At 51.7% G+C, this 57,671-nt stretch carries 54 protein-coding genes and 1 riboswitch (1 of these 55 running past the window's edge); of the genes, 28 read left to right on the forward strand and 26 right to left on the reverse strand.

From position 1 onward, the window contains the following. Nucleotides 1-333 precede the first annotated feature (333 nt). Both nadA and pnuC read left to right on the forward strand, forming a co-directional pair. Nucleotides 334-1,377, forward strand: a complete 1,044-nt coding sequence (nadA, locus tag HEM79_RS10830) for a quinolinate synthase NadA (protein WP_176242742.1) — start codon at nt 334-336, stop codon at nt 1,375-1,377. A 37-nt stretch (nt 1,378-1,414) separates the two neighbouring features. After that, nucleotides 1,415-2,134, forward strand: coding sequence for a nicotinamide riboside transporter PnuC (gene pnuC / locus HEM79_RS10835; protein WP_176242743.1), 720 nt, complete (start codon nt 1,415-1,417; stop codon nt 2,132-2,134). Here pnuC and zitB read toward each other — a convergent pair. Next, on the reverse strand, nt 2,131-3,072 hold the full coding sequence (gene zitB, locus HEM79_RS10840; protein ID WP_021550468.1) for a CDF family zinc transporter ZitB: 942 nt from the start codon (nt 3,070-3,072) through the stop codon (nt 2,131-2,133). The genes pnuC and zitB overlap by 4 nt on opposite strands. 112 nt (nt 3,073-3,184) lie before the next feature. Then, the gene (locus HEM79_RS10845) at nt 3,185-3,565 is read right to left on the reverse strand and encodes a YbgS-like family protein (protein ID WP_000784348.1); all 381 of its coding nucleotides are present in this window, start codon (nt 3,563-3,565) and stop codon (nt 3,185-3,187) included. 315 nt (nt 3,566-3,880) lie between these two features. Here HEM79_RS10845 and aroG point away from each other — a divergent pair, with 315 nt between their 5' ends. Further along, nucleotides 3,881-4,933 carry a 3-deoxy-7-phosphoheptulonate synthase AroG gene (gene aroG / locus HEM79_RS10850; protein ID WP_001109203.1) on the forward strand — a complete coding sequence of 351 codons (1,053 nt, stop codon included), beginning with the start codon at nt 3,881-3,883 and terminating at the stop codon, nt 4,931-4,933. A gap of 148 nt (nt 4,934-5,081) precedes the next feature. Here the strand turns inward: aroG and gpmA are convergent, their stop codons facing one another. From gpmA to modE, 7 genes are all read right to left on the reverse strand, one after another. Continuing rightward, nucleotides 5,082-5,834, reverse strand: a complete 753-nt coding sequence (gpmA, locus tag HEM79_RS10855; protein ID WP_001295305.1) for a 2,3-diphosphoglycerate-dependent phosphoglycerate mutase — start codon at nt 5,832-5,834, stop codon at nt 5,082-5,084. Between the two features lie 201 nt (nt 5,835-6,035). Then, on the reverse strand, nt 6,036-7,076 hold the full coding sequence (gene galM / locus HEM79_RS10860) for a galactose-1-epimerase (RefSeq protein WP_134873691.1): 1,041 nt from the start codon (nt 7,074-7,076) through the stop codon (nt 6,036-6,038). Beyond that, complete coding sequence (galK, locus tag HEM79_RS10865) at nt 7,070-8,218, reverse strand: galactokinase (protein WP_176242744.1); 1,149 nt, start codon at nt 8,216-8,218, stop codon at nt 7,070-7,072. The genes galM and galK overlap by 7 nt, the downstream gene beginning before the upstream one ends. A gap of 3 nt (nt 8,219-8,221) precedes the next feature. Beyond that, nucleotides 8,222-9,268 (reverse strand): galactose-1-phosphate uridylyltransferase, encoded by a 1,047-nt coding sequence (galT, locus tag HEM79_RS10870; protein ID WP_176242745.1) that lies wholly within the window; start codon nt 9,266-9,268, stop codon nt 8,222-8,224. A 9-nt stretch (nt 9,269-9,277) separates the two neighbouring features. Further along, nucleotides 9,278-10,294 (reverse strand): UDP-glucose 4-epimerase GalE, encoded by a 1,017-nt coding sequence (gene galE / locus HEM79_RS10875; protein WP_176242746.1) that lies wholly within the window; start codon nt 10,292-10,294, stop codon nt 9,278-9,280. Nucleotides 10,295-10,555: 261 nt separating this feature from the next. Beyond that, a complete protein-coding gene (modF, locus tag HEM79_RS10880) occupies nt 10,556-12,028 on the reverse strand; it encodes a molybdate ABC transporter ATP-binding protein ModF (RefSeq protein ID WP_176242747.1) in 1,473 nt (490 codons plus the stop codon). A gap of 67 nt (nt 12,029-12,095) precedes the next feature. Continuing rightward, nucleotides 12,096-12,884 (reverse strand): molybdenum-dependent transcriptional regulator, encoded by a 789-nt coding sequence (gene modE / locus HEM79_RS10885; protein WP_176242748.1) that lies wholly within the window; start codon nt 12,882-12,884, stop codon nt 12,096-12,098. Nucleotides 12,885-13,012: 128 nt separating this feature from the next. On the opposite strand from modE, the gene acrZ reads away from it, so the two are divergent. The 4 genes from acrZ (at nt 13,013) to modC (ending at nt 15,852) form a co-directional block, all read left to right on the forward strand. Continuing rightward, nucleotides 13,013-13,162: a multidrug efflux pump accessory protein AcrZ gene (gene acrZ / locus HEM79_RS10890; RefSeq protein ID WP_000891515.1), complete on the forward strand. Its 150-nt coding sequence runs from the start codon at nt 13,013-13,015 to the stop codon at nt 13,160-13,162. A 166-nt stretch (nt 13,163-13,328) separates the two neighbouring features. Then, a complete protein-coding gene (gene modA, locus HEM79_RS10895) occupies nt 13,329-14,102 on the forward strand; it encodes a molybdate ABC transporter substrate-binding protein (RefSeq protein ID WP_000113011.1) in 774 nt (257 codons plus the stop codon). Beyond that, nucleotides 14,102-14,791 carry a molybdate ABC transporter permease subunit gene (modB, locus tag HEM79_RS10900; RefSeq protein ID WP_000604034.1) on the forward strand — a complete coding sequence of 230 codons (690 nt, stop codon included), beginning with the start codon at nt 14,102-14,104 and terminating at the stop codon, nt 14,789-14,791. The genes modA and modB overlap by 1 nt, the downstream gene beginning before the upstream one ends. A 2-nt stretch (nt 14,792-14,793) precedes the next feature. Beyond that, nucleotides 14,794-15,852: a molybdenum ABC transporter ATP-binding protein ModC gene (modC, locus tag HEM79_RS10905; protein ID WP_176242750.1), complete on the forward strand. Its 1,059-nt coding sequence runs from the start codon at nt 14,794-14,796 to the stop codon at nt 15,850-15,852. Here modC and ybhA read toward each other — a convergent pair whose 3' ends face one another. Continuing rightward, nucleotides 15,853-16,671: a bifunctional pyridoxal phosphate/fructose-1,6-bisphosphate phosphatase gene (gene ybhA / locus HEM79_RS10910; RefSeq protein ID WP_010354383.1), complete on the reverse strand. Its 819-nt coding sequence runs from the start codon at nt 16,669-16,671 to the stop codon at nt 15,853-15,855. A 154-nt stretch (nt 16,672-16,825) separates the two neighbouring features. Between ybhA and pgl the strand changes: the two genes are divergently transcribed. After that, complete coding sequence (pgl, locus tag HEM79_RS10915; protein ID WP_000815423.1) at nt 16,826-17,821, forward strand: 6-phosphogluconolactonase; 996 nt, start codon at nt 16,826-16,828, stop codon at nt 17,819-17,821. A 40-nt stretch (nt 17,822-17,861) separates the two neighbouring features. Here the strand turns inward: pgl and HEM79_RS10920 are convergent, their stop codons facing one another. Then, nucleotides 17,862-18,815 carry a LysR family transcriptional regulator gene (locus HEM79_RS10920; protein ID WP_000679976.1) on the reverse strand — a complete coding sequence of 318 codons (954 nt, stop codon included), beginning with the start codon at nt 18,813-18,815 and terminating at the stop codon, nt 17,862-17,864. Nucleotides 18,816-18,999: 184 nt separating this feature from the next. Between HEM79_RS10920 and HEM79_RS10925 the strand changes: the two genes are divergently transcribed. The 3 genes from HEM79_RS10925 to HEM79_RS10935 all read left to right on the forward strand — a co-directional run bounded on the left by HEM79_RS10925 (nt 19,000) and on the right by HEM79_RS10935 (nt 23,890). Further along, nucleotides 19,000-20,052: a 4-oxalomesaconate tautomerase gene (locus tag HEM79_RS10925; protein WP_000723669.1), complete on the forward strand. Its 1,053-nt coding sequence runs from the start codon at nt 19,000-19,002 to the stop codon at nt 20,050-20,052. 75 nt (nt 20,053-20,127) lie between these two features. Continuing rightward, a complete protein-coding gene (locus tag HEM79_RS10930; protein ID WP_001036486.1) occupies nt 20,128-21,561 on the forward strand; it encodes an anion permease in 1,434 nt (477 codons plus the stop codon). A 67-nt stretch (nt 21,562-21,628) separates the two neighbouring features. Further along, nucleotides 21,629-23,890, forward strand: coding sequence for a hydratase (locus HEM79_RS10935; RefSeq protein ID WP_176242752.1), 2,262 nt, complete (start codon nt 21,629-21,631; stop codon nt 23,888-23,890). Nucleotides 23,891-24,030: 140 nt separating this feature from the next. Here the strand turns inward: HEM79_RS10935 and HEM79_RS10940 are convergent, their stop codons facing one another. The 3 genes from HEM79_RS10940 to bioA all read right to left on the reverse strand — a co-directional run bounded on the left by HEM79_RS10940 (nt 24,031) and on the right by bioA (nt 27,290). Then, nucleotides 24,031-25,314, reverse strand: a complete 1,284-nt coding sequence (locus HEM79_RS10940) for a putative acyl-CoA thioester hydrolase (RefSeq protein ID WP_176242754.1) — start codon at nt 25,312-25,314, stop codon at nt 24,031-24,033. A 151-nt stretch (nt 25,315-25,465) separates the two neighbouring features. Then, complete coding sequence (locus HEM79_RS10945; protein WP_176242756.1) at nt 25,466-25,942, reverse strand: kinase inhibitor; 477 nt, start codon at nt 25,940-25,942, stop codon at nt 25,466-25,468. A 58-nt stretch (nt 25,943-26,000) separates the two neighbouring features. After that, on the reverse strand, nt 26,001-27,290 hold the full coding sequence (gene bioA / locus HEM79_RS10950; protein WP_176242758.1) for an adenosylmethionine--8-amino-7-oxononanoate transaminase: 1,290 nt from the start codon (nt 27,288-27,290) through the stop codon (nt 26,001-26,003). 86 nt (nt 27,291-27,376) lie between these two features. Here bioA and bioB point away from each other — a divergent pair, with 86 nt between their 5' ends. From bioB to uvrB, 5 genes are all read left to right on the forward strand, one after another. Beyond that, nucleotides 27,377-28,417 carry a biotin synthase BioB gene (gene bioB / locus HEM79_RS10955; RefSeq protein WP_176242760.1) on the forward strand — a complete coding sequence of 347 codons (1,041 nt, stop codon included), beginning with the start codon at nt 27,377-27,379 and terminating at the stop codon, nt 28,415-28,417. After that, nucleotides 28,414-29,571, forward strand: coding sequence for an 8-amino-7-oxononanoate synthase (gene bioF, locus HEM79_RS10960; RefSeq protein ID WP_176242761.1), 1,158 nt, complete (start codon nt 28,414-28,416; stop codon nt 29,569-29,571). The genes bioB and bioF overlap by 4 nt, the downstream gene beginning before the upstream one ends. Beyond that, nucleotides 29,555-30,310 carry a malonyl-ACP O-methyltransferase BioC gene (bioC, locus tag HEM79_RS10965; protein WP_176242762.1) on the forward strand — a complete coding sequence of 252 codons (756 nt, stop codon included), beginning with the start codon at nt 29,555-29,557 and terminating at the stop codon, nt 30,308-30,310. Before bioF ends, bioC begins: the two co-directional genes overlap by 17 nt. Beyond that, entirely contained in the window at nt 30,303-30,983 is a 681-nt protein-coding gene (gene bioD, locus HEM79_RS10970) for a dethiobiotin synthase (RefSeq protein ID WP_176242763.1), read from the forward strand. Before bioC ends, bioD begins: the two co-directional genes overlap by 8 nt. 573 nt (nt 30,984-31,556) lie before the next feature. Continuing rightward, nucleotides 31,557-33,578, forward strand: coding sequence for an excinuclease ABC subunit UvrB (gene uvrB, locus HEM79_RS10975; protein ID WP_176242764.1), 2,022 nt, complete (start codon nt 31,557-31,559; stop codon nt 33,576-33,578). A 151-nt stretch (nt 33,579-33,729) separates the two neighbouring features. On the opposite strand, the gene yvcK is transcribed toward uvrB, so the two are convergent. Continuing rightward, nucleotides 33,730-34,638, reverse strand: a complete 909-nt coding sequence (yvcK, locus tag HEM79_RS10980; RefSeq protein ID WP_010347415.1) for a uridine diphosphate-N-acetylglucosamine-binding protein YvcK — start codon at nt 34,636-34,638, stop codon at nt 33,730-33,732. Between the two features lie 265 nt (nt 34,639-34,903). After that, a riboswitch (molybdenum cofactor riboswitch) is annotated at nt 34,904-35,048 on the forward strand. Here yvcK and moaA point away from each other — a divergent pair. The 7 genes from moaA (at nt 35,036) to HEM79_RS11015 (ending at nt 40,555) form a co-directional block, all read left to right on the forward strand. Next, nucleotides 35,036-36,025: a GTP 3',8-cyclase MoaA gene (gene moaA / locus HEM79_RS10985; protein ID WP_176242765.1), complete on the forward strand. Its 990-nt coding sequence runs from the start codon at nt 35,036-35,038 to the stop codon at nt 36,023-36,025. Its footprint overlaps the riboswitch before it by 13 nt. Nucleotides 36,026-36,046: 21 nt before the next feature. Continuing rightward, nucleotides 36,047-36,559: a molybdenum cofactor biosynthesis protein B gene (moaB, locus tag HEM79_RS10990; RefSeq protein WP_000084634.1), complete on the forward strand. Its 513-nt coding sequence runs from the start codon at nt 36,047-36,049 to the stop codon at nt 36,557-36,559. Nucleotides 36,560-36,561: 2 nt separating this feature from the next. Next, nucleotides 36,562-37,047, forward strand: coding sequence for a cyclic pyranopterin monophosphate synthase MoaC (gene moaC / locus HEM79_RS10995; RefSeq protein ID WP_000080885.1), 486 nt, complete (start codon nt 36,562-36,564; stop codon nt 37,045-37,047). Next, entirely contained in the window at nt 37,040-37,285 is a 246-nt protein-coding gene (gene moaD / locus HEM79_RS11000) for a molybdopterin synthase sulfur carrier subunit (RefSeq protein ID WP_065226422.1), read from the forward strand. Before moaC ends, moaD begins: the two co-directional genes overlap by 8 nt. A gap of 1 nt (nt 37,286) precedes the next feature. Next, the gene (moaE, locus tag HEM79_RS11005; RefSeq protein ID WP_176242766.1) at nt 37,287-37,739 is read left to right on the forward strand and encodes a molybdopterin synthase catalytic subunit MoaE; all 453 of its coding nucleotides are present in this window, start codon (nt 37,287-37,289) and stop codon (nt 37,737-37,739) included. A 135-nt stretch (nt 37,740-37,874) separates the two neighbouring features. Then, nucleotides 37,875-38,579 carry a Bax inhibitor-1/YccA family protein gene (locus tag HEM79_RS11010; protein ID WP_000373623.1) on the forward strand — a complete coding sequence of 235 codons (705 nt, stop codon included), beginning with the start codon at nt 37,875-37,877 and terminating at the stop codon, nt 38,577-38,579. Nucleotides 38,580-38,893: 314 nt separating this feature from the next. After that, nucleotides 38,894-40,555, forward strand: coding sequence for a phosphoethanolamine transferase (locus HEM79_RS11015; RefSeq protein ID WP_176242767.1), 1,662 nt, complete (start codon nt 38,894-38,896; stop codon nt 40,553-40,555). Between the two features lie 203 nt (nt 40,556-40,758). On the opposite strand, the gene HEM79_RS11020 is transcribed toward HEM79_RS11015, so the two are convergent. The 3 genes from HEM79_RS11020 to HEM79_RS11030 are packed head-to-tail and all read right to left on the reverse strand — an operon-like array spanning nt 40,759 to nt 43,714. Then, nucleotides 40,759-41,715, reverse strand: coding sequence for a lysylphosphatidylglycerol synthase domain-containing protein (locus tag HEM79_RS11020; protein WP_176242768.1), 957 nt, complete (start codon nt 41,713-41,715; stop codon nt 40,759-40,761). Further along, nucleotides 41,715-42,956: a cardiolipin synthase ClsB gene (clsB, locus tag HEM79_RS11025; protein WP_176242770.1), complete on the reverse strand. Its 1,242-nt coding sequence runs from the start codon at nt 42,954-42,956 to the stop codon at nt 41,715-41,717. The genes HEM79_RS11020 and clsB overlap by 1 nt, the downstream gene beginning before the upstream one ends. After that, nucleotides 42,953-43,714 carry an endonuclease/exonuclease/phosphatase family protein gene (locus HEM79_RS11030; RefSeq protein ID WP_001113360.1) on the reverse strand — a complete coding sequence of 254 codons (762 nt, stop codon included), beginning with the start codon at nt 43,712-43,714 and terminating at the stop codon, nt 42,953-42,955. Before HEM79_RS11030 ends, clsB begins: the two co-directional genes overlap by 4 nt. A gap of 132 nt (nt 43,715-43,846) precedes the next feature. Here HEM79_RS11030 and HEM79_RS11035 point away from each other — a divergent pair, with 132 nt between their 5' ends. Then, nucleotides 43,847-44,257 (forward strand): YbhQ family protein, encoded by a 411-nt coding sequence (locus HEM79_RS11035; RefSeq protein WP_000871987.1) that lies wholly within the window; start codon nt 43,847-43,849, stop codon nt 44,255-44,257. Here HEM79_RS11035 and HEM79_RS11040 read toward each other — a convergent pair. The 5 genes from HEM79_RS11040 to cecR are packed head-to-tail and all read right to left on the reverse strand — an operon-like array spanning nt 44,219 to nt 49,860. Continuing rightward, the gene (locus HEM79_RS11040; protein ID WP_000469029.1) at nt 44,219-45,325 is read right to left on the reverse strand and encodes an ABC transporter permease; all 1,107 of its coding nucleotides are present in this window, start codon (nt 45,323-45,325) and stop codon (nt 44,219-44,221) included. The two genes, HEM79_RS11035 and HEM79_RS11040, sit on opposite strands and share 39 nt — an antisense overlap. Nucleotides 45,326-45,335: 10 nt before the next feature. Next, a complete protein-coding gene (locus tag HEM79_RS11045) occupies nt 45,336-46,469 on the reverse strand; it encodes an ABC transporter permease (RefSeq protein ID WP_000070112.1) in 1,134 nt (377 codons plus the stop codon). Then, entirely contained in the window at nt 46,462-48,198 is a 1,737-nt protein-coding gene (locus HEM79_RS11050; protein WP_176242771.1) for an ATP-binding cassette domain-containing protein, read from the reverse strand. The genes HEM79_RS11045 and HEM79_RS11050 overlap by 8 nt, the downstream gene beginning before the upstream one ends. Then, nucleotides 48,191-49,186, reverse strand: a complete 996-nt coding sequence (hlyD, locus tag HEM79_RS11055; RefSeq protein ID WP_016159031.1) for a secretion protein HlyD — start codon at nt 49,184-49,186, stop codon at nt 48,191-48,193. Before hlyD ends, HEM79_RS11050 begins: the two co-directional genes overlap by 8 nt. Before the next feature lie 2 nt (nt 49,187-49,188). Then, on the reverse strand, nt 49,189-49,860 hold the full coding sequence (gene cecR / locus HEM79_RS11060; RefSeq protein WP_176242773.1) for a DNA-binding transcriptional regulator CecR: 672 nt from the start codon (nt 49,858-49,860) through the stop codon (nt 49,189-49,191). Nucleotides 49,861-50,088: 228 nt separating this feature from the next. Here cecR and rhlE point away from each other — a divergent pair, with 228 nt between their 5' ends. The 4 genes from rhlE to HEM79_RS11080 all read left to right on the forward strand — a co-directional run bounded on the left by rhlE (nt 50,089) and on the right by HEM79_RS11080 (nt 56,131). Next, complete coding sequence (gene rhlE / locus HEM79_RS11065; protein ID WP_016159029.1) at nt 50,089-51,453, forward strand: ATP-dependent RNA helicase RhlE; 1,365 nt, start codon at nt 50,089-50,091, stop codon at nt 51,451-51,453. Between the two features lie 312 nt (nt 51,454-51,765). Next, complete coding sequence (gene dinG, locus HEM79_RS11070) at nt 51,766-53,916, forward strand: ATP-dependent DNA helicase DinG (protein ID WP_176242775.1); 2,151 nt, start codon at nt 51,766-51,768, stop codon at nt 53,914-53,916. Nucleotides 53,917-53,943: 27 nt separating this feature from the next. Continuing rightward, on the forward strand, nt 53,944-54,906 hold the full coding sequence (ybiB, locus tag HEM79_RS11075; RefSeq protein WP_176242777.1) for a DNA-binding protein YbiB: 963 nt from the start codon (nt 53,944-53,946) through the stop codon (nt 54,904-54,906). Between the two features lie 139 nt (nt 54,907-55,045). Then, complete coding sequence (locus tag HEM79_RS11080; protein ID WP_176242779.1) at nt 55,046-56,131, forward strand: malate/lactate/ureidoglycolate dehydrogenase; 1,086 nt, start codon at nt 55,046-55,048, stop codon at nt 56,129-56,131. Nucleotides 56,132-56,283: 152 nt separating this feature from the next. Here HEM79_RS11080 and ybiJ read toward each other — a convergent pair whose 3' ends face one another. The 3 genes from ybiJ to ybiX form a co-directional block, all read right to left on the reverse strand. Then, on the reverse strand, nt 56,284-56,544 hold the full coding sequence (gene ybiJ, locus HEM79_RS11085) for a DUF1471 family protein YbiJ (protein ID WP_000849301.1): 261 nt from the start codon (nt 56,542-56,544) through the stop codon (nt 56,284-56,286). Between the two features lie 264 nt (nt 56,545-56,808). Beyond that, the gene (gene ybiI, locus HEM79_RS11090; protein WP_000146361.1) at nt 56,809-57,075 is read right to left on the reverse strand and encodes a C4-type zinc finger protein YbiI; all 267 of its coding nucleotides are present in this window, start codon (nt 57,073-57,075) and stop codon (nt 56,809-56,811) included. Nucleotides 57,076-57,148: 73 nt separating this feature from the next. After that, on the reverse strand, nt 57,149-57,671 hold the 3' portion of the coding sequence (gene ybiX, locus HEM79_RS11095) for a PKHD-type hydroxylase YbiX (protein ID WP_176242780.1). Its footprint extends 155 nt past the window's final position; 523 of the gene's 678 nt are visible here — the last part of the coding sequence; its start codon lies beyond the right edge, outside the window; it ends in the stop codon at nt 57,149-57,151.

Below are 57,671 nucleotides of genomic sequence, written 5' to 3' on the forward strand. Positions count from 1 at the left end.
GAGCAGTTGACTTTTAATCAATTGGTCGCAGGTTCGAATCCTGCACGACCCACCAATGTAAAAAGGCACCCTAAAGGTGCCTTTTTGCTATTCAAGCATCCCTCAATTTCAATTCTTAAACCTGATGACATACTTCGTGCTTGCTGTGCAAACAACTCTACGTCGGTGGAGTAAGCTACATAGCATCGCATCCGGCATCTCATACGTAATTCGAGTGACTTTTCTCCACCATTCGGCTATCTTGTTTAGCATATAAAACAAATGAAACCGATAGTGGCGAATATTACGCTTTATGTCGGTCTAAATGTTAAGCCTGTAAAACGAGATGGCAAGATGAGCGTGATGTTTGATCCTGAAGCGGCGATTTATCCTTTCCCCCCGAAGCCGACACCGTTAAGCATTGATGAAAAAGCGTATTATCGCGAGAAAATAAAACGTCTGCTAAAAGAACGTAATGCGGTGATGGTCGCCCACTACTATACCGATCCCGAAATTCAACAGCTGGCGGAAGAAACTGGCGGCTGTATTTCTGATTCTTTAGAAATGGCGCGCTTTGGTGCCAAACATCCCGCTTCAACGCTACTCGTAGCCGGGGTGAGATTTATGGGAGAAACCGCCAAAATTCTCAGCCCGGAAAAGACAATTTTGATGCCGACACTTCAGGCTGAATGTTCACTGGATCTAGGCTGCCCAATTGAAGAATTTAACGCATTTTGTGATGCCCATCCCGATCGTACTGTTGTGGTCTACGCTAACACTTCTGCTGCGGTAAAAGCGCGAGCAGACTGGGTGGTAACTTCAAGTATTGCTGTTGAACTCATTGATCATCTGGATAGTCTGGGTGAAAAACTTATCTGGGCACCAGACAAACATCTGGGTCGTTACGTACAAAAACAGACGGGCGCAGATATTTTATGCTGGCAAGGCGCCTGCATTGTGCATGATGAGTTTAAGACTCAGGCGTTAACCCGCTTACAAAAACAATACCCTGATGCAGCCATACTGGTGCATCCGGAATCACCACAAGCCATTGTCGATATGGCGGATGCGGTCGGTTCCACAAGTCAGTTGATCAATGCTGCGAAAACATTGCCGCATCAGCGCCTTATTGTGGCAACTGACCGGGGTATCTTCTACAAAATGCAGCAAGCGGTGCCAGACAAAGAGTTACTGGAAGCACCAACCGCTGGCGAGGGAGCAACCTGCCGTAGCTGTGCGCATTGCCCGTGGATGGCTATGAATGGCCTTCAGGCCATCGCAGAGGCATTAGAACAGGGAGAAAGCAAACACGAGGTACATGTTGATGAAAGGCTGCGAGAGAGGGCGCTGGTGCCGCTTAATCGTATGCTGGATTTTGCGGCTACACTTCGAGGATAACTGACAATAAGGCGTCATGTTACGCATTGGGGGAAAGATGGATTTTTTTAGCACACAGAACATTCTGGTTCATATACCGATCGGCGCTGGTGGTTACGATCTTTCATGGATCGAAGCGGTAGGGACGATCGCAGGGTTACTGTGTATTGGCCTTGCCAGTATGGAGAAGATCAGCAACTACTTTTTTGGCCTGATCAACGTCACCCTGTTTGGCATTATTTTCTTTCAGATTCAACTGTATGCTAGCTTGTTGCTACAGGTGTTTTTCTTTGCCGCCAACATTTACGGTTGGTATGCCTGGTCACGACAAACCAGTCAGCATGAAGCTGAGTTAAAAATTCGCTGGCTGCCATTACCTAAAGCGTTAACCTGGCTGGCGGTTTGCGTTGCTGCTATCGGCCTGATGACGGTATTTATCAATCCGGTATTTGCTTTCCTGACACGTGTTGCAGTCACAATTATGCAGGCGTTAGGTTTACAGGTTGCGATGCCGGAACTACAACCGGACGCCTTCCCGTTCTGGGATTCCTGCATGATGGTACTATCCATCGTGGCAATGATTCTGATGACGCGTAAGTATGTGGAAAACTGGCTGTTGTGGGTGATTATTAACGTGATTAGCGTCGTTATTTTTGCACTTCAGGGCGTTTACGCCATGTCTCTGGAGTACATCATCCTGACCTTTATTGCCCTCAACGGCAGCCGGATGTGGATCAACAGCGCACGCGAAAGAGGTTCACGCGCGCTATCTCATTAATGGTGATGATGTGAATGGCCAGACACTCCTTCATTAAGGTGGCAGTCTGGCCCATGACAAGGTTGATATTCCATCTGAATGGTGGCGTGCTCAATCTGATAGTGATCCATCAGATAATGTTGGATCGTGTCCAACAACGCGTCATGATCGTGTGGCGGGATCACCTGCACATGCAGCGTCATTACTGGCTTTTCACCCACCATCCACACGTGTACATGGTGCACATTGCGGACTTCCGGGATTTCCCGGCACATACGACGCTTCAGTTCAGCGATATCCAGCGACACCGGCGCCCCTTCAAGTAATTCATTCACGCTATCTTTCAATAATCGCCACGCGCTGCGCAGAACCAGAAGCGACACCAGTATCGAGAGAATGGGGTCAGCAGGCGTCCAGCCGGTCCAGATAATAATCAACGCGGCAACGATAGCACCAACCGAACCCAGCAGATCTCCCAGTACATGCAGTGCCGCTGCGCGCACGTTAAGGTTTTTCTCTTCACTACCGTGATGAAGTAACCAGAAAGAAAGTATATTTGCCAGCAACCCAGCCACGGCAATTACCATCATCATGCCGCCCTCGACCGGACGCGGCGTGCGGAAGCGTTCTATCGCCTCCCAGACAATCAAAATGGTAATCACCACCAGGGCAATGGCATTCACAAACGCCGCGAGTGTGGTCAACCTGAGCCAGCCGAAAGTGTGGCGAATGGTGGGCGGACGACGAGAAAATTGTACGGCAAGCAGGGCGAAAAGCAGGGCAGCAGTATCGGTCAACATATGTCCTGCGTCGGCCAGCAACGCCAGAGAACCTGAGAGAAAACCGCCAATAACCTCAACCAGCATAAACCCGGCGGTTACGCAGAAAGCATACAACAAGCGACGAGCATTATTATCTTCTGGCAGGTGTGAAGATGTGTGTGAGTGTGAGTGCGCCATGACGAGTCATCCCTTAATTAATCTCACTTAACTTTATGACATCATACCGCTTTTAGAGGGGAAAAATTAAAAGGGAGAGACTCTGCTCTCCCGGTATTGGCTTTTTGGCAGATTACTGCGTAGTACCGTCGGTTTTGGTATCGACATCATTGTTGATGCCATCACCGGTTTGTACTTTTTTATTAATGTCCGGGCAGCGACCATCTTTGCACATCGTATTTTTGTGCTCTTCATCTTTGGTCATGCCGTCATTGTTCATTGAAGAACCATCCGGATGCAACATTGTGCCGCCAGAACCGGTATTTACCCCGTTATTGTCGACGTTATTTGGCGCGACATTTTCACGGGCGTCAGGGGCAACCTGACCCGCATCAGCTGCGGCGTTTGCCTGGCCATTATTGGTTTGCGCTCCGCTATCGGCGGCCAGTGCGGCACCGCTGGCAAGGCTTAGAGTGGCAGTCAGAAAAAGTGTGGCCAGTTTTGTCATTTTCATAGGATGCTCCTGTTATGGTCGTTATGTCGGATAACCTCTTCCAACAGTGCATTTGCAGGTGAATATCAGGTAATGGTTTAAGATTTCAGCCAGAAGAATAAATCCAGCAGAGAATCTTGAAAAAATTAATAAACAGAGAAGTTACAGTTAGAAATTGTAGGTCAGATCTCGTTATTCGCGACAATCTGGCGTTTTTCTTGCTAATTCCAGGATTAATCCGTTCATAGTGTAAAACCCCGTTTACACATTCTGACGGAAGATATAGATTGGAGGGATTGCATTCACCAAGATAAGTATGGCAACACTGGAACAGACATGAATTATCAGAACGACGATTTACGTATCAAAGAAATCAAAGAGTTACTTCCACCTGTCGCACTGCTGGAAAAATTCCCCGCTACCGAAAATGCCGCGAATACGGTTGCCCATGCCCGAAAAGCGATCCATAAGATCCTGAAAGGTAATGATGATCGCCTGTTAGTGGTGATTGGCCCTTGCTCAATTCATGATCCGGTAGCTGCGAAAGAGTATGCCACTCGCTTGTTGGCGCTGCGTGAAGAGCTGAAAGACGAGCTGGAAATCGTTATGCGCGTCTATTTTGAAAAGCCGCGCACCACGGTGGGCTGGAAAGGGCTGATCAACGATCCGCATATGGATAACAGCTTCCAGATCAACGACGGTCTGCGTATAGCCCGTAAATTGCTGCTTGATATTAACGACAGCGGTCTGCCAGCGGCGGGTGAGTTTCTCGATATGATCACCCCACAATATCTCGCTGACCTGATGAGCTGGGGCGCAATTGGCGCACGTACCACCGAATCGCAGGTGCACCGCGAGCTGGCATCAGGTCTTTCTTGTCCGGTAGGTTTTAAAAATGGCACAGATGGTACGATTAAAGTGGCTATCGATGCCATTAATGCCGCCGGTGCGCCGCACTGCTTCCTGTCCGTAACGAAATGGGGGCATTCAGCAATTGTGAATACCAGCGGTAACGGTGATTGCCATATCATTCTGCGCGGCGGTAAAGAGCCTAACTACAGTGCGAAACACGTTGCTGAAGTGAAAGAAGGGCTGAACAAGGCGGGTTTACCGGCGCAGGTGATGATCGATTTCAGCCATGCAAATTCGTCCAAACAGTTCAAAAAGCAGATGGAAGTTTGCGCTGACGTTTGCCAGCAAATTGCCGGTGGCGAAAAAGCTATTATTGGCGTGATGGTTGAAAGCCACCTGGCGGAAGGGAACCAGAGCCTGGAAAGCGGTGAGCCGCTGGCCTATGGCAAGAGCATCACCGATGCCTGCATTGGCTGGGAAGATACCGACGCTCTGTTACGTCAACTGGCGAACGCAGTGAAAGCACGTCGCGGGTAATTTATAGTCGAATTACCATGACTGTACGTTTGTCGGCCTGATAAGACGCGCAGCGTCGCATCGGGCAATGTGCTCCATTGTTAGCAACGACAAACAAAAAAAGCCGACTCACTTGCAGTCGGCTTTCTCATTTTTAAACGAATGACGTTTACTTCGCTTTACCCTGGTTAGCCACCGCCGCTGCTTTCGCTGCGATCTCGTCAGCATTACCCAGATAATAGCGTTTCAGCGGTTTGAAGTTCTCGTCAAACTCATACACCAGCGGCACGCCAGTCGGGATATTCAGCTCAAGAATCTCTTCTTCGCTCATGTTGTCGAGATATTTCACCAGCGCACGCAGGGAGTTACCATGAGCGGCGATGATCACGCGCTCACCGCTCTTCATACGCGGCAGAATGGTTTCATTCCAGTAAGGAATCACGCGATCAATGGTCAGCGCCAGACTTTCAGTCAGCGGCAGTTCTTTCTCGCTCAGCTTCGCGTAACGCGGATCGTGACCCGGATAACGCTCATCATCTTTAGTCAGCTCCGGCGGAGTCACCGCAAAACCACGACGCCACTGTTTCACCTGCTCGTCGCCATACTTTTCAGCGGTTTCTGCTTTGTTCAGACCCTGCAACGCACCGTAGTGACGTTCGTTCAGTTTCCAGGATTTCTCAACGGGCAGCCATGCCTGATCCAGTTCGTCCAGCACATTCCACAGGGTATGGATAGCGCGTTTCAGCACAGAGGTGTAAGCAAAGTCAAAGCTGTAACCTTCCTCTTTCAGCAACTTACCTGCTGCTTTTGCTTCGCTTACGCCTTTCTCAGACAGATCCACGTCGTACCAACCGGTGAAACGGTTTTCTTTGTTCCACTGACTTTCGCCATGACGAACCAGAACCAGCTTAGTTACAGCCATATACTTACTCCTCAAATCATCTTTTAATGATAATAATTCTCATTATATTGCCGTGACGAAGCAACAGCAATGCTTACGCATAACCATAGCGAAAATAGTGGCGCAGTGTAAGGTTGTTGTGAATATTGAGTTGCAAATATGTCGGTGTTTGCTGGTGATTTGAACAATATGAGATAAAGCCCTCATGACGAGGGCTTAAAATTATTCAGCAATAAACTGATATTCCGTCAGGCTGGAATACTCTTCGCCTGGACGCAGGAAGCAGTCCGGCTGCGGCCATTCAGGGTGGTTCGGACTGTCTGGCAGAAATTCGCTTTCCAGCGCCAGTCCTTGCCAGTCGGCGTAAGGTTCGGTTCCCCGCGACGGCGTGCCGCCGAGGAAGTTGCCGGAGTAAAATTGCAGAGCCGGAGCGGTGGTGTAGACCTTCAGCTGCAATTTTTCATCTGCTGACCAGACATGCGCTGCCACTTTCTTGCCATCACCTTTGGCCTGCAACAAGAACGCGTGATCGTAACCTTTCACTTTGCGCTGATCGTCGTCGGCAAGAAACTCACTGGCGATGATTTTGGCGCTGCGGAAATCAAAAGACGTCCCGGCGACAGATTTCAGGCCGTCGTGCGGAATGCCGCCTTCATCAACTGGCAGATATTCGTCCGCCAGAATCTGCAACTTGTGATTGCGCACGTCAGACTGCTCGCCGTCAAGATTGAAATAGACGTGATTAGTCATATTCACCGGGCAAGGTTTATCAACTGTGGCGCGATAAGTAATGGAGATACGGTTATCGTCGGTCAGACGATATTGCACCGTCGCGCCGAGATTACCCGGGAAGCCCTGATCGCCATCATCTGAAGTCAGGGCAAACAGTACCTGACGATCGTTCTGGTTCACAATCTGCCAGCGACGTTTGTCGAACCCTTCCGGGCCGCCATGCAACTGGTTAACGCCCTGACTTGGCGAAAGCGTTACGGTTTCACCGTCAAAGGTATAACGGCTATTGGCGATACGGTTGGCATAACGACCAATAGAGGCCCCCAGAAACGCAGCCTGATCCTGGTAGCATTCAGGGCTGGCGCAGCCAAGCAGCGCCTCGCGGACGCTGCCATCGGAAAGCGGAATACGGGCTGAAAGTAAAGTCGCACCCCAGTCCATCAGCGTGACTACCATCCCTGCGTTGTTACGCAAAGTTAACAGTCGGTACGGCTGACCATCGGGTGCCAGTGCGGGAGTTTCGTTCAGCACTGTCCTGCTCCTTGTGATGGTTTACACACGTAAAAAGTCTCTTTAATGCCTGTTTTTGCTTCATATTGTTCAGCGACAGCTTGCTGTACGGCAGGCACCAGCTCTTCCGGGATCAGCGCGACGATACAGCCGCCAAATCCGCCACCGGTCATGCGTACGCCACCTTTGTCGCCAATCACAGCTTTGACGATCTCTACCAGAGTGTCAATTTGCGGTACGGTGATTTCGAAATCATCGCGCATAGAGGCATGAGACTCCGCCATCAGCTCGCCCATACGTTTCAGGTCACCTTGCTCCAGCGCGCTGGCAGCTTCAACGGTACGGGCGTTTTCAGTCAGGATATGACGTACGCGTTTCGCCACGATCGGATCCAGTTCATGCGCTACGGCGTTGAATTCTTCAATAGTGACATCGCGCAGGGCTGGCTGCTGGAAGAAACGCGCACCGGTTTCGCACTGTTCACGACGGGTGTTGTATTCGCTGCCAACCAGGGTACGTTTGAAGTTACTGTTGATGATGACCACAGCAACGCCTTTCGGCATGGAGACTGCTTTGGTGCCCAGTGAGCGGCAATCGATCAGCAAGGCATGATCTTTCTTGCCCAGCGCGGAAATCAGCTGATCCATGATCCCGCAGTTACAGCCAACAAACTGGTTTTCTGCTTCCTGACCGTTAAGCGCGATTTGTGCGCCGTCCAGCGGCAGATGATAAAGCTGCTGCAATACGGTTCCGACCGCCACTTCCAGTGAGGCGGAAGAACTTAACCCGGCACCCTGCGGCACATTGCCGCTAATCACCATGTCCACACCGCCGAAGCTATTGTTACGCAGTTGCAGATGTTTCACCACGCCACGAACGTAGTTAGCCCATTGATAGTTTTCATGCGCGACAATGGGCGCATCAAGGGAAAACTCGTCAGTCTGATTTTCATAATCGGCTGCCATCACGCGAATTTTACGGTCATCGCGTGGCGCACAGCTAATCACGGTTTGATAATCAATCGCGCAGGGCAGAACGAAACCGTCGTTGTAGTCGGTGTGTTCGCCAATAAGATTCACGCGCCCAGGCGCCTGAATGGTATGAGTGGCAGGGTAGCCAAATGCGTTGGCAAACAGAGATTGTGTTTTTTCTTTCAGACTCATTTCTTACACTCCGGATTCGCGAAAATGGATATCGCTGACTGCGCGCAAACGCTCTGCTGCCTGTTCTGCCGTCAGGTCACGCTGGGTCTCTGCCAACATTTCATAACCGACCATAAATTTACGTACGCTGGCAGAGCGCAACAGAGGCGGATAAAAGTGCGCGTGCAGCTGCCAGTGTTGATTCTCTTCGCTATTAAATGGCGCACCGTGCCAGCCCATAGAGTAGGGGAAGGAGCACTGGAAGAGGTTGTCATAACGACTGGTCAGCTTTTTCAACGCCAACGCCAGATCGTTGCGCTGGGCGTCGGTCAAATCGGTGATCCGTAATACGTGGGCTTTGGGCAGCAGTAGCGTTTCGAACGGCCAGGCAGCCCAGTAAGGCACAACGGCTAACCAGTGTTCGGTTTCGACAACGGTACGGCTACCGTCTGCCAGCTCGCGCTGAACATAATCCACCAGCATTGGCGATTTCTGCTCGGCAAAATATTCTTTTTGCAGGCGGTCTTCGCGCTCAGCTTCGTTAGGCAGGAAGCTATTTGCCCAAATCTGTCCGTGCGGATGCGGGTTAGAGCAGCCCATCGCCGCACCTTTGTTTTCAAAGACCTGCACCCATGGGTACGTTTTCCCCAGTTCTGCAGTTTGCTCCTGCCAGGTTTTGACGATTTCCGTCAATGCCGCAACGCTCAGTTCTGGCAACGTTTTACTGTGATCCGGCGAAAAGCAGATCACTCGGCTGGTGCCGCGCGCGCTCTGGCAACGCATCAGCGGATCGTTGCTTTCTGGCGCATCTGGCGTGTCAGACATCAAGGCCGCAAAGTCATTGGTAAAAACGTAAGTCCCGGTGTAATCGGGGTTTTTGTCGCCTGTCACCCGCACATTACCTGCGCAAAGGAAGCAATCTGGATCGTGCGCAGGTAACACCTGTTTGGCTGGCGTTTCCTGCGCCCCCTGCCAGGGGCGCTTAGCGCGGTGCGGTGAAACCAGAATCCATTGCCCGGTGAGCGGGTTGTAGCGGCGATGTGGATGATCAACGGGATTAAATTGCGTCATGGTCGTTCCTTAATCGGGATATCCCTGTGGATGGCGTGACTGCCAGTGCCAGGTGTCCTGCGCCATTTCATCGAGTGTGCGCGTTACGCGCCAGTTCAGTTCACGGTCGGCTTTGCTGGCGTCCGCCCAGTAGGCCGGAAGGTCGCCCTCGCGACGCGGTGCAAAATGATAATTAACCGGTTTGCCGCAGGCTTTGCTGAAGGCATTAACCACGTCCAGCACGCTGCTGCCTACGCCAGCGCCGAGGTTGTAGATGTGTACGCCTGGTTTGTTCGCCAGTTTTTCCATCGCCACGACGTGACCGTCCGCCAGATCCATTACGTGGATGTAATCGCGTACGCCAGTACCGTCTTCGGTCGGATAATCGTTACCAAAAATCGCCAGCGAGTCGCGACGGCCTACAGCAACCTGGGCGATGTATGGCATCAGGTTATTCGGAATGCCTTGCGGATCTTCGCCCATATCGCCCGACGGATGCGCGCCAACCGGGTTGAAGTAGCGCAGCAGGGCAATGCTCCAGTCCGGCTGGGCTTTTTGCAGGTCGGTGAGGAGCTGTTCCACCATCAGTTTGCTTTTGCCATAAGGGCTTTGCGGTGTGCCGGTCGGGAAGCTTTCAACGTATGGAATTTTGGGCTGATCGCCATAGACGGTGGCGGAGGAGCTAAAAATAAAGTTTTTGACGTTAGCGGCGCGCATGGCGCTAATCAGGCGCAGAGTACCGTTGACATTGTTGTCGTAATATTCCAGCGGTTTTTGTACCGATTCGCCAACGGCTTTCAGCCCGGCGAAGTGGATCACGGTGTCGATAGCGTGATCGTGCAGGATCTCGGTCATCAACGCTTCGTTACGGATATCGCCTTCAACAAACGTTGGATGTTTGCCGCCTAAACGCTCGATAACAGGCAGTACGCTGCGCTTACTGTTACAGAGGTTATCAAGAATGATGACATCATGACCGTTTTGCAGTAATTGCACGCAGGTATGACTTCCAATGTAACCGCTACCACCGGTAACCAGAACTCTCATAATTCGCTCCATTAGGCTTATGGTATGAAATAACCATAGCATAACAAAGATGCGAAAAGTGTGACATGGAATAAATTAGTGGAATCGTTTACACAAGAATTTAGCCGTTTTTTATGCGCGATTAAGTGATTATAAAACAGAGGGTTTATGAATGATTGCGCTTTTTATCTGAAAAAAAGACGCGGTTTCATGCCTGGATGTGTCTGACCGTGAGCCGGATAACACGTTTACGCCACATCCGGCACGGTCGGCACTACCGACTCAATTTATTTTTGTCAGCACATAGCGATAGAGTCCACCGTCCGGCACGAACTCCAGACGATGTGTAATACAGGCTGGCGCATCTTCGGCGTGGTGTGAAACAAACAACAACTGCGTTTCACCTTCGCTAATCAGCACATCAACAAATCTACGGATAAGCTGGCGATTCAGCGGATCAAGCCCTTGCAATGGTTCATCAAGAATAAGCAAGGTCGGATGCTTCACCAGCGCGCGGACGATCAGCGCCAGACGCTGCTGTCCCCAGGAAAGACTATGGAAAGGAGCGTCAGCCGTGCGTTTATCAATGCCGAGAATATCCAGCCACTGCTGCACCAGTTTTTGCTGGCGATCCGAAACGGCCTGATAAATGCCAATCGAATCAAAATAGCCAGAAAGAATCACATTACGCACGGTAGTGCTGACCCGGTAATCGAGATGCAAACTACTGCTGACGTAACCGATATGTTTTTTGATATCCCAGATGGTTTCACCGCTGCCGCGACGCCGACCAAACAGCGTTAAATCGTTGCTGTAACCTTGCGGATGATCGCCCGTGATCAGGTTTAATAACGTCGATTTTCCCGCGCCATTTGGCCCGACAATTTGCCAGTGCTCGCCAGGATTCACCTGCCAGCTAAGGTTGTTAAGAATGGGGCGATCGTTATAAGAAACCACACCATTGTTCAGCACAATGCGCGGTTCGTTGGCGGGTAAGGCGTGACGTGCTGAAGGTTCATCCGGCTCCGGCAGTTGCACACCTTCAAGCTGTTCGCTATGCGCCAGTTGCGCAACGAGTGCTTGCTGGAGCAGTTCCTCTTTAGCGCCAGTTTCCGCTAATGTGCAATCCGCCAGCACTCCGGCAAACTGGACAAATTCCGGGATCTCATCAAAGCGATTGAGTACCAGTACCAGAGTAATACCGGACTGATGTAACGAGGCGAGCAGTTCTGCCAGCTGCTGACGTGAGGCAACATCCAGGCCATCGAACGGCTCATCAAGAATCAATAAGTCAGGCTCTGACATCAGCGCCTGACACAACAGGGTTTTTCGCGTCTCGCCAGTAGAAAGATATTTAAAGCGTCGTTCGAGGAGGGCGGTAATGCCGAACTGCTGCGCCAGTTGCGCACAACGCGGTGCATCCTTAACTTCATCCTGAATGATCTCAGCCGTGGTGCGTCCGGTGTCATCTTCGCCAGGGCCGAGCATATCGGTGTTATTCCGCTGCCATTCGTCGCTGACGAGCTTTTGCAATTGCTCGAAGGAGAGACGAGTGATGTGGGAAAACTGGCTTTGCCGTTCACCCTTCAAAAGCGGAAGTTCCCCCGCCAGCGCGCGAGCCAGCGCCGACTTCCCGCTACCATTTGAACCGACAAACGCCCAACTATCACCCGCGTTTAACGTTAGCTGAGACAATTGCAGCGTTTTTGTGTCGCTAAGACGAAACGTGCCTTGCAAAATTTGCAACAATGACATTTTATATCCCATTTTTTGCAGCGATTACTGACAGGGATACTTGTTTCATAACAAATTGTCAACACGCTTAGCACAGCGTGGCGATAATCACGCTGTCGGCATTAAAGTAGGCCATGACATTCTGCCCTTGCTCAAAAGAAACCGCTTCATTTACCGGCACCGTGGCGCACAGGGTTTGCCCGTCGGGTAGCGCCATTAATACTTCGCACTGCTCCGCGCCGCGCTCAATATGACTAATAATGCCCGGCAATTGGTTGTCGGCGTTTTGTGCGACCGCCTCGTCCTGAGTAATACCTACCCACGGCGCTTTCAGCAGTATCAATACTTCTTTGCCTTCATCCAGACCCAGGCGCGCGCCGCTTTGCGCGGTAATCGCGACTTTTAATCGTGTTTTACCATCAGCCAGTAGGACATCAACATGCTGTTGAACGTCATCGTGATCGCGGGCGGTGATGGTGCCGAACCACTGGTTACGGGCGCTGGTTTGCAGTGAAAAACGTGAGATCGCGGCCAGCAGGCTGTTCAGCGGCAGGGCGTCGTCGTCACTTAATACATCAAAGGCTTTTTGCTGGATCTGCGCCAGGAGGTCATAGAGCTGAATCAGCCGCTGACCATAGCGGGTCAGTACCGCGCCACCGCCACCTTTTCCTCCTGTAGCACGTTCAACCAGCGTATGTTCGCTTAACTGATTCATCTCGTTAATGGCATCCCAGGCGCTTTTATAGCTGATACCGGCATCTTTCGCCCCCTGGCTGATAGAACCGGAAAGGGCAATGTGTTTTAGTAGCGAAATGCGGCGTGGGTCGGCAAATAGCTTTTGTTGAAGCTTAAGGGTGAGAAGGATTTCGGCCTGCATAACAATGTCCTGGCAAAAGTCTTATTGTGACGGAAAACGAACGCCACGCAAAGCTGACCGCACAAAAGGGGAGTGCTTTTCTGTGCTTAGCGGTTAGAATAGTGACAGGACTATATCTGGAGTTGACCATGTTAGAGTTATTAAAAAGTCTGGTATTCGCCGTAATCATGGTACCTGTCGTGATGGCCATCATCCTGGGTCTGATTTACGGTCTTGGTGAAGTATTCAACATCTTTTCTGGTGTTGGTAAAAAAGACCAGCCCGGACAAAATCATTGATTCCCTGAATGCCCGCTTAGTCGGGCATTTTCTTTTTTCTCAACTTCCTGCTTTTTCTGCCGATATTTTTTCTAGCTACCTCTCAAAGGTTAACAATAACTGCTGGGAAAATTCTGAATCAGTCGTTATATTGTTTCCTACATAACGTTACATGAAGGGGTTACCAATGGCTCGTAAATGGTTGAACTTGTTTGCCGGAGCGGCGCTCTCTTTAACTCTTGCAGGCAATGCGCTGGCAGACGAAGGGAAGATTACAGTTTTTGCGGCAGCATCACTGACCAACGCAATGCAGGACATCGCTACGCAGTATAAAAAAGAGAAAGGCGTGGACGTAGTTTCTTCTTTTGCCTCGTCTTCTACCCTGGCCCGTCAGATTGAAGCGGGCGCGCCTGCGGATCTGTTTATTTCTGCCGATCAGAAATGGATGGATTATGCGGTTGATAAAAAAGCGATCGACACTGCCACGCGACAGACATTGCTCGGCAATAGCCTGGTCGTTGTAGCACCGAAAACCAGTGCACAGAAAGATTTCACCATCGACAGCAAAACCAACTGGACTTCGCTGCTGAATGGCGGTCGCCTGGCGGTTGGCGATCCGGAACATGTCCCCGCTGGTATTTATGCGAAAGAAGCACTGCAAAAACTGGGCGCATGGGATACGCTCTCCCCAAAACTGGCTCCGGCGGAAGATGTTCGTGGGGCGCTGGCGCTGGTTGAACGCAATGAAGCACCGCTGGGCATTGTTTACGGTTCTGACGCGGTTGCCAGCAAAGGGGTTAAAGTAGTAGCCACTTTCCCGGAAGATTCGCATAAAAAAGTGGAATATCCGGTTGCAGTCGTGGAAGGGCATAACAATGCGACAGTGAAAGCATTTTACGATTATCTGAAGGGACCGCAGGCTGCGGAAATCTTTAAACGTTACGGATTTACAACTAAGTAATGATACTGACCGATCCAGAATGGCAGGCGGTTTTACTAAGCCTGAAAGTTTCTTCCCTGGCTGTGCTGTTTAGCCTGCCGTTTGGGATCTTTTTTGCCTGGTTACTGGTGCGTTGCACGTTTCCGGGCAAAGCTCTGCTCGACAGCGTACTGCATCTACCGCTGGTGTTACCGCCAGTGGTCGTCGGCTACTTGCTGTTAGTTTCTATGGGACGGCGTGGATTTATCGGCGAACGCCTGTATGACTGGTTTGGCATTACCTTCGCCTTTAGCTGGCGCGGTGCGGTTCTCGCTGCCGCCGTCATGTCTTTTCCGCTGATGGTGCGGGCAATTCGTCTGGCGCTGGAAGGCGTTGATGTCAAACTGGAACAGGCCGCAAGAACACTCGGGGCTGGGCGCTGGCGCGTTTTCTTTACCATCACGTTACCGCTGACCTTGCCGGGAATTATTGTCGGTACGGTGCTGGCTTTCGCTCGTTCGCTCGGTGAATTTGGTGCAACCATCACCTTTGTGTCGAACATTCCTGGTGAAACGCGAACCATTCCTTCAGCCATGTATACCTTGATCCAGACTCCTGGCGGGGAAAGCGGTGCGGCGAGACTTTGCATCATCTCTATTGCGCTGGCGATGATTTCCTTGCTGATTTCAGAATGGCTGGCAAGAATCAGCCGTGAGCGGGCGGGGCGCTAATCATGCTGGAACTGAATTTTTCCCAGACGTTGGGCAACCATTGCCTGACCATTAATGAAACGCTGCCCGCCAACGGCATCACTGCTATCTTTGGCGTCTCCGGTGCCGGAAAAACCTCGCTGATTAACGCCATCAGTGGACTGACACGTCCGCAAAAAGGGCGGATTGTCCTCAATGGTCGGGTACTAAATGACGCCGAAAAAGGTATCTGTCTGACGCCAGAAAAGCGTCGCGTTGGCTATGTGTTTCAGGATGCGCGGCTGTTTCCGCATTACAAAGTGCGTAGCAATCTGCGCTACGGCATGGCGAAAAGCATGGTCGATCAGTTCGACAAGCTGGTGGCGCTTTTAGGCATTGAACCGTTACTTGATCGTTTACCGGGCAGTCTGTCCGGTGGCGAAAAACAGCGTGTGGCGATTGGTCGGGCATTGCTGACGGCGCCGGAATTGCTGTTGCTGGATGAACCGCTGGCGTCACTGGATATTCCGCGTAAACGCGAACTGTTGCCTTATCTGCAACGTCTGACGCGGGAAATTAACGTTCCTATGTTGTATGTCAGCCATTCGCTGGATGAGATCCTCCATCTGGCAGACAGAGTGATGGTGCTGGAAAACGGTCAGGTGAAAGCCTTTGGCGCGCTGGAAGAGGTATGGGGCAGCAGCGTGATGAATCCGTGGCTGCCGAAAGAGCAACAAAGCAGCATTCTGAAAGTGTCGATACTGGAGCATCATCCGCATTACGCAATGACTGCGCTGGCGCTGGGCGATCAGCATTTGTGGGTCAATAAGCTGGACGAACCGTTGCAAGCTGCGCTACGTATTCGCATTCAGGCTTCCGATGTCTCGCTGGTTTTACAGCCTCCGCAGCAAACCAGCATTCGTAACGTGTTGCGCGCAAAAGTTGTTAATAGCTATGACGACAACGGTCAGGTGGAAGTCGAACTGGAAGTCGGTGGTAAAACGCTGTGGGCGCGTATTAGCCCGTGGGCCAGGGATGAACTGGCAATCAGACCTGGCCTGTGGCTGTACGCGCAAATTAAAAGTGTGTCGATAACCGCCTGATTAAATCAGGTGACTATAAATAAACTGGGCAATGCTGTCGGTGGTGTTATCCCCAATCACAATGTTGGCGCGCGCTTTTACTGCGTCATCGGCGTTGCCCATCGCTACGCCCGTTCCGGCGGCTTCCAGCATACTGATATCATTAAAGTTATCGCCAAACGCAATCACATCTTCCATCGACCAGCCTTGTGCCTCAATCCATTTCGTCAGGCGTCTACCTTTGCTGTTGCCGCCGCGTGCAATATCAACCTGATCGTGCCAGGACCATTCGCACTCCAGTCCTAATTCATGTTCAACATGCTTACCAAAATGCTGCAATCGCGGCAGGTCATCGTGCGTCAGAGCAAATTTCCACACCGCCTTAACTTCTTGTGCCGTTTCGGCCAGCGAGGCAACCTGGGTAAAGGTCGGACGCTGTTCTGGCGGCAGGGTTTGCGCCCAGTTAGAAGTACGAATGACATGCCCGGTCGGGTGTTCATACACCATTGCATCATCGACATACATCAGGCCGTGAATGTGGTGTTCATTCAGCATCTCAATGAGTTGCAGGGCTTTATTAACAGGCATTGGATCGGCTTCAAGCACGGTTTTTGCATGATAATCATACAAATAGGTGCCATTACAGCAAATAGCAGGTGTATCCAGCGCCAGCGCCTGATAAAAAGGATGAATAGCGACGTGATGGCGACCTGTGACGATGATTAATTGATAGCCTGCTTCGCGAGCGCGAGCCAGTGCTTCTATAGATGAGGGAAGCAGGGTCTTTTTCGGGGTCAACAGGGTGCCGTCTAAGTCGAGAGCAATCACGCGTGTGGTCATGGCGTTTTCCAGATTAAGGTTAAGAATTTTCGTCTGCGCGAATGGTACACCGATACCACTATCGGACAAAATTCTGCGTTTTAATTCAGCATTCACCGCCAAAAGCGACTAATTTTAGCTGTTACAGTCAGTTGCTAAATGCAAAGGAGCATTCATGAAGCAAACAGTTTATATCGCCAGCCCTGAGAGCCAGCAAATTCACGTCTGGAACCTGAATCATGAAGGCGCACTGACGCTGACGCAGGTTGTTGATGTGCCGGGGCAGGTGCAGCCGATGGTGGTCAGCCCGGACAAACGTTATCTCTACGTTGGCGTTCGCCCTGAGTTTCGCGTCCTGGCGTATCGTATCGCCCCGGACGACGGTGCACTGACATTCGCCGCAGAGTCGGCGCTGCCGGGTAGCCCGACGCATATTTCTACCGATCACCAGGGACAGTTTGTCTTTGTAGGTTCTTACAATGCGGGTAACGTGAGCGTAACGCGACTGGAAGATGGCCTGCCAGTGGGCGTCGTCGATGTGGTCGAGGGGCTGGACGGCTGCCATTCCGCCAATATCTCACCGGATAACCGCACGCTGTGGGTTCCGGCATTAAAGCAGGATCGCATCTGCCTGTTTACGCTCAGCGATGATGGTCATCTGGTGGCGCAGGACCCGGCGGAAGTGACGACCGTTGAAGGCGCTGGGCCGCGTCATATGGTGTTCCATCCAAACGAACAATATGCGTATTGCGTCAATGAGTTAAACAGTTCAGTGGATGTCTGGGAACTGAAAGATCCGCACGGCAATATCGAATGTGTCCAGACGCTGGATATGATGCCGGAAAACTTCTCCGACACCCGTTGGGCGGCTGATATTCATATTACTCCGGATGGTCGTCATTTATACGCCTGTGACCGTACCGCCAGTCTGATTACCGTTTTCAGCGTTTCGGAAGATGGCAGCGTGTTGAGCAAAGAAGGTTTCCAGCCAACGGAAACCCAGCCGCGCGGCTTTAACGTTGATCACAGTGGTAAGTATCTGATTGCTGCCGGGCAAAAATCTCACCACATCTCAGTTTACGAAATTGTCGGCGAACAGGGGCTACTGCATGAAAAAGGTCGCTATGCGGTCGGGCAGGGGCCGATGTGGGTGGTGGTGAACGCACACTAACCGTTGAGTTACCCGGCGCAGTATTTCCTGCGCCGGAGTATTACCCCATCTCCTGTAACGCATGTCTCTGGCGTTCGACGATATTGGTCCATAAATTGTCTTTATCATCAGTCCACAAATTAATCAGCAAGGCAAAAAAGCGTTCTGCTGCCGGAGAAAGCACGGCATCTTTGCGACGAATAATCCCCAATGTCCGACGTATAACGGGTTCCACCAGCGGGATACCAATAATCGAAGAATAGGGCGCATGAGGCATTGCCAGGCCTGGAAGCGCCGAAATTCCCAGTCCTGCTTCCACCAGTCCTAATGACGTCGAAAGATGACGCACTTCGTAAAACCAGTCCAGCTTCCAGGGTTTGTCGGACAATTTTTGCTCAATCAGCAGTCGGTTGCCGCTGGAGGAGCGTACACCAATCATTTTGTAACCTACCAGTTCCTGCCATTCCACCAGCTGCTTTTTGGCTAATGGGTGGTCACGCCGACAGGCCAGCACAAACGGCTCGTTGACCAGTGGCGTAAAATCAATGGATGAATTTGTGATGTTGTTCATGTTTATGCCAAAGTCCGATTCGTTGCACAGCACCGATTCCATGCAATTATTCGTGCCTTGTTCCAGAATTCGCACTTTAATATTGGGATATAGCTCATTAAATTTGCCAATTGCCAACGGCAAGAAATAAAACACGGCGGTAGGAATACACGCTAATGTCACCATACCACGATGATAAATATTCATATCGCGAATATTAAAAAGCGTTTCATCGAATTTCTTTATTAATTCCCGCGCCTCAGGAAGCAACATTCTCCCCGCTTTTGTTAAAGTAACCTTGCGAGTTGTACGCTCAAAGAGTTGAATATGTAAATCCTCTTCCATCTTTTTTATTCTGCGCGTTAATGCAGGTTGCGTAATATTAAGTAATTTAGCAGCATTGTTAAATGAACTGGACTCTGCCAGTGTGACAAATGCTTTCATACTTGATAACTCATGCTTCATTATTACTCCGGAAAATGGAAGCGGTGCTTTTTAGTGATTTGCAGTTAAACCAGTTTAACTGCCTTTTAATCACTTAAATTAATGAAAAAATGTTATTAATCGTAAAGCTAAAGTCATTAGAGATGCTTTGCCCTTAATGTAACCATATCGCAATAAGTTATGTTTTTAAATTGAGGGCATTATTATGAAAAAAATACCCTGCGTGATGATGCGAGGTGGAACCTCGAGGGGCGCGTTCCTGTTAGCGGAACATTTACCTGAAGATCAAACGCAGCGCGATAAAATATTGATGGCAATTATGGGTTCCGGTAATGATCTGGAAATTGACGGTATCGGCGGTGGTAATCCGCTGACCAGTAAAGTCGCCATTATTAGCCGTTCCAGCGATTCTCGTGCTGATGTCGATTATTTGTTTGCGCAGGTAATCGTCCATGAGCAACGTGTCGATACCACACCTAACTGCGGCAATATGTTATCTGGCGTTGGGGCATTCGCCATTGAAAATGGTTTGATTGCAGCGACATCACCGGTCACCCGCGTGCGTATTCGCAACGTCAATACAGGCACGTTCATCGAAGCCGATGTGCAAACGCCAAACGGTGTCGTCGAGTATGAGGGTAGCGCCAGAATTGATGGTGTACCAGGGACAGCCGCGCCGGTCGCGCTCACTTTCCTGAATGCTGCCGGAACAAAAACCGGAAAAGTTTTCCCGACGGATAATCAGATTGATTATTTTGACGATGTCCCGGTGACTTGTATCGATATGGCGATGCCAGTCGTCATTATTCCGGCTGAATATCTGGGAAAAACAGGCTATGAATTACCGGCGGAACTGGATGCCGACAAAGCATTATTAGCCCGCATTGAGTCTATCCGTCTACAAGCGGGTAAAGCAATGGGCTTGGGCGATGTCAGTAATATGGTTATCCCTAAACCTGTACTTATTTCTCCAGCACAGAAAGGCGGGGCGATCAATGTGCGTTATTTTATGCCGCATTCTTGCCATCGCGCGCTGGCGATAACTGGTGCTATTGCCATTTCCAGTAGCTGTGCGCTGGAAGGCACCGTCACCCGACAAATCGTCCCTTCTGTCGGATACGGCAATATCAATATTGAACACCCCAGTGGTGCGCTTGACGTTCATTTAAGCAATGAAGGTCAGGATGCCACGACGTTACGCGCATCTGTTATTCGGACGACCAGAAAAATATTTTCCGGTGAAGTTTATCTTCCCTGAAAAAATTCTTTGTCGTGATAAGGACAATCAATAAAGGACTTCTGTATGAGTCATACAGAAAGAACAGGATTTTAAATGAATAAGAAATCGTTATGGAAGCTAATTCTGATATTAGCGATCCCATGTATTATTGGCTTTATGCCAGCTCCGGCAGGATTAAGCGAACTGGCGTGGGTACTGTTTGGTATCTACCTGGCGGCCATTGTGGGGCTGGTTATCAAGCCATTCCCGGAACCTGTCGTACTGTTAATTGCGGTTGCCGCTTCAATGGTGGTGGTCGGTAACTTATCCGACGGTGCATTTAAAACCACCGCCGTATTAAGCGGTTACTCTTCCGGTACAACCTGGTTGGTGTTCTCGGCGTTCACCTTAAGCGCCGCGTTTGTTACCACCGGCTTAGGTAAACGTATCGCCTATCTGCTGATTGGTAAAATTGGTAGCACAACCCTGGGACTGGGTTACGTTACCGTATTCCTCGATCTGGTACTGGCTCCGGCAACACCGTCTAACACCGCGCGTGCGGGCGGCATTGTGTTACCGATCATCAACAGCGTGGCGGTGGCTCTTGGGTCCGAACCGGAAAAAAGCCCGCGTCGTGTTGGACATTACCTGATGATGTCCATTTACATGGTCACCAAAACCACCAGCTACATGTTCTTTACCGCAATGGCGGGGAACATTCTGGCGCTGAAAATGATCAACGACATTCTGCACCTGCAAATTAGCTGGGGTGGATGGGCGCTGGCCGCTGGTTTGCCGGGCATCATTATGCTGCTGGTCACTCCGCTGGTGATTTACACCATGTATCCGCCAGAAATTAAAAAGGTCGATAACAAAACCATCGCCAAAGCGGGTCTTGCTGAACTGGGGCCGATGAAAATCCGCGAAAAAATGCTGCTCGGTGTTTTTGTGCTGGCGCTGCTGGGCTGGATTTTCAGTAAGTCTCTGGGGGTTGATGAATCCACTGTGGCAATCGTTGTTATGGCAACCATGCTGCTGCTGGGTATCGTTACCTGGGAAGATGTGGTTAAAAATAAAGGCGGCTGGAATACCTTAATCTGGTACGGCGGTATTATCGGTTTAAGCTCCTTATTATCAAAAGTTAAATTCTTCGAATGGTTAGCTGAAGTCTTTAAAAATAACCTGGCATTTGATGGTCATGGCAACGTTGCCTTCTTTGTCATTATTTTCCTTAGCATCATCGTGCGTTATTTCTTCGCTTCTGGTAGCGCCTATATCGTTGCTATGTTGCCGGTATTTGCCATGCTGGCGAACGTCTCCGGCGCACCGTTAATGTTAACTGCGCTGGCGCTGCTGTTCTCCAACTCTTACGGCGGCATGGTCACTCACTATGGCGGCGCGGCTGGTCCAGTTATCTTCGGTGTTGGCTATAACGACATTAAGTCCTGGTGGCTGGTTGGTGCGGTTCTGACGATATTAACCTTCCTGGTGCATATCACCCTTGGCGTGTGGTGGTGGAATATGCTGATCGGCTGGAACATGCTGTAAATACTCAAAAATATCCATTCATTATTTTTCTGCGCACTTTACGGTGCGCAGATATCTGGAGCATTTGATGATCAAGTTATCTGAAAAAGGCGTGTTTCTCGCCAGTAATAACGAAATAATTACCGAAGAACATTTCACCGGCGAAATTAATAAAGAAGAAGCAAAAAAAGGCACTATTGCCTGGTCTATTCTCTCTTCTCATAATACATCCGGAAATATGGACAAACTTAAAATTAAGTTTGATTCATTAGCCTCTCACGATATTACCTTTGTTGGTATTGTACAGACCGCTAAAGCGTCCGGCATGGAACGTTTCCCGCTGCCGTATGTGCTGACCAACTGCCATAACTCACTGTGCGCCGTCGGTGGCACCATTAACGGTGATGACCATGTTTTTGGTTTATCGGCAGCGCAGCGTTATGGCGGTATTTTTGTGCCTCCGCATATTGCGGTCATCCATCAATATATGCGTGAAATGATGGCAGGCGGCGGCAAAATGATCCTTGGTTCAGACAGCCACACCCGTTACGGTGCGTTAGGTACAATGGCGGTCGGCGAGGGCGGTGGCGAGCTGGTAAAACAACTGCTTAATGACACCTGGGATATCGACTATCCGGGCGTTGTTGCGGTGCATTTGACCGGAAAACCAGCACCCTATGTGGGGCCGCAGGATGTGGCGCTGGCAATTATCGGCGCGGTGTTCAAAAACGGCTACGTCAAAAATAAAGTGATGGAGTTCGTGGGGCCAGGTGTTGCTGCGCTCTCTACCGATTTCCGCAACAGCGTTGACGTGATGACCACTGAAACCACCTGTTTAAGTTCTGTCTGGCAAACCGATGAAGAAGTCCATAACTGGCTGGCGCTGCACGGTCGCGGCCAGGATTACTGCCAGCTTAATCCACAACCGATGGCGTACTACGATGGTTGCATTAGCGTTGATTTAAGTGCCATCAAGCCTATGATTGCGCTGCCGTTCCATCCGAGCAACGTTTATGGAATCGACACGCTGAACCAGAACCTGACCGACATTCTGCGTGAGATTGAAATCGAGTCCGAGCGCGTGGCGCACGGTAAAGCCAGACTTTCGCTGCTGGATAAAGTCGAAAATGGTCGCCTGAAAGTACAACAGGGGATTATCGCAGGCTGTTCTGGCGGTAACTATGAAAACGTTATTGCAGCGGCGAATGCACTGCGTGGTCAATCCTGTGGCAACGACACTTTCTCGCTGGCGGTTTACCCGTCATCGCAGCCGGTGTTTATGGATTTAGCCAAAAAAGGCGTGGTAGCAGATTTGATTGGCGCAGGCGCAATCATCAGAACCGCGTTCTGCGGCCCATGCTTTGGGGCAGGTGATACGCCAATCAACAACGGTTTGAGTATTCGCCACACCACGCGTAATTTCCCGAACCGCGAAGGCTCTAAACCAGCTAATGGGCAGATGTCAGCGGTTGCATTAATGGACGCCCGTTCTATCGCTGCGACTGCGGCAAACGGTGGCTATTTAACCTCTGCCAGCGAGCTGGATTGCTGGGACAACGTGCCGGAGTACGCCTTCGATGTAACGCCGTATAAAAATCGCGTCTATCAAGGCTTTGTGAAAGGGGCGACACAGCAACCGCTGATCTACGGACCGAACATTAAAGACTGGCCGGAATTGGGCGCGCTGACTGACAATATCGTCCTCAAAGTGTGCTCGAAGATCCTCGACGAAGTGACCACCACCGATGAACTGATTCCTTCCGGGGAAACCTCTTCGTATCGTTCAAATCCGATTGGTCTGGCGGAGTTTACCCTGTCACGCCGCGATCCGGGTTATGTCGGCAGAAGTAAGGCCACCGCTGAGCTGGAAAATCAGCGTCTGGCAGGAAACGTTAGTGAACTGGCAGGGGTGTTTGCGCGTATTAAACAGATTGCTGGTCAGGAACATATTGATCCGCTGCAAACTGAAATTGGCAGCATGGTCTATGCAGTTAAACCAGGTGATGGTTCTGCGCGTGAACAGGCGGCGAGCTGCCAGCGTGTGATTGGCGGTCTGGCGAATATTGCCGAGGAATACGCGACTAAACGTTACCGTTCTAATGTCATCAACTGGGGGATGTTACCGCTGCAAATGGCAGAAGTGCCGAACTTTGAAGTGGGGGATTACATTTATATTCCTGGCATTAAAGCGGCGCTGGATAATCCAGGTACGACCTTCAAAGGTTATGTGATCCATGAAGATGCGCCGGTTACGGAAATCACGCTCTATATGGAAAGTCTGACTGCGGAAGAGCGCGAGATTATCAAGGCGGGTAGTTTGATTAACTTCAATAAAAACCGTCAGATGTAAAAAGCGCCATGTGAATGTAGGTCGCATCCGGCACTTATTGTCGGATGCGATGCTGGCGCATCTTATCCGACCTACGAATCGCATCGACCCGTAGGCCGGATAAGGTGTTTACGCCGCATCCGGCAAAAAGTTAATAGCTTTTACTTCTTCGCTTCTGCAACCACTTTGCTACCCACGCCACGGTTATTGTATTCCCACATGCGATTGTAGTTAGTGTCATTCAGATTGCGCTGTACTTCGTCGTTATCATCAACGCTGCCGGTATTACCCGCAAATGGACGATTAGAAATTACCGCATCGGCCCACGGTTTGGCCGTGTTAAAACCTTCGTTGATGGCGCTATCACGGATCACCACCTGACCGTTGGTATTGGCATCCACATCCAGCGAACGGCCCAGCTGCGCGACGCCATCACCGGAAGCATTGAAACGGCTGTTTACCGCGAGGAAACCGTAGTAAATGTTGGACAGCGTAGCCGGTGCAAACACATACGCTTCTTGCTGAGTACGTGAGTTCACCACGCGGAATTCGGTATTATCGAACACCACTGCGCCGCGACCAGAAACGATATCCACATCCCCTTCAATGTAGCTGTTGGTCACCAGCGTACGCGGCTGACGATTCGTTTCCAGACGGTTTTGCACACCGCTGTTGGTGACAAAGAAGGTATTCTGACGACCGAGAATGTTAACGTTGTTGATCTGCACTTTGTCGCCGTCAGTACGCAATGCTACCGCCGGGTGGTTACCCGCATCTACGCTATCGCCCAGCGTGTTTTCAATGGTCAGGTTTTGCAGTTGCAGGCCATTGTTTTGTGACCAGAAGACCGCAGAACAGAGAACGCCGATGCTGTTGCTGCGTTTGCTCTGGCAGCTATCGTACATATACCACGCTGGTTTACCTGGCATATATTTGCCGCGCGGGTTGACGTCATGACGCCAGTCGGCAGGGCTCATTCCACCATCAAGGGAAAGTCCAATCTTCACATCAATCGGTTTTTCGCCCATACCGTAGACAGTGATTCCCCCCGGAGCGGCAGGAACATAAACTGTACCTTCATACTCACCTGGCATCACCGCAATATACTGGCGCTTATTGGTACGCTTGATAATCGCCGCATCTACCGCCGCCTGAATCGTGGTATGCGTTACACCTTGAGTACCCGCCGGGCCGACAACAAAGTCAGGTTGCGCAGGCAGGGTAATCGGGGAAGGATTCCATGCTGCAGCACCTGGCGTCAGGGAGGCAAAATAGTGTTGAGCATCGAAATTCTGCGCTTCTTTTGCCGACAGAATCGGGCGAGAAGACGTACCAGGTGCTACTTGATCGGAAGGACGTTGATCGGGCGGTGTTGAGCTACAGGCGGTCAGCGTCACGCCAAAAGCCAGTGCCAGCGCCAGACGGGAAACTGAAAATGTGTTCACAGGTTGCTCCGGGCTTTGAAATGGAAAAATGAATCCGTTGAAGCCTGCTTTTTTATACTAACTTTAGCGAAACGGGAAGGTAAAAAGACAAAAAGTTGTTTTTAATACCTTTAAGTGATGTCAGATGGCCTTGCGCCATCTGACAGATTATTTAACTGAACATCGCGGTAATTGATGCACTGGCGAGAGAGTGGAAATGGACGTTAAAACCGACCATCGCGCCGCTGGCACCTTCATCGACATCAATGCGTTCTACATCAAGCGCGTGAACGGTAAAAATGTAGCGATGGGTTTCGCCTTTCGGCGGCGCTGCGCCATCGTACCCGGTTTTACCAAAATCGGTGCGTGTCTGGAGCACGCCATCAGGGATTGCTACCAGACCAGAGCCAAATCCTTGCGGCAATACACGGGTATCGGCAGGCAAGTTAACAACTACCCAGTGCCACCAGCCGGAGCCGGTTGGCGCATCCGGGTCGTAGCAGGTGACGACAAAACTTTTCGTTCCCGCAGGAACATCATCCCACGCCAGATGTGGCGAAATATTATCGCCATCGTAACCCATGCCGTTAAAGACATGACGATGCGGCAGCTTATCGCCATCGCGCAGATCGCTACTGATGAGTTTCATGAACCCTCCTTTCTTGTTTGCAGAAAGTGTAGCCAGAAACCCTCACGCTGACTTCCCGTTATTGGCAAAAAAATGTTTCATCCAGTACGGCGCGATTTACCGCTGCGGTCAGGCGCTGCAACTGTTCCGGGCGAATAATATAGGGCGGCATCAGGTAAATCAGTTTGCCAAAAGGCCGTATCCACACACCCTGCTCGACAAAGAATTTTTGCAGTGCTGCCATATTCACCGGACGAGTGGTTTCGACTACGCCAATTGCCCCCAGCACGCGCACATCGGCAACCATTTCGGCGTCACGGGCTGGTGCCAGTTGCTCGCGTAGTTGCGCTTCAATATTTGCCACCTGCTGTTGCCATTTACCGGATTCGATAATCGTCAGGCTGGCGTTCGCTGCCGCGCAGGCCAGCGGATTGCCCATAAAAGTTGGCCCGTGCATAAAGCAACCGGCTTCGCCGTTACTGATAGTTTCCGCAACCTGACGTGTGGTGAGCGTGGCGGAAAGGGTCATCGTGCCGCCGGTTAAGGCTTTACCGAGGCATAAAATGTCCGGCGCGATCCCCGCATGTTCACAGGCAAACAGTTTGCCTGTTCGACCAAATCCGGTGGCGATTTCGTCGGCAATCAGCAAGATACCTTCTCGATCGCACATTTTGCGGATTCGTTTTAACCATTCCGGATGGTAGATGCGCATCCCGCCTGCACCCTGGACAATCGGTTCAATGATCACCGCAGCGATTTCATGACGATGCGCCGCCATCAGGCGCGCAAAGCCCACCATATCGCGCTCATCCCATTCGCCGTCCATGCGGCTTTGCGGGGCTGGAGCAAACAAGTTTTCTGGCAGATAGCCTTTCCACAGGCTGTGCATTGAGTTGTCAGGATCGCATACCGACATCGCGCCAAAAGTATCGCCATGATAACCATTGCGGAAGGTCAGAAAACGCTGGCGCGCTTCGCCTTTGGCTTGCCAGTACTGCAACGCCATTTTCATCGCCACTTCTACCGCCACGGAACCGGAGTCCGCGAGAAAAACGCATTCCAGTGGTTGCGGCGTCATCGCCACCAGTTTGCGGCAAAGTTCGACGGCTGGCGCATGGGTGATACCGCCAAACATCACATGCGACATGGCATTAATTTGCGATTTCATCGCCGCATTAAGCTGCGGGTGATTGTAACCGTGGATCGCCGCCCACCAGGACGACATACCGTCAACCAGGCGTCTGCCGTCAGACAAAATCAGCTCGCAACCTTCCGCGCTCGCCACCGGATAAACCGGCAGCGGGGAGGTCATGGATGTGTACGGGTGCCAGATATGGCGTTGGTCAAAGGCAAGATCGTCCGTTGTCATAATCGACTTGTAAACCAAATTGAAAAGATTTAGGTTTACAAGTCTACACCGAATTAACAACAAAAAACACGTTCTGGAGAAGCCCCATGGCTCACCGCCCACGCTGGACATTGTCGCAAGTCACAGAATTATTTGAAAAACCATTGCTGGATCTGCTGTTTGAAGCGCAGCAGGTGCATCGTCAGCATTTCGATCCTCGTCAGGTACAGGTCAGCACTTTGCTGTCAATTAAGACCGGAGCTTGTCCGGAAGACTGCAAATACTGCCCGCAAAGCTCGCGCTACAAAACCGGGCTGGAAGCCGAGCGGTTGATGGAAGTTGAACAGGTGCTGGAGTCGGCGCGCAAAGCGAAAGCGGCTGGATCGACACGTTTCTGCATGGGCGCGGCGTGGAAGAATCCCCACGAACGCGATATGCCGTACCTGGAGCAGATGGTGCAAGGGGTAAAAGCGATGGGCCTCGAGGCGTGTATGACGCTGGGCACGTTGAGTGAATCTCAGGCGCAGCGCCTTGCGGATGCAGGGCTGGATTACTACAACCACAACCTCGACACCTCGCCGGAGTTTTACGGCAATATCATCACAACACGCACTTATCAGGAACGCCTCGATACGCTGGAAAAAGTGCGCGATGCCGGGATCAAAGTCTGCTCAGGTGGCATTGTGGGCTTAGGCGAAACGGTAAAAGATCGCGCCGGATTATTGCTGCAACTGGCAAACCTGCCGACGCCGCCGGAAAGCGTACCAATCAACATGCTGGTGAAGGTGAAAGGCACGCCGCTGGCGGATAACGATGATGTCGATGCCTTTGATTTTATTCGCACCATTGCGGTGGCGCGGATCATGATGCCGACTTCTTACGTGCGCCTTTCTGCCGGACGCGAACAGATGAACGAACAGACTCAGGCGATGTGCTTTATGGCAGGCGCAAACTCGATTTTCTACGGTTGCAAACTGCTGACCACGTCGAATCCGGAAGAAGATAAAGACCTGCAACTGTTCCGCAAACTGGGGCTAAATCCGCAGCAAACTGCCGTGCTGGCGGGCGATAACGAACAACAGCAACGTCTTGAACAGGCGCTGATGACCCCGGACACCGACGAATATTACAACGCGGCAGCACTATGAGCTGGCAGGAGAAAATCAACGCGGCGCTCGATGCGCGGCGTGCTGCCGATGCCTTGCGTCGCCGTTATCCGGTGGCGCAAGGAGCCGGACGCTGGCTGGTGGCGGACGAACGTAAGTATCTGAACTTTTCCAGCAATGATTACCTCGGTTTAAGCCATCATCCGCAAGTTATCCGTGCCTGGAGGCAGGGTGCGGAGCAATTTGGCGTCGGTAGCGGCGGTTCCGGTCACGTCAGCGGTTATAGCGTGGCGCATCAGGCGCTGGAAGAAGAACTGGCCGAGTGGCTGGGCTATTCGCGGGCACTGCTGTTTATCTCTGGTTTTGCCGCTAATCAGGCGGTCATTGCCGCGATGATGGCGAAAGAGGACCGTATTGCTGCCGACCGGCTTAGCCATGCCTCATTGCTGGAAGCTGCCAGTTTAAGCCCGTCGCAGCTTCGCCGTTTTGCTCATAACGATGTCACTCATCTGGCGCGACTGCTTGCCTCCCCCTGTCCGGGGCAGCAACTGGTGGTGACAGAAGGCGTGTTCAGCATGGACGGCGATAGCGCGCCACTGGAGGAAATCCAGCAGGTAACGCAACAGCACAATGGCTGGTTGATGGTCGATGATGCCCACGGCACGGGCGTTATCGGGGAGCAGGGGCGCGGCAGCTGCTGGCTGCAAAAGGTAAAACCAGAATTGCTGGTGGTGACTTTTGGCAAAGGATTTGGCGTCAGCGGCGCAGCGGTGCTTTGCTCTGAAACTGTGGCGGATTATCTGCTGCAATTTGCCCGTCATCTTATCTACAGCACCAGTATGCCTCCGGCGCAGTCGCAGGCATTACGCGCATCTCTGGCGGTTATTCGCAGTGAAGAAGGTGATGCTCGGCGCGAAAAACTGGCGGCGCTTATTACGCGTTTTCGTGCCGGAGTGCAGGGTTTGCCGTTTACTCTTGCGGATTCACGTAGCGCCATTCAGCCATTAATCATCGGTGATAACGCTCGCGCATTACGCCTGGCAGAAAAACTGCGTCAGCAAGGTTGCTGGGTAACAGCGATTCGCCCACCAACCGTACCCGTCGGCACCGCGCGTCTACGCTTAACGCTAACCGCAGCGCATGAAACGCAGGATATCGACCGTTTGCTGGAGGTGCTGCATGGCAACGGTCAATAAACAAGCCATTGCGGCGGCATTTGGTCGGGCTGCCTCACAATATGAGCAACACGCAGAGTTACAGCGCCACAGTGCCGACGCCTTACTGGCAATGCTCCCGCAACGCAAATACGCCCGTGTGCTGGACGCTGGCTGTGGACCTGGCTGGATGAGCCGCCACTGGCGCGAGCGCAGCGAGCAGGTGATGGCGTTAGATCTCTCGCCGCCAATGCTTGATCAGGCACGCCAGAAGGATGCTGCAGATTATTATCTGGCGGGGGATATCGAATCCCTGCCGTTAGCGACTGCGACGTTCGATCTTGCATGGAGCAATCTCGCGGTGCAGTGGTGCGGTAATTTATCCACGGCATTAGGTGAGCTTTGCCGCGTAGTACGCCCCGGCGGCGTGGTGGCGTTTACCACGCTGGCACAGGGATCGTTACCCGAATTGCATCAGGCGTGGCAAGCGGTAGACGAACGCCCCCATGCCAATCGCTTTTTACCGTCAGCAGATATTGAACAGGCGCTAAAAGGTTTTCGTTATCAACATAATATGCAGCCTGTCACGCTGTGGTTTGATGATGCGCTCAGTGCCATGCGTTCGCTGAAAGGCATTGGCGCAACGCATCTTCACGCAGGGCGCGACCAGCGAGTATTAACCCGTTCACAGCTACAACAACTGCAACTGGCCTGGCCGCAACAGCAGGGGCGATATCCCCTGACTTATTATCTTTTTTTGGGAGTAATTGCTCGTGAGTAAATGCTATTTTGTTATCGGAACGGACACCGAAGTGGGTAAAACCGTTGCCAGTTGCGCACTATTGCAGGCCGCGAAGGCCGCAGGTTACCGGACGGCAGGCTACAAACCCGTTGCCTCCGGTAGCGAAATGACTGCAGAAGGTTTACGCAACAGCGATGCTCTGGCGTTACAGCGCAACAGCAGCCTGCAGCTGGATTACGCCACGGTGAATCCATACACCTTCGAAGAGCCGACCTCGCCGCATATCATCAGCGCGCAAGAGGGCAGGCCAATTGACCCATTGGTGATGAGCGCCGGATTACGTGTGCTGGAACACCAGGCTGAGTGGGTGTTAGTGGAAGGCGCGGGCGGCTGGTTTACGCCGCTTTCGGATTCGTTCATGTTTGCAGATTGGGTAACGCAGGAACAACTGCCGGTGATTCTGGTCGTTGGGGTAAAACTGGGCTGCATCAATCATGCAATGCTGACAGCACAGGCCGTACAGCAGGCAGGGCTAACACTCGCAGGCTGGGTGGCGAACGATGTCACGCCGCAGGGTAAACGCCACAGTGAATATATGGCTACGCTCACCCGAATGATCCCCGCGCCGCTGCTGGGGGAAATTCCCTGGCTTCAGGAAAATCCAGAAAGTGCGCTAACCGGAAAATATATAAATCTCACATCACTGAAGTAGCAAAAAAATTGGTTGAATTGCGAGCGAGATCGCGTCTTCGGTCGCCCGTAATTTAACCAATAAAATGCTAAAAAAATCGCGAAAAAAATTTTACCCCCGCATTATACGATTAGTATGGGAATTGCCCAGGCGGCTGGACATAGGGGCTGCAGGCAGTTATCCACTATTCCTGTGGATAACCATGTGCATTAGAGTTAGAAAACGTAAGGTAAGCGAGAGAATACGCGGCTTGCACGCAAATTGGCGCTAAAGACGGCTTAAATAAATATTTGTTATTTTTCAATCTGTTAGATAAATGCAATGGCTGTCAGGAAAGAGTCATCTCCTGCAATAAATCCGTCATCAGCTATCTTGACAAATGTTAAAAAAGCCATTGCTCTGGGGATAACCCTGCAGACCAGAGTTTTATCTCGTCACAGCGTCAATTTTACCTACGGTTTAGACCTTAGTTGACGGCGTAACAGAAATGTTGTGGTGTGAGACTGTTTTTTTATCCAGTATAATTTATTGGCATTATTAATCATGACGAGTAAAATTACACACCTGCCCGCCCATTCCTTCAGGTAGCAACTCATGAGTAAACCATTCAAACTGAATTCCGCGTTCAAACCTTCTGGCGATCAGCCGGAGGCGATTCGACGCCTCAAAGAGGGGCTGGAGGATGGCCTCGCGCATCAGACTCTGCTTGGCGTGACGGGGTCGGGAAAAACCTTCACTATTGCTAATGTCATTGCTGACCTGCAACGCCCAACCATGGTGCTGGCGCCCAACAAAACGCTGGCAGCGCAACTATATGGTGAGATGAAAGAGTTCTTCCCGGAAAACGCGGTGGAGTATTTCGTCTCCTATTACGATTACTATCAGCCAGAAGCCTATGTTCCGAGTTCAGATACGTTTATTGAGAAAGATGCCTCAGTAAACGAACATATCGAACAGATGCGACTTTCAGCAACCAAAGCGTTGCTGGAGCGACGAGATGTTATTGTCGTAGCGTCAGTTTCCGCTATTTATGGTCTGGGCGATCCTGATTTATATCTCAAAATGATGCTGCACCTCACGGTCGGTATGATTATCGATCAACGGGCTATCCTGCGTCGTCTGGCGGAGTTGCAATACACCCGTAATGATCAAGCGTTCCAGCGCGGCACTTTCCGCGTGCGTGGTGAGGTGATAGATATCTTCCCGGCAGAGTCCGACGACGTTGCGCTACGTGTAGAACTGTTCGACGAAGAAGTGGAGCGTCTCTCACTTTTCGACCCGCTGACCGGGCAGATTATTTCGACCATTGCGCGTTATACCATCTACCCGAAAACGCACTATGTTACGCCGCGCGAGCGCATTGTGCAGGCGATGGAAGAGATTAAAGAAGAACTAGCGGATCGGCGCAAAGTACTGCTGGCAAATAACAAATTGCTGGAAGAGCAGCGGCTGATCCAGCGTACCCAGTTTGATCTGGAGATGATGAACGAACTGGGTTATTGCTCGGGTATTGAAAATTACTCGCGCTTTCTTTCCGGGCGTGGGCCTGGTGAGCCACCGCCGACGCTGTTTGATTATCTGCCTGCCGATGGGCTGCTGGTGGTTGATGAATCACACGTCACCATTCCGCAGATAGGCGGTATGTATCGCGGCGACCGGGCGCGTAAAGAAACGCTGGTGGAGTATGGTTTCCGTCTGCCATCGGCGCTGGATAACCGTCCACTGAAATTTGAAGAGTTCGAAGCTTTAGCCCCGCAAACCATCTATGTTTCTGCGACGCCGGGTAATTACGAGCTGGAAAAATCAGGCGGCGACGTGGTGGATCAGGTGGTGCGTCCAACCGGATTGCTTGATCCGATTATCGAAGTGCGTCCGGTAGCGACCCAGGTCGATGATCTTCTTTCGGAGATTCGTCAGCGAGCGGCAATTAACGAACGCGTTCTGGTCACAACACTGACCAAGCGGATGGCGGAAGACCTCACCGAATATCTCGAAGAACACGGCGAGCGCGTGCGTTATCTTCACTCCGACATTGATACCGTTGAGCGTATGGAAATCATCCGCGATTTACGTCTGGGCGAGTTTGACGTACTGGTTGGCATTAACTTACTGCGCGAAGGTCTGGATATGCCGGAAGTTTCGCTGGTGGCAATCCTCGACGCCGACAAAGAGGGCTTCCTGCGTTCTGAACGTTCATTAATTCAGACCATCGGGCGTGCGGCGCGTAACGTCAACGGCAAAGCGATTCTCTACGGCGATAAGATAACCCCGTCAATGGCGAAAGCGATTGGCGAAACCGAACGTCGCCGCGAGAAACAGCAGAAGTACAACGAAGAGCATGGCATTACACCGCAAGGGCTGAACAAGAAAGTGGTCGATATCCTGGCGCTGGGGCAGAACATTGCTAAAACCAAAGCCAAGGGCAGAGGGAAAGCGCGCGCGATTGTTGAGCCAGATAATGCGCCGATGGATATGTCGCCAAAAGCGTTGCAACAGAAAATCCATGAGCTGGAAGGGCAGATGATGAAACATGCGCAAAACCTGGAGTTCGAAGAGGCGGCGCAAATTCGCGATCAGTTGCATCAGTTACGCGAGCTGTTTATTGCTGCATCGTGACGAGATGAGAAAGCCGGAATGTTCTTCCGGCTCAGATTAACTATGAAGTCAAAAAAGTGCTCGAACGATCCCCTCGCCCCTTTGGGAGAGGGTTAGGGTGAGGGGAACAGGCCGCATTGCTCCAGAAGCCTGGTCAGCAATCTCAGCCACGTTAACCCAACGCCTGTAACGCCTTTTCCAGTGCGTTATGTAACAACTGGCGGTCATGACGATAGGGGATATCGCTGGCCTCCAGTACGTCCTGGATCACTATTCTGTCGGTGACCGCAGAAACATCCACTTTCGGCCCAACGACTACGGCATCAATAACCTTCTTGCCGACATACTGCTCCATAATCGCCAGCTTATTTTCCAGCTTCAGATTCGCCGCTGGTAAGCTAAGTTCACGTCCCAGATTGCCGATATAGACCATCGGAGCTGGCGTGCGGCGCAATGCCTGCGCCATTTCCTTAAGCAGCAGGATCGGCATCAGGCTGGTATAAAAACTGCCTGGCCCGATAAGAATCAGATCTGCTTCATTGATAGCATGTACAGCTTCACGCGTAGCAGGCACATTAGGGGTTAACAGTAATTCCTGAATCGGCGTGGTTAACTGGTCAATATTTACCTCGCCGTAAACTTCATGCCCCTGATCGTCAATCGCCATCAGATCAACGGGATGCTCTGACATCGGAATCAAATGCGCATCCACTTTCAGCAGATTACGAATTAAATTGATGGCTTCCAGAGGCCGCACGCTAAGGTGGTCCAGCGCCTTTAACATCAGGTTTCCAAGGTTATGCCCGGAAAGCTCGCCATTACCGCCAAAACGATATTCAAACATCGCGGAAGCGACGCTGGGTTCTGTAATTAACTGATTAAGACAGTTGCGCATATCGCCCCAGGCAATACCGCCTTCTGAGCGGCGAATACGCCCTGTTGAACCACCGTTATCGGTGGTGGTCACAATGCCCGTTAAACGAGAACCCAAAGACGAAAGTGAGGAGAGAACGCGTCCCAGTCCATGCCCTCCGCCGAGAGCAACGACACGATCAAGGTCAGCCAGCGTACGATTGCGCATATAAATTCCTGAAGTCAGATTATCCGCGCTACAGTAGCGCAACTGACAGGGAAACAGCAATTAACCCGCCAAAATTGAGGATACAAATAATTGTTTTCTACCTCTAAAGGACGATATACGCACTGCATTGCTGATGATGTACATCAAAGTAAAACCATCATTTTCCCTTATTCTGTAGGGAAATAGCACGATCATGACGCTATATACATGATTACATAGCGGAAAGTGTGAATGGTAAAAATCTCATTTACACGCTAGTATCGGCATAACCACTAAACACTCTAGCCTCTGCACCTGGGTCAACTGATACGGTGCTTTGGCCGTGACAATGCTCATAAAGATTGCCACCAGGGCGAAGGAAGAAATGACTTCGCCTCCCGTATCTGGAAAGGTGTACATGGCTTCACAACTGACTGATGCATTTGCGCGTAAGTTTTACTACTTGCGCCTGTCGATTACCGATGTGTGTAACTTTCGTTGCACCTACTGCCTGCCGGATGGCTACAAGCCGAACGGCGTCACTAATAAAGGCTTCCTGACCGTCGATGAAATTCGTCGGGTTACTCGCGCCTTCGCCAGTCTGGGCACCGAAAAAGTTCGCCTGACAGGCGGCGAGCCGTCTTTACGCCGTGACTTTACCGATATCATCGCCGCCGTGCGGGAAAACGACGCTATTCGCCAGATTGCGGTCACTACCAATGGTTACCGTCTGGAACGCGATGTCGCGAACTGGCGCGATGCAGGCCTGACGGGCATTAACGTCAGCGTTGATAGCCTCGACGCCCGTCAGTTTCACGCCATTACCGGGCAGGATAAATTCAACCAGGTAATGGCAGGCATCGATGCCGCATTTGAAGCCGGGTTTGAGAAGGTTAAAGTCAATACCGTACTGATGCGGGATGTCAATCATCACCAACTCGACACCTTTCTGAACTGGATCCAGCATCGCCCCATTCAGCTGCGTTTTATCGAACTGATGGAAACGGGCGAGGGCAGCGAACTCTTCCGTAAGCACCATATCTCTGGTCAGGTTCTGCGTGACGAGCTGCTGCGTCGTGGCTGGCTCCATCAGCTTCGTCAACGCAGCGACGGCCCCGCGCAAGTTTTTTGTCATCCGGATTACGCCGGAGAGATCGGCCTTATCATGCCGTATGAAAAAGACTTCTGCGCCACCTGCAACCGCCTGCGCGTCTCCTCCATTGGTAAACTCCACCTCTGCCTGTTTGGTGAGGGCGGCGTTAATCTGCGCGATCTGCTGGAAGACGATACCCAGCAACAGGCGCTGGAAGCACGTATTTCGGCGGCGCTGCGGGAGAAAAAACAGACCCATTTCCTGCATCAAAACAACACCGGTATTACGCAAAACTTATCGTACATTGGCGGTTAAAACGTCAAAAGGAGAGATCAGATGAGTCAGGTAAGCACTGAATTTATCCCGACCCGTATTGCTATTCTTACGGTTTCTAATCGTCGCGGTGAAGAAGACGATACCTCCGGTCACTATCTGCGCGACTCGGCGCAGGAAGCAGGCCATCACGTTGTCGATAAAGCCATAGTCAAAGAAAATCGCTACGCCATCCGTGCCCAGGTATCTGCGTGGATCGCCAGCGACGATGTGCAAGTGGTGCTGATTACAGGTGGTACTGGCCTGACGGAAGGCGATCAAGCGCCAGAAGCACTGCTGCCGCTGTTCGATCGTGAAGTCGAAGGCTTCGGCGAAGTGTTCCGTATGCTGTCGTTCGAAGAGATTGGCACCGCAACGCTGCAATCTCGTGCGGTGGCGGGTGTTGCTAACAAGACACTGATTTTCGCCATGCCTGGTTCAACCAAAGCGTGCCGCACCGCCTGGGAAAATATCATCGCGCCGCAGTTGGATGCCCGTACGCGTCCGTGCAATTTCCACCCACATTTGAAGAAATAAGTATGTCGCAACTGACCCATATCAACGCCGCTGGCGAAGCGCACATGGTGGATGTCTCCGCCAAAGCGGAAACTGTGCGTGAAGCGCGCGCCGAAGCCTTTGTCACCATGCGCAGTGAGACGCTGGCGATGATCATTGATGGTCGCCACCACAAAGGCGACGTATTTGCCACTGCGCGCATTGCCGGTATTCAGGCGGCAAAACGCACCTGGGATCTGATCCCGCTCTGTCATCCGCTGATGCTCAGCAAAGTTGAAGTCAATTTACAGGCCGAGCCGGAACATAATCGGGTACGAATTGAAACGCTTTGCCGCCTGACCGGAAAAACTGGTGTCGAAATGGAAGCATTAACCGCAGCCTCTGTGGCGGCGCTGACCATTTATGACATGTGCAAAGCGGTGCAAAAAGATATGGTGATTGGCCCGGTACGTTTGCTGGCGAAGAGCGGCGGCAAGTCGGGTGATTTTAAGGTGGAAGCGGATGATTAAAGTTCTTTTTTTCGCCCAGGTGCGCGAGTTGGTGGGAACAGATGCAACCGAAGTGGCTGCGGATTTCCCAACCGTTGAAGCGTTACGCCAACATCTGGCTGCGCAGAGCGATCGCTGGACGCTGGCGCTGGAAGATGGCAAATTGCTGGCTGCCGTCAACCAGACGCTGGTGAGTTTTGACCATCCGCTGACTGACGGCGACGAAGTGGCTTTCTTCCCGCCGGTAACCGGAGGTTAAGATGGCAGAAACCAAAATTGTTGTCGGCCCGCAGCCGTTCCGAGTAGGGGAAGAGTACCCGTGGCTGGCGGAGCGTGACGAAGATGGTGCAGTGGTCACGTTTACCGGTAAGGTGCGCAACCATAACCTGGGCGATAGTGTAAAAGCATTAACCCTCGAACACTATCCGGGGATGACGGAAAAGGCACTGGCTGAAATCGTGGATGAGGCGCGTAACCGTTGGCCGCTGGGACGCGTCACGGTGATTCACCGCATTGGCGAATTATGGCCGGGCGATGAAATCGTTTTTGTCGGCGTCACCAGCGCACACCGTAGCAGCGCGTTTGAAGCCGGGCAGTTTATTATGGATTATCTGAAAACCCGCGCACCGTTCTGGAAGCGCGAAGCCACGCCGGAAGGTGATCGCTGGGTCGAAGCCAGGGAGAGCGATCAGCAGGCGGCGAAACGCTGGTAGTTTTTTGTTGGCCGGATAAGGCATCGCTGCATCCGGCAATTTCACCGCTCTGGACATGCGTTTACGCTGCGTCGATGCACACCCTCATCATTTGCAGTATCCTTTAGATATTCCTTATATCTTCAGGAGAAAGTCATGGACAGATTCCCACGTTCAGATTCAATCGTACAACCCCGTGCTGGCTTGCAAACCTATATGGCGCAGGTCTATGGCTGGATGACAGTTGGCCTGTTGCTGACCGCATTTGTTGCCTGGTATGCGGCTAATTCTGCCGCCGTTATGGAGCTGCTATTCACTAACCGGGTCTTCTTAATCGGTTTGATAATCGCGCAATTAGCTCTGGTTATCGTGTTATCAGCGATGATTCAAAAACTCAGCGCGGGCGTAACGACGATGCTCTTTATGCTTTATTCGGCGCTAACGGGCTTAACGCTCTCCAGTATTTTCATTGTCTACACTGCCGCCTCTATTGCCAGTACCTTCGTTGTCACCGCCGGGATGTTTGGCGCGATGAGTCTGTATGGTTACACCACAAAACGCGATTTAAGTGGCTTCGGCAATATGCTATTTATGGCATTAATCGGTATTGTCATAGCCTCGCTGGTGAACTTCTGGCTGAAAAGCGAAGCGTTGATGTGGGCAGTCACCTACATCGGCGTGATTGTCTTTGTTGGACTGACGGCGTATGACACTCAGAAACTGAAAAATATGGGTGAACAGATTGATACCCGCGACACGTCGAACCTGCGTAAATATTCCATTCTTGGCGCATTAACGTTGTATCTGGACTTCATCAACCTGTTCCTGATGTTGCTGCGGATCTTTGGCAACCGCCGTTAAACGCATTTCTTATAAAATCCCGGAATGACACCGGGATTTTTTTTGTCTATTCGATAATAAGTATATATTTAAAAAATAGGCATAAAGATATAATTCATATTGATTATATCTTTATATCTATGCATGTGATGCATTTTTATAAATCTGGTATACCTAAAAGAAAATAGAGTACAATCCTACGGTTTTATTAATGGCTGGTGATATTCATCTGTTAAATAAATGCTTGCGGGTAAAAATCAATCATCTGCTGATAATATATCTCAATGGGATTAATTTTTAAATATATATTCATATAATAAATGAATTGGGGTTCTATGTCTTTCGTATTACCATCGATAACGGCTTATCCACGGCAGTCAAAAAAATACATTTTCATCGCATTGCTACTTGTATCCGTATTATTCCAGCTTTGGCCTGTTTATTTTTTACAGCCATTGAGGGTTATCCTGCGCGTCGGTATCTGCAACTTGCTAATCATCCTGTGTTTGACAGGGTGTTATCGATTATTTGTTGGAAAAATAGCAGCATTGGGTGTATCACTGTTATTGACCATTAACTTTATGGTCGCGCTTTGTACATGGCAAATTTATCAAAGTGAATTTAATATTATCTTTGCGATGAGTATCATGGAAACCCACTGGTCTGAAGTGAAAACAATGTCGGGGTTATATCTATCCTGGATACCAGTATGTGTTGTTTATTTCTTGCTGACTTATTTTTCTATACACATGGGCGTTAAGTGTGTGTCTACTAAAGTTCAATGTGTATCACTGGTGATACTATTAATATTTATCTCATGGTTTAGCTACAATCAATGGAGTAAACAGAAAAAAGATGGTCTTGGAGGATACTCTCCATTAAGCTCCAGGGTGTTAAGATTTACACCATTTTATACCGCTGCTGATTTTATTATTGCTTATCGAGATATTTCTTTTGCCAGGGAAATAAAACAAATTGATGTGGATTTACCGGGATTGATTGCTAAAGAAACGGATATTGAAAATTATGTTATTATCGTAGGGGAGTCTGTACGGCGCAGTAATATGAGTTTGTATGGCTTTGGCATCAATACCACGCCTGTACAAAATGAGATTGGACCACAGGCGCTTATCTTTGATAATGCGGTTTCCCCAGCGGCGGCAACAGTAACTTCTGTTCCGATGATCCTCAGTAAAGCGACAACAGAAAGTTTTACCGCTGCGGACTTATCAAATAATGTTATTGCCGTCGCTAATAAAGTGGGGTATCAGACTACCTGGTTAAGTACCGTGGGTATGTCCGGGAAGCATAATAACTATATTACGCTCATTGGTCGTTCCAGTCATAATACACATTGGGTAAGCGAGGAATACGATGATAGCCTTCTTCCGTTGTTGGATGAAGCATTAAAAGCCAAGGGTAAGAAATTAATACTGCTACATGGTAATGGTAGCCATGAAATTGCCTGTACACGCTACCCTGAATGGGCAGATAAAATTAAAACTGGGGATAAATACGAGGATTGCTACAACAACTCCATACAATTTACCGATTACATCATTGGTGAAATCATGAAACGACTGGAGGGAAGTAAATCCTCATTACTCTATTTTTCTGACCACGGTCTGGAGAAAAATCCCAATATTCCATCGTATTATATGCACGCCGCAGATACTCCCAGTAAAGAAGCCTACGATGTACCGCAATTTATCTGGTATAGCCAGGCTGCTATCGCCAGTCAACCGCGTAAACTTGGACACATTCAAGAAGTTTATTCATTGCTTAATAACTATGCGATGATTCTTGACTGGCTGGGCATCTCTACCCACGAAGAGCATTGCAATTCGCCATTATCTCAGTGTTATCGTCCGGACTCCTCTATTCCAGTAACTGATGGCACCCGCGCTAAAATATTTGAATATAAAGATTTGCGAGACACCTTCACATCACCGAAGAAAAATGTTTTTTATCGCGAAGCCAGTCCGAATCCGCTGTGATTTATGCAGAGAGGACATCGCCCGATGTCCCCTCATTGTTATTACGGAAACAATAAACATTAGTCTGGCGTAAAACATACTTTGTGACAGGACTGTAGCGTATCAGAATGCAGGAACGCATTAGTTGTGTAGGGCGGATAAGGGCCATGAACAAATAGCACGTTGCTAACAATCTGCACAAACCAAAAGAACTTAACTGAACATCACATCACCGCTTCATTTTTCGCCCGTAGCTTCTTCGCCTGGCTTTCCAGCAGCAGGTAACAGATCAGCGCCAGCAGCAGCGGGATAAAGTAGTACAGGACACGGTAAGCGAGCAGGGCGGCGATAATCGTTCCTTTTGATGTATGTTCTCCTGCCAGTAGCGCGATAAACACCGCTTCCAGCACGCCAATACCCGCTGGAATATGCACAATGACGCCGGCAATACTGCTAACCAGCAACACGCCCAGTACAAAGAAATAGTTCACGTTTTGACCAAGTAACAGCCAGATAATCGCTCCCATAACCATCCAGTTGACGCTGGAAATCAGCATCTGGGTGAGGGCGAATTTCCATGAAGGTAGCATCAGCTTTTGCCCTTTGATGGTCATATGACGGTGTTTAGCGAAGGCGCAAAACCATAAATAGACTGCAATTATCAGCAGCAAACCAATGCCGAGAATACGCAGCGTGGTTTGATCGATATACCAGTGATCCGGCAGTTCCACCACGCCCACGGTAAAAATAATCCCGGCGAGCAAAATATAGCCCAGCCAGTTAGTGGTAATACTCAGCGAGAAAATCCGTGTAATAGTGCTACCCGGTAATCCCAGGCGGGAGTAAAGACGATAACGCATACCAATGCCGCCGACCCAGGTACTGAGCGTCAGGTTGAAGGCGTAGCAGATAAATGACACCAGCATCACCTGGCGCTTCGCCAGTTTATGACCGCAGTAGAAGCGGGCTAGCAGGTCATAACAGCCGTAGAGCAGGTAGCTCACGACCACCAGCCCAACCGCACTGAGCAGCGCAACGCGATTGTAGTCGCGGATGACTTTCCAGACCTCTTCCCAGTCCACCTTTTTGGCGTAGACCACCAGCAACACAATCACCGCGATAAAAAACAGCCAGGTGAGGATCTTCTTTGCTAAGCGCCAGCGCGGGTGTGATTTACTCATCAGGGTTTCACCCCCGTATTTTCCGTTTCTACCCGATCCTGCGTTTCCATTGCCGGCTGCGCGGGCGGATCAACTTGCGCCAGACGTGGCGTATGCGCCGGAAGCCAGCCCACCAGCGCCGGGAAATGGCGTAGAAAGTGGAATGCCAGCACGCTTTTAGTCAGGTTCCACCAGGTGCGTTTTGGCAGCATGGTTTCATCTACCTGCTGGCAGTCAGCGGCGATGATGCCGTTCAGATTATCGCGCAGCGTCTGGTTAAAATTACGATCGTGGATGATAACGTTTGCCTCCAGATTCAGCGACAAACTGAGCGGATCGAGATTACTGGACCCTACCGTCGCCCAGTGATCGTCCATTAACGCGACTTTGCCGTGGAGCGGGCGGCGGCGATATTCAAATACCTGAACGCCACCTTTAACCAGATAGTTATACAGCAAGCGCGCGCCGACTCTGACAATAGGCATATCCGGTTCGCCCTGAATGATCAGTTTGATCCGCACCCCACGCCGTGCCGCTTTACGCAAGGCGTGTAAAAATCGATAGCCGGGGAAGAAGTAGGCGTTGGCGATAATCACTTCCCGCCGCGCCTGAGTGAGCATTTTCAGATAGTGGCGCTCAATATCGCTGCGATGTTCTTCGTTATCGCGCCAGACCAGCAATACCTGCGCTTCTCCCGGCTGGCGGTTCTCTTCCGCCTTGTGATGACGTCGCCACCAGCGCCGTGCCGCGCTTTGTCCGGGCAGGTTTTCCAGTTCAAATTGCAGAATATCTTCCACAATTGGCCCCTCCAGGCGCACCGCGTAATCCTGTTTGGCCTCTGGACCGTAGCTGGACATATGCTCGGCGGAGTAATTCAGCCCGCCAATAAAGGCGATGCGTGCGTCGATCACCACGATTTTGCGATGCATCCGGCGAAACACATTAGTTCGCATACCGAACAGACGAGGGCGGGGATCGTAATAACGAAACACCACGCCAGCCGCCGTCAGTTCATTGACAAACTCATCGCTGAGATCCGGCGAACCGTAGCCATCCAGCAAGACTTCCGCTTTAACCCCGCGTCGTGCAGCGTCCAGCAATGCTGAGTGTAATTGTTTACCGACGTCATCCTCGAACCAGATAAACGTTTCAAGAATGATGCGTTCTTGCGCCTCGCCAATCGCTTTAAATACAGCGGGATAATATTGCTCGCCGTTCTCCAGCAACTGGATCTTATTGCCTTCGCGCCAGCTACATTTCATAAATGAATCTCCGCACTCAAAGGGGCATGATCAGAAAGATGTCGCCAGGTGCGCAGCGGTAGCGAGGTTGGCGCGCTGGCGCTGGCGTTTTTGACATAGATCCTGTCCAGACGTAGTAGAGGAAATTGCACCGGAAACGTGCGTGCCGGGCGTCCGTGGGCGCGGGTAAATATCTCATCCAGCCCGGCCTGTACTTTTAAGGGATGATTGGCTTTTTGCCGCCAGTCGTTGAAATCACCCGCCACTAAAACGGGTTCGTCGGGCGGAAGCTGGTTTACCCATTCGGCGAGCATCGCAAGCTGCGCCTGACGGTGCGCCTCACGCAGGCCAAGATGCACGCACATCACATGAATCGCTTTCCCGGTCACCGGCGGCACAATGCGGCAATACAGTACGCCACGTTTTTCCGCTCCATCGACAGAAACATCGCGATTTTCATAATGTTCAATGGGATAGCGCGACAGTACGGCGTTGCCGTGATGTCCTTCCGGGTATACGGCATTGCGGCCGTAGGCAAAATCGCTCCACATAGTGTCGGCGAGAAACTCGTAGTGCGAGGTATCGGGCCAGTTTTCCACATGCAGTGGATGAACTTCGTGCGCTCCCATCACTTCCTGCAGGCAAACTATATCGGCGCTGACGGTGCGCACGGCGTCGCGAAGTTCCGGCAAAATGAAGCGTCGGTTAAACGCTGTAAAGCCTTTGTGAATATTGATGGTGAGTACCTTGAACGAAAATTGTTGTGTTTGATCGGGCATAATTTTCCTGTCTTTGCCTCTTATCTCATTGAAATAGTGTAGTCGGCGTCACAAAAAGGTGCGGTCTTACGGAATTTTCCGTAAAGTTCGGTACTCTGAGTTAGTAGAGATAAATTCTTCAGGAGAGAAGCCATGAAGTGGCAACAACGTGTTCGTGTCGCAACTGGCCTAAGTTGCTGGCAGATTATGTTGCATTTACTGGTAGTGGCGCTGCTGGTGGTGGGCTGGATGAGTAAAACTCTGGTTCACGTCGGCGTGGGATTGTGCGTGCTGTATTGTGTAACGGTAGTGATGATGCTGGTGTTTCAGCGTCACCCTGAACAACGCTGGCGCGAGGTGGCAGACGTACTGGAAGAGCTGACCACCACCTGGTATTTTGGCGCGGCGCTGATTGTGCTGTGGCTGTTGTCCCGCGTACTGGAAAACAACTATTTGCTGGCAATTGCAGGGCTGGCGATCCTTGCCGGCCCGGCGGTGGTGTCGTTACTGGCGAAAGATAAAAAGTTACATCACCTTGCGTCTAAACATCGCGTACGCCGCTGACCCTGTCGTGGCCGTTATCACCAGTAGCGGCCACAAACTGTTCCACACAATATCCAGACTCGCATCCTTCAAATAAATCTGCTTGGTAATGTCCGTAAAGTGGCGGATAGGGTTAATCCACGTCAGGTTTTGCAGCCACACCGGCATGTTCTCTACCGGCGAAACGTAACCGGAAAGCAGAATGGCGGGCATCATAAAGACGAATACCCCGATAAACGCCTGCTGTTGCGTTGCACAGAGTGATGAAATCAGCAGACCGAATCCCACCAGTGACAAACCGTAAATCACCATCGTGAAATAGAACAGCGCCAGCGATCCGGCGAAGGGGATTTGATACGCCCAGATACCAATCGCCAGCACAATGGTGGCCTGGAACGTGGCGACAATTAACGCCGGTACGGCTTTACCGATGAATATCTGCCAGGTGGTGAGGGGCGAAACCAGTAGCTGATCGAGCGTTCCCTGTTCGCGTTCGCGGGCGACAGAAAGTGAAGTGACGATCATCACGCCGATAGTGGTGATCATGGCGATCAACGATGGCACCACAAACCATTTGTAGTCGAGGTTTGGGTTATACCAGTTGCGTACCACCAGTTCGCTGTTGTTGGGCTTCGGCTTTCCTTCCAGCAGCTCCTGCTGATAGTTTTTGACGATCTGTTGCAGGTAGTTGGCGGCGATTTGCGCACTGTTGGAGTTACGCCCGTCGAGAATTAACTGCAACGGCGCGGTCTGGAACGTATCCAGTTTGCGCGAGAAATCAGCCGGGAAACGCACCAGCAGTAGCGCCTTTTGCGTATCGATAGTCGGGCGGATCTCCTGCGGACTTTTCAGCAGCAGCACATGGGTAAAGGCGCTGGCGCGGGCAAAACGCTGGGTCAGCTCCACCGAATGCTCGCCGTTATCTTCATCGTAGATAGCGATGGTGGCGTTGGTGACTTCCAGCGTGGCGGCAAACGGGAACAGGATCACCTGAATAAGCACGGGTAAAATCAGAATCGCCCGCGTCTGCGGTTCGCGCAGCAGCGACTGCAACTCTTTGCGGATTAACGTCCATAAGCGATGAAACATGCTCTTCTCCCTAATCCAGCCGACGTTTGGTTTTCAGCCACGTCAGGCCGATAAACATCACCGCCGAAGCGATCAAAAACAGCACGTTTACCACCAGTACCACCGGAATATTCCCGGCGAGGAACAGGCTTTGCAGGGTGCTGACGAAATAACGTGCGGGAATAATGTACGTCACCGCGCGGATCACTGCGGGCATACTGTCGATCTGAAAAATAAAGCCGGAAAGCATAATCGACGGCAGGAAAGCGGCGTTCAGTGCTACCTGAGCGGCGTTGAACTGGTTGCGGGTAATCGTAGAAATCAGCAGCCCCATCCCCAGCGTACTGAGCAAAAACAGACTGGTGATAAAAAACAGGATCAGCAGCGAACCGCGATAGGGCACGCCGAGAATAAACACCGACACCAGCATACAGAGCAGCATCGCCAGCATACCGAGGAAGTAATAGGGGATCAGCTTACACAGCAGCAACTCCGTGCGGGTAATCTCCGTAGAGAGCAAAGCCTCCATAGTGCCGCGCTCCCACTCCCGCGCTACCACCAGCGAGGTGAGGATCGCGCCGATGACCGTCATGATAATGGTTACCGCACCGGGGATAATAAAGTGCTGGCTTATCGCCGCCGGGTTAAACCAGTAGCGTGTCTGGACGTCGATAAGTGGTTCAAAAGTCTGCCCATTGTCCTCTGCCCGCTGCATTTGCCAGATCTGCCAGATCCCTTCGACATAACCCTGCACAAAGTTGGCGGTATTTGGCTCGCTGCCGTCGGTGATCACCTGAATCGGTGCGGTGGCGTTGGCGCGCTCCATCTGTTCGGCAAAATCCACCGGAATCACCACCAGACCGCGAATTTTCCCCGCCTGCATTTTGGCGATCAGTTCCTGACGATTATCGCTGATGGTGGCATCAATATAGGGCGAGCCGGTCATCGTGTGGGTGAAATCCAGCGCCGCTTCGCTACGCTGCTCCAGCAAAATCCCGACCCGCAGCTTGCTGGAGTCGAGGTTAATACCGTAACCAAAAATAAACAGTAGCAACAGCGGGATCACCACCGCAATCAGCCAGCTACTTGGGTCGCGAATAATCTGCCGCGTCTCTTTGACGCACAGCGCCCGCACACGACGCCAGGAAAGGATCGGGTTACTCATTGCCATGCTCCTTATCCCAGTCGTGGATCAACTGAATAAAGGCTTGCTCCATAGTGGGATCAGGTTGCTCATCGTTAGCCGACTGCGCTTTCAAATCGTCCGGCGTACCGCTGGCAATCAGCTTCCCGCGATACACCAGCCCGATGCGGTCGCAATATTCCGCTTCATCCATAAAGTGTGTGGTGACCATCACCGTGACGCCTTTCTCTACCATGCTGTTGATGTGCAGCCAGAACTCGCGGCGGGTGAGGGGATCAACGCCGGAAGTCGGTTCATCGAGAAACAGAATGTCCGGTTCGTGCATTAGCGAGCAGGCCAGCGCCAGCCGCTGTTTAAAACCCAACGGCAGTTCATCGGTGGCATGTGAGGCGATACTTTTCAGGCCAAATGCCTCGCTCATACGGGAGATTTTTTCGTTCTGCGCCCGACCGCGTAAACCATACACACCGGAGAAAAAGCGTAAATTCTGTTCGACCGTCAAGTTGCCGTAGAGCGAAAATTTTTGCGCCATATAGCCGAGATGCTGGCGCGCTTTACCAGAACTCTCTTTCAGATCCATGCCCAGCACCAGCGCCTGACCAGAGGTCGGCACCAGCAAGCCACACATCATCTTAAAGGTGGTTGATTTCCCAGCGCCGTTTGGCCCGAGCAAACCAAAGATTTCACCGCGTTTGACGGCAAAATTCACGTGATCGGTGGCGGCAAAATCACCAAATTTTTTGGTCAGTTCTTTCGCTTCGATCACCGTCTCGCCGGGTGTGCCTTCTACCGTATGTAATATTGCGCCCAGCGGTGATTCCGAGGTTCCGGCACCACCCAGCAAATCAATAAACGCATCTTCAAAACGCGGCGTTGTTTCGTTGATGTTGATCTCCGGCATCCCGTCGGCATGGCGAATATCGTCTGGCGTGGCCTCTTTTTTGAGGATCAGGCGCACGGATTTCCCCTGAATCATTCCGTCGCTGACCTGCGGCAGTTTCAATGCCCGTTGCAGCAATTTGCGGTTGCCCTCGTGCGGGCTGGTCATCAGAAAGCTGCGCCCGGCCATAGTCTGCGTCAGAGCCGTCGGTTCCCCCTGATACAGCAGCTCGCCTTCGTTCATCAGCAACACGTCACGGCACTGCTCGGCTTCATCGAGATACGAGGTGCTCCAGAGAATTAACATTCCTTCGCCTGCCAGCTCATGCACCATCTGCCACAGTTCGCGCCGTGAGATAGGGTCAACGCCGACGCCGGGTTCATCGAGCAGTAACACTTTCGGCGCGCCCACCAGGGTACAGGCCAGCCCGAGTTTTTGCTTCATCCCGCCGGAGAGCTTGCCCGCCAGGCGTCCGGTAAACGGGCCAAGAGACGTAAACTCCAGCAGGCGAGCAAAAGTCTGCTTCCGCGCTTCACCGGTGACGCTGCGCAAATCCGCGTACAGATTGAGGTTTTCCATCACCGTGAGATCTTCATACAGACCGAATTTCTGCGGCATATAGCCGAGCACCGCGTGCAGCGCAGCGTCGTTTTTGATCGGATCAAAGCCAATCACCGTGGCACTGCCACTATCAGGTTTCAGCAACCCGGCCAGCATCCGCATCAGCGTGGTTTTGCCCGCGCCGTCCGGCCCTACCAACCCCGTCACATAACCAGCGTGAATGGTGCAGTCGAGCGGCGCGACGGCGGGCTTGTCCATGCCCGGAAAGCGTTTTTCCAGGCCGTTCAGCGTGATAACGGCATCATTCATGTCCTGCCTCGTCACCAAATTGCACCGTCACTGGCATACCCTGGCGTAACGCATCATCGGCGTCGGTCACCACAATACGCAGGCGATAAACGAGGTCGGTACGCAGATCCGGCGTTTCGACGGTTTTCGGGGTAAATTCAGCGGTTGGCGAAACGAAACCAATCTGCCCGTGATAGGGCTTGTCCGGGCGACCATCGGTATAGAGCAGCACTTTGCGTCCCGGCTGCGCCTGGTCAAGATTACGTTCATCAACATAAGCGCGCACCCACACCGGACGCGTCAGCGAGACGGTAAACACCGTGCCGCCTTCATTGAGCACCGTGCCAGGCTCTACCGCGCGGGTTAACAGCGTGCCGTCAGACGGTGCAACCAGCGTCGAATCCTGCAAATTCAGCTCCGCCTGCGCCAGTTGCGCCTGTGCCTGTTCGAGGCTGGCTTTTGCCTGGGCGATATCCTGTTCGCGGTTACCGGAACGGTACTGACGCAATTTATCCTGAGCTGATTTCAGCGTTGCCTGCGCCTGGTCGCGCGAGGAGCGGGCATTTTCCAGGTCGTTTGCCGAAATGGTACGGCTTTTCCACAGCCCTTGCTGGCGGTTATAGAAGTTCTGCGCATAGTCATAGGCGGCTTGCGCCTGTTTCACCGCTGCGGCGGCCTGAGCGATTTCTTCATCGCGATACCCGGCAAGCATCAGGTCATACTGCGCCTGAGCCACCGAAACGCCCGCTTTCGCCTGCATCAGGGCAATCTCATACGGCTTATGATCCAGTTCGCCCAGCACCTGGCCCGCTTTGATCGCATCACCTTCGTCTACCGCCAGCGACTCAACGCGACCACCGACACGGAAGCTCAGATTCACCGTACGAATATCCACGTTGCCATACAGCGTCAGGCCGTTATCCTGGCGGCTTTGATACCACCAGTAGCCTCCGGCAACCACGGCGGCAAGCACCACTACCGCCAGTCCAGTCACGACAGTTTTTTTCATCACTACAAACTCCTTTGCGATAATCCTTGCAAAATCAGGTCGATATGACAGGTCACCGTCTGGTTGATCAGTTCGGTCTTTTCTTCATCGAACGCGCTCCAGCCGGTGCGTAACAGAATCGTTTCTTTACCAAGACGAAACGCCAGAATCTCGCCAAGTAATGCATGGGTATGGAGGATCATACGGGTATCGTTGGCATCACAACCGGTCCAGGCGGCGATCAGACGCGTAAGATGGCTGTGTAACGGGCTAATCACCTGTTCATGCACCAGATGGTAGGCTGCCGTAGGAGAGAGCTGCTCACGGGAGATAAACTTGCTGAGGTTGACAGTGTCATCCTGGGTGAGCAGTTGAATCATGCTCCTGCAAGCGCGAAGAATCAGTTCGCGGATGGCGGCGCGATCCGGCTGTGGTTGCGTGAACAATCGTTCGGCTTCCTCGGCGTGCGGACGGAACTGCTCGCCAATAAAATCGGCAATCCACTGGGCGCAGGCGAGATATAAATCTTCTTTCGAACCGAAGTAATAGGTAATAGCAGCGATATTCTGCCCGGCCTGAGCGGCGATATCGCGGGTGGTGGCGTTCATTCCATACTCACCAAACTGCGCCAGTGCAGCGGCAATCAGCTGCTTTTTCGCCTGTTCACCTTTGGTTGTCATGGCAGGACTATTCATAGCACAGCCCATTCTTAATCAAATGATTGATTAAGATTATGACTCATTTTTCGCGTTGTCCAGTATGGCTAAGAACTTGAGCAACGTCAGTCACAGGGATAATTTATGCGCTGCGTCACAAAAACTGCTACACTCCGCTCCCTCATGACATTGTGGTTTTTGTCATTTTCCTTTTCAGTATCTCCCTGAAAACTACACCGGTAACGGTCGGGGCGGTTCGGAGTAGTTATGTCTTTCGATTCTTTGGGTTTAAGCCCTGATATCCTGCGCGCCGTTGCCGAGCAAGGTTACCGTGAACCCACCCCTATTCAGCAGCAGGCGATCCCTGCGGTGCTGGAAGGCCGCGACCTGATGGCCAGTGCCCAGACCGGCACGGGCAAAACAGCGGGCTTTACGCTGCCGCTGTTGCAACACCTGATTTCCCGCGAGCCGCACGCCAAAGGGCGTCGTCCGGTACGCGCGTTGATCCTCACCCCGACCCGCGAACTGGCGGCGCAGATTGGTGAAAACGTCCGTGATTACAGCAAATACCTGAACATTCGTTCGCTGGTGGTGTTTGGTGGCGTCAGCATTAACCCGCAGATGATGAAGCTGCGTGGCGGTGTTGATGTGCTGGTGGCAACGCCGGGGCGTTTGCTGGATCTGGAACACCAGAACGCGGTGAAACTGGATCAGATAGAGATCCTCGTCCTTGATGAAGCTGACCGTATGCTCGATATGGGCTTTATCCACGATATTCGTCGTGTGTTAACAAAACTGCCCGCGAAGCGCCAGAACCTGCTGTTCTCCGCGACTTTCTCTGACGAGATTAAAGCTCTGGCAGAAAAACTGCTGCATAACCCGCTGGAAATCGAAGTGGCACGCCGCAATACCGCCTCTGAGCAAGTGACCCAGCACGTTCACTTTGTCGATAAGAAACGCAAACGGGAATTGCTGTCACACATGATTGGTAAAGGTAACTGGCAGCAGGTGCTGGTATTTACTCGAACCAAACATGGCGCTAATCATCTGGCTGAACAATTAAATAAAGATGGCATTCGCAGTGCGGCGATCCACGGTAATAAATCGCAAGGTGCGCGTACTCGTGCGCTGGCCGATTTTAAATCGGGCGATATTCGTGTACTGGTGGCAACTGACATCGCTGCGCGCGGTCTGGATATCGAAGAGTTGCCGCACGTCGTCAACTATGAACTGCCAAACGTACCGGAAGATTATGTCCACCGTATCGGGCGTACTGGTCGTGCCGCCGCCACCGGCGAAGCGTTATCGCTGGTGTGTGTGGATGAACACAAACTGCTGCGTGATATCGAAAAACTGCTGAAAAAAGAGATCCCGCGCATTGCGATTCCGGGCTATGAGCCGGACCCATCAATCAAAGCCGAACCGATCCAAAACGGTCGCCAGCAACGCAGTGGCGGCGGTCGTGGGCAGGGTGGTGGTCGCGCTCAACAGCAGCCACGCCGTGCAGAAGGTGGTGCGAAGTCTGGTAACGCGAAACCCGCAGAAAAACCGTCTCGTCGTCTCGGCGATGCCAAACCGGCAGGCGAACAACAACGTCGCCGCCGTCCGCGTAAACCTGCCGCTGCGCAGTAATCTTTTATGCCGGGCTATGCCCGGCAGCAGACTGATGACAAAGTCCCAAAAGTGCCTGGACAGTCCCCTCGCCCCTTCGGGGAGAGGGTTAGGGTGAGGGGAACAAACCCGCACTGGCGTGATTATTTACCCTCACCCCGACCCTCTCCCTAAAAGGGCGAGGGGGGACAATGATGTTTCTCCCGATGCGGGAAATCCCTACATCCGGAAAACGTTATTGCGAGCCGCTTTCCAGAAACAGAAAAACCATTACCCCTGAAAACCGAAAAATGCCACAATATTGGCTGTTTATACAGTATTTCAGGTTTTCTCATGGCATTAACCGCCGCGCTTAAAGCGCAAATTGCCGCCTGGTATAAGGCGCTTCAGGAACAGATCCCCGACTTTATTCCCCGTGCGCCGCAGCGGCAGATGATTGCGGACGTCGCCAAAACGCTGGCCGGAGAAGAAGGGCGGCATCTGGCGATTGAAGCACCCACCGGCGTTGGGAAAACGCTCTCCTATTTGATCCCCGGCATTGCGATTGCACGTGAAGAGCAAAAAACGCTGGTGGTCAGTACCGCCAACGTGGCGTTGCAGGATCAAATCTACAGCAAAGATTTACCTTTGCTGAAAAAGATCATTCCCGATCTTAAATTTACCGCCGCTTTCGGGCGTGGGCGCTACGTTTGCCCGCGTAACCTGACGGCGCTTGCCAGCACTGAACCCACGCAACAGGATCTGCTCGCTTTTCTTGACGATGAACTGACGCCTAATAATCAGGAAGAGCAAAAACGCTGTGCAAAGCTGAAGGGCGATCTCGACACTTATAAATGGGATGGCCTGCGCGATCATACGGATATTGCTATTGATGACGATCTCTGGCGACGGCTGAGTACCGACAAAGCCAGCTGCCTCAACCGCAACTGTTACTACTACCGCGAATGCCCGTTTTTTGTTGCCCGTCGGGAGATTCAGGAAGCAGAAGTGGTGGTGGCAAACCATGCGCTGGTGATGGCGGCGATGGAAAGCGAAGCTGTATTGCCAGACCCGAAAAACTTGCTGCTGGTGCTGGATGAAGGGCATCACCTGCCGGACGTGGCGCGGGATGCGCTGGAGATGAGCGCCGAAATCACCGCGCCCTGGTATCGGCTCCAACTGGACTTGTTCACCAAACTGGTCGCCACCTGCATGGAGCAGTTTCGCCCGAAGACGATCCCACCGCTGGCAATCCCTGAACGTTTGAATGCGCATTGTGAAGAGTTGTATGAGCTTATCGCCTCTTTAAACAACATTCTCAATCTCTATATGCCTGCCGGGCAGGAGGCTGAGCACCGGTTTGCGATGGGCGAACTGCCTGATGAAGTGCTGGAGATCTGCCAGCGGCTGGCGAAACTGACAGAGATGTTGCGTGGTCTGGCAGAACTATTCCTTAACGATTTAAGCGAGAAAACCGGCAGCCATGACATTGTGCGCCTGCATCGGCTTATTTTGCAGATGAACCGCGCGCTGGGGATGTTTGAGGCGCAAAGCAAACTCTGGCGGCTGGCCTCGCTGGCGCAATCTTCCGGTGCGCCAGTGACCAAATGGGCGACGCGGGAAGAGCGTGACGGGCAGCTACATCTCTGGTTTCACTGCGTGGGGATCCGCGTCAGCGATCAGCTGGAAAGACTACTGTGGCGCAGCATTCCGCACATTATTGTCACTTCCGCGACCTTGCGTTCGCTGAACAGCTTCTCACGTTTGCAGGAGATGAGCGGGCTGAAAGAAAAAGCGGGCGATCGTTTCGTGGCGCTGGATTCACCGTTCAACCACTGCGAGCAGGGCAAAATTGTTATTCCCCGGATGCGCTTTGAGCCTTCTATCGACAACGAAGAGCAGCACATTGCTGAAATGGCCGCCTTTTTCCGTGAACAGGTGGAGAGCAAAAAACATCTCGGCATGTTGGTACTGTTTGCCAGCGGACGGGCGATGCAGCGGTTTCTCGACTATGTGACGGATTTACGTCTGATGTTACTGGTGCAGGGAGATCAGCCGCGCTACCGCTTAGTTGAACTGCATCGCAAACGCGTCGCTAACGGTGAGCGCAGCGTGCTGGTGGGCTTACAGTCATTCGCCGAAGGCCTTGATCTGAAAGGCGATCTGCTCAGTCAGGTGCATATCCATAAAATCGCCTTTCCGCCTATCGACAGTCCGGTGGTGATCACCGAAGGCGAATGGCTAAAAAGTCTTAACCGCTACCCGTTTGAGGTGCAAAGCCTGCCGAGCGCCTCGTTTAATCTGATCCAGCAGGTTGGGCGTCTTATTCGAAGCCACGGTTGCTGGGGCGAAGTGGTTATCTACGACAAACGCTTGTTGACCAAAAATTATGGCAAGCGATTACTGGATGCATTACCGGTATTTCCGATAGAGCAACCGGAAGTCCCTGAAGGTATAGTTAAAAAGAAAGAAAAAGCGAAATCCCCACGCCGTCGGCGGCGTTAATGATGTGAGTCAGGTAAGGAGTCGTAAATGGACTATCGCAAAATCATCAAAGAGATCGGGCGCGGGAAAAACCACGCACGCGATCTGGACCAGGATACGGCGCGCGGTCTGTATGCCCATATGCTCAATGGCGAAGTGCCTGACCTTGAGTTGGGTGGCATATTGATTGCACTGCGTATCAAAGGGGAAGGGGAAGCAGAGATGCTCGGCTTTTACGAAGCCATGCAAAATCACACCATCAAGCTGACGCCCCCCGTCGGCAAGCCGATGCCGATTGTCATCCCCAGTTACAACGGCGCGCGTAAACAGGCCAACCTGACGCCGTTGCTGGCGATTCTGCTGCATAAACTCGGTTTTCCGGTGGTCGTTCACGGCGTTAGTGAAGATCCGACTCGCGTGCTGACCGAAACCATTTTTCAACTGATGGGGATTGCGCCAACGCTACATGCCGGACAAGCACAGGCGAAGCTTGACGGGCACCAGCCGGTATTTATGCCCGTAGGCGCATTTTGCCCGCCGCTGGAAAAACAACTGGCGATGCGCTGGCGGATGGGCGTGCGTAACAGTGCGCATACCCTGGCGAAACTGGCGACACCGTTTGCCGAAGGTGAGGCACTGCGTCTTTCCAGCGTCTCGCATCCGGAATACATCGGGCGAGTCGCGAAGTTCTTTAGCGATATCGGCGGACGGGCGCTGTTAATGCACGGCACTGAAGGCGAAGTCTATGCTAATCCGCAACGCTGCCCGCAAATAAATCTTATTGACCGCGAAGGGATGCGGGTGCTGTATGAAAAACAGGACACTGCTGGCAACGAGCTACTGCCACAAGCAAAAGACCCGGAAACCACGGCGAAGTGGATTGAACGTTGCCTGGCTGGCAGCGAACCAATTCCCGAGTCACTGAACATCCAGATGGCTTGCTGTCTGGCGGCGGCGGGCGAAGTGGCAACCATTAGCGATGGTCTGGCGCGCATTAAGCAATCATTTTAATTTCTTCCTCAGCCGGATGATGACTGTCATCCGGTCTTTACTCCACTGCACCATGAAAGTGCAGCATCTTTATTGACCTTCCCGTGTGCGGCGCGCAGCATAAAAAACAACAGGCATATAACATAAACAGGAGTTAACCATGGAAAGTGGTCATCGCTTTCATGCCCGGACGCTGCACAACTTTGTTCTGACTGTGTTTCGTCAGATGGGTAGCGAGGAACAGGAAGCAAAATTAGTAGCAGATCATTTAATCGCAGCAAATCTGGCAGGTCATGATTCACATGGTATTGGCATGATCCCGAATTATGTGCGTTCCTGGCAGCAGGGCTATTTGCAGATCAACCATCACGCCAAAATTGTCAAAGATGCGGGAGCTGTAGTCACGCTTGATGGCGATCGCGCATGTGGTCAGGTAGCTGCATACGAGGCCATGACTCTGGGGATTGAAAAAGCACGTCACCACGGCATTGCTGCCGTGGCGCTGCGTAACTCACATCATATCGGGCGCATTGGTTATTGGGCGGAACAGTGCGCGGCGGCGGGGTTTGTCTCTATCCACTTTGTCAGTGTGGTAGGGAGCAAGGCTGTTGCGCCGTTCCGTGGTCGTGACAGTCGCTTTGGCACAAATCCGTTCTGCGTGGTCTTTCCCCGAAAAGATAATTTCCCGCTGTTGCTTGATTACGCCACCAGCACCATTGCGTTTGGTAAAGCGCGCGTGGCCTGGCATAAAGGCGTGCCCGTACCACCTGGTTGCCTGATCGACGTTAATGGCGTGCCAACGACCGATCCGGCAGTCATGCTGGAGTCACCGTTAGGAGCGTTGCTGGCCTTTGCTGAACATAAAGGTTACGCCCTGGCGGTGATGTGCGAAATTCTCGGTGGTGCACTTTCTGGCGGCAAAACCACTTATCAGGAAACATTGCAGCACAGCCCCGATGCCGGTTTTAACTGCATGACGAGCATTATCATTAACCCGGAGCTGTTCGGTGCGCCAGATTGTGCAGTGCAGTCCGAAGCCTTTGCCGAGTGGGTGAAAGCCTCGCCGCATGATGAAGATAAACCGATTTTGCTGCCGGGAGAGTGGGAAGTGAATATGCGCCGCGAACGGCAGGAGATGGGGATTCCATTGGATGCCGGAAGCTGGCAGGCAATTTGTGACGCCGCGCGGCAGATTGGTATATCAGAAGAGACGTTGCAGGCTTTCAGCCAGCAGTCAGCCAGCTAAAAAAAGCCCGTCCAGTGACGGACGGGCAAACAAGGGTAACATAGGATCAATGAGGGTTGGAGCACATGCGTCTGTCGGCAAACAGACAGGGAAATTCAGAACCTGATAGCTTCTTGCCGGATGCGGCGTAAACGCTTTATCCGGCCTGCGAATTACTTATAGATAACCGCTGTGCCGCTTAATTTATTGTTGTTGGTGGCGGATGTGATGCTGTATCCACTGGCGCCAGCCGCCGCCGCTTTTTCAGCCAGTTTCGCTTCCAGGGCATCGAGGGTGGATGCGCCATCGGCAGAAACTACGCCAATTTTATTCATGTTTTGTGCCTGGGATGCCGTGACCGGTTCCGCCGCGAACACGCCAAATGACAGAGTTGAAAGAGCCATAGCAGCAACAACAGTATTGATAGTTTTCATAATTAATCTCTCGCAGGTGATTTTTGTTTAAGTGACGTTGTTTCGTCGATGTGATGAGTATCACGTTTTTTTACGAGAGATAAAATCGAAGAGAATTGACCGCCTTGTTCAAATAAATTGATTGATATCTAACATGCTGATAATCAATTCATTTATCGCATGTATGAACCAATTTTGTAACACGTGGCAGTCACGGCTGCGTTAAAGGCACGGAATGCCACGAAAAATGAAAATCATACCATCTACATATCATGCCAGTTGCAGTTAACGTAACTGGCTGTCTTTCGAACCTCTGCGATTATATCCTGTATAATCTGGTTTTTGTAAATCTTTCTCCTGCTGACAGTGAATGCATAAGCGCACGCCAGGAATGGCTTCCCGACGAGCCTGCGGGATGGGAGCGCCGCACTCTTCACATTCATACAGGCTTTCGCCACGCGGAATTTCACCCCTGGCGCGGGCAATCGCATCTTCAATTGTACTGTTGATCTGTTCGTTGACGGCGTCATCGTTAGCCCAACCGGATGCCATATCGTCCTCCCCATATCAATACTTGTACAGTTAAGTGTAGCTAATCCAGGGATGAACCTGGGCAGCTCAAGCGTCAGATCTCCGACCATTCCCGCAGCAGATTATGATAGAGATTGAGTAGCGACAGGATCTCTTCTCCTTCGCCGTAGCGGCTTTTGAGTGACTGAATATTGTTGTCCAGCTCGAACAGCATGGCGCGCTTTTTATCGTCGCGGATCATTGATTGTATCCACATAAATGACGCCACCCGTACGCCGTGCGTTACGGGGGTTACACAGTGCAGGCTGCTGGAGGGATACAACACCAGATCGCCAGCCGGGAGTTTTACCCGATGTTGCCCGAAGGTGTCATTGACGACCAGTTCGCCGCCTTCGTAACTTTGTGGATCGCTCAAAAACAGCGTGGCGGAAAGATCGGTGCGCATCCAGCCGTTTTGCGGATGACTGCGTACCGCGCCATCCACATGAAAACCATAGGTTTCATTGTTCCGATAGCGATTAAACAGCGGCGTGGAAATGGTACGCGGCAAGGCAGCGGCAAAGAACAAAGCATGTTGGTTAACCGCGTTCAGCACTTCATTTTGTAATGCGGCATAT

It is taken from the genome of Escherichia sp. 93.0816, assembly GCF_013368855.2.
GTDB lineage: Bacteria > Pseudomonadota > Gammaproteobacteria > Enterobacterales > Enterobacteriaceae > Escherichia > Escherichia ruysiae.

Coding starts and splice junctions, on each gene's coding strand:
- bioB (WP_176242760.1), top strand. CDS start 27,377: ATGGCTCACCGCCCACGCTGGACATTGTCGCAAGTCACAGAATTATTT.
- moaB (WP_000084634.1), top strand. CDS start 36,047: ATGAGTCAGGTAAGCACTGAATTTATCCCGACCCGTATTGCTATTCTT.
- gpmA (WP_001295305.1), bottom strand. CDS start 5,834: ATGGCTGTAACTAAGCTGGTTCTGGTTCGTCATGGCGAAAGTCAGTGG.
- rhlE (WP_016159029.1), top strand. CDS start 50,089: ATGTCTTTCGATTCTTTGGGTTTAAGCCCTGATATCCTGCGCGCCGTT.
- moaE (WP_176242766.1), top strand. CDS start 37,287: ATGGCAGAAACCAAAATTGTTGTCGGCCCGCAGCCGTTCCGAGTAGGG.
- galT (WP_176242745.1), bottom strand. CDS start 9,268: ATGACGCAATTTAATCCCGTTGATCATCCACATCGCCGCTACAACCCG.
- modE (WP_176242748.1), bottom strand. CDS start 12,884: ATGCAGGCCGAAATCCTTCTCACCCTTAAGCTTCAACAAAAGCTATTT.
- pgl (WP_000815423.1), top strand. CDS start 16,826: ATGAAGCAAACAGTTTATATCGCCAGCCCTGAGAGCCAGCAAATTCAC.
- HEM79_RS11045 (WP_000070112.1), bottom strand. CDS start 46,469: ATGAGTAACCCGATCCTTTCCTGGCGTCGTGTGCGGGCGCTGTGCGTC.
- HEM79_RS10920 (WP_000679976.1), bottom strand. CDS start 18,815: ATGAAGCATGAGTTATCAAGTATGAAAGCATTTGTCACACTGGCAGAG.
- HEM79_RS10930 (WP_001036486.1), top strand. CDS start 20,128: ATGAATAAGAAATCGTTATGGAAGCTAATTCTGATATTAGCGATCCCA.
- HEM79_RS10935 (WP_176242752.1), top strand. CDS start 21,629: ATGATCAAGTTATCTGAAAAAGGCGTGTTTCTCGCCAGTAATAACGAA.
- HEM79_RS11040 (WP_000469029.1), bottom strand. CDS start 45,325: ATGTTTCATCGCTTATGGACGTTAATCCGCAAAGAGTTGCAGTCGCTG.
- pnuC (WP_176242743.1), top strand. CDS start 1,415: ATGGATTTTTTTAGCACACAGAACATTCTGGTTCATATACCGATCGGC.
- acrZ (WP_000891515.1), top strand. CDS start 13,013: ATGTTAGAGTTATTAAAAAGTCTGGTATTCGCCGTAATCATGGTACCT.
- HEM79_RS10945 (WP_176242756.1), bottom strand. CDS start 25,942: ATGAAACTCATCAGTAGCGATCTGCGCGATGGCGATAAGCTGCCGCAT.
- moaA (WP_176242765.1), top strand. CDS start 35,036: ATGGCTTCACAACTGACTGATGCATTTGCGCGTAAGTTTTACTACTTG.
- ybiJ (WP_000849301.1), bottom strand. CDS start 56,544: ATGAAAACTATCAATACTGTTGTTGCTGCTATGGCTCTTTCAACTCTG.
- bioF (WP_176242761.1), top strand. CDS start 28,414: ATGAGCTGGCAGGAGAAAATCAACGCGGCGCTCGATGCGCGGCGTGCT.
- uvrB (WP_176242764.1), top strand. CDS start 31,557: ATGAGTAAACCATTCAAACTGAATTCCGCGTTCAAACCTTCTGGCGAT.
- yvcK (WP_010347415.1), bottom strand. CDS start 34,638: ATGCGCAATCGTACGCTGGCTGACCTTGATCGTGTCGTTGCTCTCGGC.
- modC (WP_176242750.1), top strand. CDS start 14,794: ATGCTGGAACTGAATTTTTCCCAGACGTTGGGCAACCATTGCCTGACC.
- galE (WP_176242746.1), bottom strand. CDS start 10,294: ATGAGAGTTCTGGTTACCGGTGGTAGCGGTTACATTGGAAGTCATACC.
- clsB (WP_176242770.1), bottom strand. CDS start 42,956: ATGAAATGTAGCTGGCGCGAAGGCAATAAGATCCAGTTGCTGGAGAAC.
- moaC (WP_000080885.1), top strand. CDS start 36,562: ATGTCGCAACTGACCCATATCAACGCCGCTGGCGAAGCGCACATGGTG.
- moaD (WP_065226422.1), top strand. CDS start 37,040: ATGATTAAAGTTCTTTTTTTCGCCCAGGTGCGCGAGTTGGTGGGAACA.
- nadA (WP_176242742.1), top strand. CDS start 334: ATGAGCGTGATGTTTGATCCTGAAGCGGCGATTTATCCTTTCCCCCCG.
- HEM79_RS11080 (WP_176242779.1), top strand. CDS start 55,046: ATGGAAAGTGGTCATCGCTTTCATGCCCGGACGCTGCACAACTTTGTT.
- modF (WP_176242747.1), bottom strand. CDS start 12,028: ATGTCATTGTTGCAAATTTTGCAAGGCACGTTTCGTCTTAGCGACACA.
- zitB (WP_021550468.1), bottom strand. CDS start 3,072: ATGGCGCACTCACACTCACACACATCTTCACACCTGCCAGAAGATAAT.
- HEM79_RS11010 (WP_000373623.1), top strand. CDS start 37,875: ATGGACAGATTCCCACGTTCAGATTCAATCGTACAACCCCGTGCTGGC.
- HEM79_RS10925 (WP_000723669.1), top strand. CDS start 19,000: ATGAAAAAAATACCCTGCGTGATGATGCGAGGTGGAACCTCGAGGGGC.
- hlyD (WP_016159031.1), bottom strand. CDS start 49,186: ATGAAAAAAACTGTCGTGACTGGACTGGCGGTAGTGGTGCTTGCCGCC.
- HEM79_RS11020 (WP_176242768.1), bottom strand. CDS start 41,715: ATGAGTAAATCACACCCGCGCTGGCGCTTAGCAAAGAAGATCCTCACC.
- dinG (WP_176242775.1), top strand. CDS start 51,766: ATGGCATTAACCGCCGCGCTTAAAGCGCAAATTGCCGCCTGGTATAAG.
- bioC (WP_176242762.1), top strand. CDS start 29,555: ATGGCAACGGTCAATAAACAAGCCATTGCGGCGGCATTTGGTCGGGCT.
- HEM79_RS11035 (WP_000871987.1), top strand. CDS start 43,847: ATGAAGTGGCAACAACGTGTTCGTGTCGCAACTGGCCTAAGTTGCTGG.
- modA (WP_000113011.1), top strand. CDS start 13,329: ATGGCTCGTAAATGGTTGAACTTGTTTGCCGGAGCGGCGCTCTCTTTA.
- HEM79_RS11050 (WP_176242771.1), bottom strand. CDS start 48,198: ATGAATGATGCCGTTATCACGCTGAACGGCCTGGAAAAACGCTTTCCG.
- ybiI (WP_000146361.1), bottom strand. CDS start 57,075: ATGGCATCCGGTTGGGCTAACGATGACGCCGTCAACGAACAGATCAAC.
- modB (WP_000604034.1), top strand. CDS start 14,102: ATGATACTGACCGATCCAGAATGGCAGGCGGTTTTACTAAGCCTGAAA.
- HEM79_RS11015 (WP_176242767.1), top strand. CDS start 38,894: ATGTCTTTCGTATTACCATCGATAACGGCTTATCCACGGCAGTCAAAA.
- HEM79_RS10845 (WP_000784348.1), bottom strand. CDS start 3,565: ATGAAAATGACAAAACTGGCCACACTTTTTCTGACTGCCACTCTAAGC.
- ybiB (WP_176242777.1), top strand. CDS start 53,944: ATGGACTATCGCAAAATCATCAAAGAGATCGGGCGCGGGAAAAACCAC.
- cecR (WP_176242773.1), bottom strand. CDS start 49,860: ATGAATAGTCCTGCCATGACAACCAAAGGTGAACAGGCGAAAAAGCAG.
- HEM79_RS11030 (WP_001113360.1), bottom strand. CDS start 43,714: ATGCCCGATCAAACACAACAATTTTCGTTCAAGGTACTCACCATCAAT.
- galK (WP_176242744.1), bottom strand. CDS start 8,218: ATGAGTCTGAAAGAAAAAACACAATCTCTGTTTGCCAACGCATTTGGC.
- aroG (WP_001109203.1), top strand. CDS start 3,881: ATGAATTATCAGAACGACGATTTACGTATCAAAGAAATCAAAGAGTTA.
- bioA (WP_176242758.1), bottom strand. CDS start 27,290: ATGACAACGGACGATCTTGCCTTTGACCAACGCCATATCTGGCACCCG.
- ybhA (WP_010354383.1), bottom strand. CDS start 16,671: ATGACCACACGCGTGATTGCTCTCGACTTAGACGGCACCCTGTTGACC.